A 57,671-nucleotide genomic window follows, 5' to 3' on the forward strand; every position below is an offset into this window, starting at 1 on the left:
GTCTAATTTTTCATTCGGATCGAGGCGTACAATATGCATGTGAAAAATTTAGTAACACGTTAGATTCCTATAAAATCATAACAAGAAGTATGAGTAGAAAAGGTAATTGCTGGGATAATGCAGTAGCAGAAAGCTTCTTCAAAACGCTAAAATCCGAGCAGATTTACGGCAATAAGTTGATTACCAAGGGTCAGATGAAAGCAGAACTATTCGAATACATAGAAATCTGGTATAATCGAGAACGTCGTCACTCCACATTGGGAAATCTTACAATTGAGCAATTTAATAACAAAGAGCAAAAAATTAAAAAAGCTGCTTAACTAGCACTGCCGATTTTATTTGCAAGTCCACCCCTCATTATAATTCCCATTAACACTATAGTTGAAGTTTCTATATAATTTTTGGCCGGCGTCATCGACTTGCTGAATTTGCTTTATTCTTAATCCGCCGGCTAACCTTATTCTCCCCAGCTCATCTTTATATCTATGCGCTTCATAAATAAACCTTGTACGGCCTCCCGTAGGATATTTTATTTCGGTAAGCATACCTTGCTGCATAGCACTCTCATTTGGCTCCCTATCGCCACCAGGAATAGAAATATCTTTTTGCTCGCCAGGATATGGAAAGTTATTTACCTGAACTGAAGTTGTAATTGAAGGAACCAAAGTAGTATTAGGCGCAGCATTATAGAAACCCCACTTATCCAATGACCTCGTGTCTTTGCTCATAACGCCGTTATATTGAAAACTATATTTTTGAATCTCAGTTGAATATGGTGACGAAATTCTCACTTCGCTAAGCTGCATAGCGGCATATCCGGAAACAGCTTGAATTAACTCTATTTGCTTTACAAGCGTATTTTGATAATTATAAACCCTAATAGACGTCAGACCTGGTCTCCCTCCTTCATTTTTAGTAAAAAGAATATATCCTCCGCTAAAACTAATTTTATTAATGTAAGAATTAAATTGTGTGATTGTTTCAGTTGATCGTTGCGGAAAAGAGTATCCTGTCGGTAACGTTACATTATATACATCAACAAGTTGAAGCTGTTGAGCAGTCAAATCATAGTTATAGTATTTAGGATTCATACCAACATCATCAACTTGAATTAATGGGATTTTATCTGTGCATTGACAGGAGATATTATCCAGCATTACTACTTTATCGGTCATTCTGTAAAATGGCACCTCTGTTATATTATCAGCATACTCAAAACTTATACTTCTGTTAGACAATGGAGAAAAAATGCTTTTAATTTTCCATGCGGTTGGAACCTGGCTTACACTGCTACCATAAGTATGATAGACGTAATCTTTATATTTACTCTCACTACCACCAAAGGAATACTGAAAACCCATTGCGTCAGTTAAGTTTATAACATTGGTATAATCATTAACATTCGGAAGATTTACTTTCACGGGGCTAACTGGTATAAAAACAGGCCTCAATTGGTTATTGGCCGTCCTTTTAAAATATAATCTACCGCTGTTATTTAACAAAGAATAATTAAATTCGTCCAGAGCAATATCCTTCTTCTGTTCAACAACCTGTTGCATCTGAAAATATGATGGTAGCATATCATTGTCAAAATTCCAGTAATATAATTCATCAACACCACCATTGATACTTCTCGAAAGGGATGGGCCTGTATTCAAACTCCACCCATCACCTAACCAGCTACCAGACCTGATATTGGGTTTCAATCCAGATGCATGGTAATTTAAGGTAACCGGCAGTTTTATGTCTCCTTCATTGATTTCGTACAACGGAATACTAATTTGCACCAAGCCATTACTAAGATTTACCGGGTAATTTATATACTTTGTTAGCTCCATAGCCACTGGAGAAGCCGGGATTACTTTGGACAACTGTGTTTGAGCATAAGAAGCATTAGCTGAAAATATAAGGAAGAAGATCATCATCCATCTTCTCATCGGAACATCCGTTGCCATTTTAGGGAATTGTGAGGTACAGGTCATATAATAATTATAGTAGGTCAACTTTTAGGTTACCTGCTTAAAATAAGGTTTATTCTTTCAATCATTGTCAGCTATACAGTCGATCGCTGCTTTTCATTCCACTGTATACGTTATTCAATCAGTTCAGGTCAACACTTGTAGTCACTGCGGTACTTATGTAGCCAAGGCTATGATAATTTAATCAGATACAACATTTTCTAATATAGTAAAAAAATTTTCCGTTTTTCCATATATACTGTTCTCATAAAACTTTCAAACAGCATAACCTACATTAAAAGCCCCCATAAACATTGACCTAACAACTGTACACCCACCAAAAATCTCCTCCTCCTCCCCAATCCATCATCTTATCCAGCCACCTGCCTACCACCAATTCCCAATTTAAACAATTACACCCCCAAGAAACCCCCAAAGCCTGTTAATAATGATAACCAGACAACCAACCAATCCCCAAAAATAAGCGTACAAAAAACACCTTGCTTACGTTTAAAAACTACCACAAAAGCCCATAAAATCATCAAAAAACAGCTCGTCCCTCCTCAAAAAAGAAATTTTTTTCTCATTTCGTTTTTGGTAATACCGAAATGTCTATATTTATCATGTATCAACCAAATAGAGGCAGTTTAGAGTTTTTTCATTTTGAAACATCGAGAGTTAAATAGTGAACGAGATTTACTATTGTTAGTATCGCAAGGCGATGAAACCGCGTTTGCCCGGTTGTTTCATGCCTATCATCAGCGCCTCGGCGCCTTTGTATACGAGCTAACAGGATCAGTGTCTATGGCTGAAGAAATAGTGCAGGAAGTGTTTATCCGTATCTGGGAAAAACGGGATAAACTCAGCCAGGTTAGCAATTTTCACCCTTACCTTTATACCGTTGCCAAGAACTATACGTTCTCTTTCCTTAAAAAACTGGGCCGCGAACTGGCGCATAAACAGGAATGGGAACTCAGCATCTCCCCCGATACCGGCAATCCATATGAAGAAAGCATGGACGCCTGTTACCGCCGCATCATCGACCAGGCTATTGCCGAACTGCCAGCCCAAAGACAACGGGTTTACCTGCTAAGCCGCGACGAAGGTCTGCGGCAGGCGGAAATTGCAGAGCGGATGGCCATCTCCCGGGAAACCGTTAAAAAACATATGGTACTGGCCCTGCGGGCTATCCGCAGCTATGCGCTTACTCACGCCGAAGCCAACCTGCTGCTGCTATTACTGCTGCATAAATAACCATTGACAGTTCCCTTTCTTTTAAATAAGGGAATACCCTGCCTTATCCTAAAAAAAAATTTTTATCCAGTTACCTCTTTTTGTATACTCCTGCTGTCTACCTAGTAAGACACACCTGTAATCAATGGATAACAACAGACTCAAGTACCTGTTAAGCCAATATGCCACGCGTGCGGCCACTCCTGCCGAACTGGAAGAACTGAGGACGTTCCTGGACTCGGAAGACCAGAACGCCCAGCTCGAATGGATAATGGAGGAAGCATGGATACAATCCGCCGAAACAACACAGGAAGTATTCGTCACCCAGTCGGACACTATGCTGACGAATATACTGGCCAGCCGGACGAAAAAACAGCCTTTAATTAAAAGGTTGTATCGCGCTTCCCGGGCTGCAGCGGCGGTGCTGCTGCTGGTATTGGCCGGCGCCGTTGTTCTCCTGAGCCGCCAGTTTAAAAAACCTTCAACTGCTACCGCACAACATACAGTTGTGCTGCCGGGGTCAGAAAAAGCTATTCTCACCCTTGCCAATGGCGAGAAAGTAGAGCTGGACAGCAATATGACAGGACATATCGCGCAGCAGGGACAGGTAAGCCTGCAGGCCAACGGCGGGCAACTGGTCTACAAACCGCTGGCAGCAAGTGAAACGCAGGTAAGTCTGAATACCTTAACCACCCCCAAGGGCGGTCAATACAGCCTGGTATTGCCTGATGGTTCCCGCGTATGGCTTAATGCCGCCTCTTCTCTTCAATACCCCACAGCCTTTACGGGGGCAACCAGGCAGGTTAGCCTCACCGGGGAAGCCTATTTCGAAATACAACCTAACGCCGCCCAGCCGTTTTTCGTAAATACCGGCACAGCAGCGGTAACAGTACTGGGCACGAGTTTCAATATAATGGCCTACAACAATGAGAATAGCATCAAAACAACACTTATTGATGGATCAGTCAGGGTAAAAGGGCCATCCGCCCAACAACTCCTGAAACCAGGACAACAATCACTTATACACGAAAACGGCAACATGGAAGTCATCGACCATGCCGACACGGACCTTGCCATCGCCTGGAAGAATGGATTGATTTCTTTCAGAAGCGCTGATATCCGCACCATCATGCGGCAGGTAGAACGCTGGTATAATATAGAAGTGGTGTTCAAAGGCGATGTGCCTGCACGCACCTTCACCGGTGATATTCCAAGATCCGCCGACCTTTCAGCGCTTTTGCGCCTGCTCGAGATCAGTAAAATTAAATTCAAACTGGAAGCACAAAAGCTAATTGTTATGTAGTAAGACGCGATACATAATTTTCAAGATTCAACCTAAATCAGTATTCAACCTAAATCAAATCGTAAGACATGCACAAAGGTCCCTAGCAGATTTGTGCTGGAACGGCAAAAAAATCCAGGAGCGCTCTCACCCGCCCCTGGTAAAGTTGCCTGAGCCAGTATGACACTTGCGGTATCAAAACTTTTATTTACTCAAACATCCCAAATGTATGAAATATCATCGTCATGCAAGGCCCTCTTATGTGCCGGGGCCACGTTCAACTATGCCAGATCACTTGCCTGCGTATAGTCATTCTGGTGTACATCTCACCCTCAAAAAAAGACTGATCATGCAACTTAAAATAGTCGCCCTGTTGATGACCGTGGCCTGCCTGCAAATCAGCGCAAAGTCAATGTCCCAGCAGATCACGCTATCAAGAAAACATGCCTCACTTGTTACCGTATTGGAAGATATTAAAAAACAATCGGGATATAGTTTTTGGTATGAAGACGTTATGCTGAAAAAAAGCAAACCAGTAGATATCCAGGTGCAAAACGCTACCCTGGAACAAACGCTGGCAACTCTTTTCCATGACCAACCTTTCTCTTACGAAATTATCGGGAAGGTGATCGCCCTTAAGGAAAAGGAGATCGCGCCCCCAAAGCCGGACGCGCCGGCAGCAACCGTAGACCAGGATAAACGCCGGATCACAGGTGTGGTAAAGGATAGTACCGGCGCTCCCATACCTGGTGTAACTTATCTTGTAAAAGGCACTAAAACAGGAGGCGCTACAGATGCCAACGGACGCTTTAGCCTGGAAGTACCGCAGGGTAATGTAGTGCTGGTATTTTCCTCTATCGGGTTTCAATCTACCTCCGTTACCGTAGGAAACAGCAATACCATCACTGTTGTAATGACCGCCGCTTCCAGCGGGTTAAATGAAATGGTTGTAACAGCCCTCGGTATCAAACGCCCTAAAGGTACGCTGGGTTATGCCATCAGTACCATCCAGGGAGAAGAGCTCACCAAAGCCGGAGCTACCATGAACCCTTTCCTGGCGCTCTATGGTAAAGCCGCCGGCGTTGGCGTAAATATGGGCGCCGCCGGCCCGCAGGGAGGTATCAAGATCAACATCCGCGGCGCGGCCAGTATGAACCCCGATCAGAACGTACGCCCGATGTTCGTGGTAGATGGAGTTATCCTCAGCGACCGCAAAACATCTATCGACGGTTCTATCGGCCAGGGCTTCGACTACGGCGCGGGCATCAACGATATCAACCCTTCCGATATCGAATCCATGGTCATTCTTAAAGGCGCTAAAGCCACAGTATTATATGGTAGCGATGCGGCAAACGGCGTGGTGCTGATCACTACCAAGAGTGGCCGCAACAGCACCGGTATGGGAATGACCGGATCTATCCAGTATACTATTGAACAACCAGTATCGTATCTCAAGCTGCAGAACCAATACGGCCTTGGCGACAACATCTACGATACTACCTATGCTACCGTAAACGGTCAGAAGATCAGGACTATTCCTAACAAACGTTTCAGCTTCGGTCCGAAATTCGATGGCGCTGATGTAATGTTCTACGATAGCGCCATGGTGAAAAACACACCGCATACAGATAATTTTCTTTCCCTCTTCCAAAATGGTCATTCTACGACCGGTAACGTAGCCATTTCCGGCAGCAACGAAAAAGGAAGTGTACGCGCTTCTTACACCAATTACTATTACAAAGACATCAATGGAGATAACTCCTGGCAGAAACGAAATACCTTCAGTTTCAACGGTAACATCAAAGCTTCCAACCTTGCCAGCTTTGAAGTGATCTCCAATATTTACAATATTACCAGCATGAACCGCCGTGGTTCCAATGGCGGCTCCGTTGCCTGGGGACTGCCGCTGGATTACGACTACGACCGCATTTTCCCGTTCTATACAGATCAAACCGGGTATAAACGCGACCTGTCCAATGCCGGCGTACCAACAGCCTTTTCCAACCTGGGCTCCTTCATGTGGGACCGTTCTAAAAACCGCCTGAAAGACGATAAAATACATATGATCACCTCTGCAAAGGTGACGTTGAACTTTACGCCGCATCTCTTCCTCGTTGGACAAGCTGGTCTGGACTACGACAATACCAACTATACAACCGAAAGAAGCGTAACCAGGATCCTGCCCAGCGTTGCTGAGGGAGCATTTGGCGTGGCGAAAGAAAATGCTACCGTACAAACTTACCAGGCCCTGTTAAACTACAACCGTTCTTTTGTGCAGGATAAACTGCACCTGTTTGCATACGCGGGCGGCGCTTATCGCCTCCGCTCTTCAGATTACCTGGGAAGCACCACCATTGGCGGGCTTAATTTTGCCGACCTCTATTCGTTCAACAACGAATCCGGTACGCCATCTTCCAGCAACCTTTACCTGATCAGGAATTTTAACCGCGGTAATGATGTGCTTTACAGCTGGCTGGCATCTGCTTCCCTTTCCTGGAAAAGTGAACTTACCCTGGAAATGCAGGGCCGTATGGACTGGAACTCTACCCTGCCTCCGGAAAACAACAAATACTTCTATCCCGGCGTAGCGCTTAACTGGAACTATACCGAACGTTTCACCATTCCTGGCATGAACAGCGGTACCCTCCGTCTCTCCTGGGCCGACGTAGGTAACGGTACCAACAGGTATTTTGCCAACAACCTTTATAGCTTCACCAGGTTGCCAAACACTACTGCCCTGGCTATTACTCCGCCCGAAGCAATTCTGCCCGGCGCCCTGAAACCGGAAAGAAAAAGAGAATTCGAAATCGGTATCAACAACTCTTTCTTCAAAGAAAACCGTTTGACCATCGACTTCTCTGCGTATACCAATCACCGTTATAACCAGATCTTCAACCTGCCTATCTCTTCTGCCTCCAGCTCCAAAGGGCTTAAGATCAATGTGGGAGATGTTAAAGCATGGGGCTTTGAACTGGGACTTACCGGTACTCCACTTATCGGCAAGAACTACAGGTGGGATATCACCCTCAATGCAGCCAGCCAGGGATCTAAAGTAATGAAACTGTACCCGGGTGTTACCAACAACCCGATCTCTAATCTCATTAACGGTTCTGCCGCTTCGGTACATGCCGACGAAGGCCGCCCGTATGGCGAAATCGTGATGTATGATTATCTCCGCGACGACGCAGGGAACAAGATCGTAGGTTCTAACGGCATGTATTCGCTGAACAACCAGAAAACTGTCGTAGCAGGTAATGTAATGCCTAAAATATATGGCGGTATTATCTCCGATTTCAGTTATAAAAACTTCAACTTCCGCGTGAGTCTTGATTACAAATCAGGCGGTACTATCTTCTCTTATACCAACAACCGTCTTACAGGAGTTGGAGAACTGGAAAGCACGCTTGAGTACAGGGACGAAGCACACGGAGGTTTGGCCTACTACTACAACTCCGATGGCGCTATGGTGCCATGGCAGCATAATCAGCCTGCCCCTGCCGCATCCCGCGATGGCCGCGTTTACCACGATGGTCTGATCCTCCCTGGCGTGATGCTGGACAACAATGGCAAATATGTACCGAACACCCAGATGACCAATGCCAGCACTTATTACCAGAGCTATGCAAACGACCTGGCTACTTCTTTCCCGCCAGATCGCTTGTATAAGAACAACTACATCAAAGTAAGGGAAGTAGCGATTTCGTACGAAATTCCCCGCGAGTTGGTAAAACGAATGAAACTGCAAAGGCTTTCAGTAACTGCAGCGGCACGTAACCTGTTCTATCTTTATAAATCCATTCCGAACATCGATCCGGAAGGCGCGCTGGGAGCAGATACTTACGTGGAAAACACCATCTATCCAACACTGCGTACTTTCTCACTTGGGCTGAACGTAGCATTCTAAACGCACAAAAAACGACAACATGAAAAAATCATACTTGTACATAGCCATGATGGCCCTCTCAGCCACTTTCACCGCCTGTAAGAAAGATGTGGAGAAGAGATTCTATGACCCGGATAAACTGAACGCCACGGTTACTGACGTGATACCGGGTTTATTCACTCAATTGCTTACTACCAATAAAATATTTGTCCAGGACTATGGAGAATGGTATTACCTGCTCAATGGCGGAACAGGTATAACCGGTTACGAACAGGTTGCACAACGGTATATCTCTTACCGCTATGATTGGTTCAGCAGCTACAACGACCTGGTAAGCGGCAATGGGTTCGATGATTTCGCTATATCCGGTCAGGGATTTTTTGAAAGCAGCTACACCAGGCTGAAAAATTACGAAACCATTAAAGACTCTGTGGACCTGAGAACCGGTCAACTGAAGTCAGATGGCGATGTATACCTGAAGCTGGCGACTTTCATTAAATTGTATCAATGCGGCAAACTGGTAGACTTTTTCAATTCCATCCCGTATTTCGACGCCTTCCAGGGAACCAAGGGCGGACCTCAATACCTCTTCCCTAAATACGATGATCCGAAACAGGTCTATCAATCCATCATTGCCGACCTGGGAACGCTTGTCAATACTTTGCCAACGGCATTTGCACAGATGTCTGATCCTGCCAAGATCATTTTCCAGCAACAGGATTATGCGTTCAAAGGAGACATCAGTAAATGGGTGGCATTCATCAACTTCACCCGCCTGAAAATGCTGGTGCGTATTGCAGGTGTAGAAGAAGCTTATGCCAAACCCCTGATACAGGAAACACTATCCAAACCACTGCCTGCCACCGATCTTACCTGGGGTATGTGGTATAAGATAGATGTATTGAGCGGCGGTACCTGGCAACGTGGTTTGTATGAAAATACCTACGCCTCATTCATTCCTAACATCATCATGAAACGGTTGAACTACGGCGATTCTACCTACCAGCGCGGTATCGATGATCCACGCCTGCCAGTGATTGCCATGCCAACTAAATTCAGGGATTATCGCGGCGTTTCTGCTAACATCGAGGAGCAGGAAGCGCTATATAACAGCGGCCAGAGATACTATCCGTATGCCGACAACCTCGCTTCTTCCCTTGCTCAAAATGCGAAATCAACTTACAGCCATATTACTTTGCACCGCAACGAAAATATGCCTGTATACATGGTGACCAGAGGAGAAGTAGACCTGCTGCTGGCAGAGATTGCGCTGAAAGGCCTCGGTAATACCGGTAAAGACGCCGGAGATCATATCAAGGACGAAGTAGTACATTCCACTGATTTCTGGTATTCGATCAACCAGCTCAGTACCTACGGACGTGGAACTGCCGATTCCCTGTTATATCCTACCAAACCGGGAGGCGATACCGTTGAAACATGGGGCAACAAGATCAAAGCCAAATTCCTGGCTGCGCCTACGCTTGATGACAAGATGGAGATCCTGATGCAACAAAAGTATATTCACCTGAACCTGTTGCAGCCTTATGAATTGTGGGCAGAGTTAAGAAGAACAAGGCATCCTAAACTGGAACCATTCACCTGGCACGCCAATGTATGGAAGCCTATGCCGGAAAGAGTGCATTATCCAACTGTTGAATTGACCAACAACCCGGATAACTTCTCGAAAGTAGCGAATGAAAACAATACTACTTCGCCTATTTTCTGGGTGCCTGCGGATAAACGCGGGGTGCTTCCGTACTGGAATAATTACAATTATGAATAAGCAGTGATCAATGAATAATTTCCCGTAGCAAGAAGGCGCCTCATTCATTTTGAGGCGTCTTCTTTTTTTATAGCAGTTCGTTATGTTCTAACGGGGAAACAATACCCCGGTAATTTCTTTGCAATAATCCAATAACTTTTCCTGCTTTGCCACATCATCCGCTTCAGGATTGTAACGTCTTTGCTGCTGATGAAAAAAATAACGGCCACTTACCAGGGCTTTAGGGTCGTTGCTCCCCGCCAGCCATACCTGCGTTTCATATCCTTCCTGCAAATCGTCGGGCGCTCCTTTCCCTCCCATTTTCGTTGGCACCCAGCCGGGATCAACGGAGTTGGAATAAACATCCGTCCAGATCCTGGATGCGGCCATAGACAGCATGAGAACATATAACTTGGAATCGGAGTAACTCAGGCGACTTATATCAGCAGCGGAACTCAGCCTTCCCTGGAGATGCATCCCGGAACTCAGGTAGATGAGCCGCCTGGGTTTCCTGATTAATGATGTAAGTATATAAGGCGCCAGTACATTGACATGCAGCAATTGTTTTGCTGAGGTGTTATATACTCCTGCATTGTGTATGATCGCATCAAACTGCCCCAGTTCATTTACCTGTTCAGCAAGTTTTTGGGTTTCTTCAATATCAGAGAGGTCAGCGGCCAGGATATTGGCTGCGCCTTTTACTTTATCGGCTACACTGCTTTTTCTTTGTTCGTTACGGGCATGAAGCACAACCTGGTGCCCTTTTTCTATCAATGCCTGGGCGGCTAGTAAGCCTAATCCGTCTGCTGAGCCGGTAATAAAAATTCTTGCCATTTGGTTATGGTTTTGGGAGGCTTTTTCAACTATTATAATTTCAATTATTAAAGATAGGTAGATATAGCCAAATCGTTGATGTTCACATAAGTTGAAAACAATGCGACTTGCGCATGTAAATTCTCCTGTTCCGATAAAAAGAATAAAGCAAAAATCCTATATTTATATAGGTCAGTAAGTCTAAACATTTTTATGGATATCAATAGTGCGATAAAAATACTGGAAGCCCTGGCTGCAGGCTGTTCTCCAACAACGGGTGAAATTATTCCCAATGAAAGCGTTTTAAATGAACGTAATGTAATACGTGCCTTGCAAATTGCTATTGACAACCTCAAAAAAGGGGCGCCAGCTAATGATGGGGGTGTCGGAATCTGCGAAGAAGATATTAACACAGCCATTACGCTTTTCCTGGAGCATGAGAGTACACCCACTGAAAACCGTTTAACCGACTTCTTTATGGGCACTCGTGCATTTAAGACTACGGCATTGGTTTCCCATAGTCTTTACGGAAAATACAGAACACAGTATACCAAGGGTCAACTGCATGATTTCTTTGCTGATTACCTGTCTAAAAGAGGGTATTTACAGCACGGAAAAAATGGTAATGGAAAGAGAACCAATGCCCCCTGGGCGAATATTGATTTTTTCCAAAAGGCAGTTTTCAATAATCTAACGGCAACTGATATAGATATTTTAAAAGAAAAGGTCAATGAATTTGGAGTCACTAAGCAGGATAATCTTGCCGATTACGTCGTAATCGCAAGAAAAAAATATCCAAGAGCATATGAGCCATGGAATGAAGCTGAGAAACAATTGTTAAATGACGCGCTGAAACATACCAACGATGTGGAGTTGCTAACCAGATGTTTTCAAAGAGGCGAAGGCGCTATTATTTCCTTTGGAAAAAAATTGATATATGAAAGACAAAGCAGCTAATCGTGGATGCTTATTGATCTAGGTTTTCTTCCGGAGGTTTATAATCTGGGAAACAGGCTATAAACCGCCGGAAGACTACGCAAACCACAACCCCTGCACCATGGTCTGGCAATTAGTAGAAGAATTGTTTGAATTGCAATAAACCTACATCTTCAACTCCCCATTCAATATCACATTCCTATCTTCCTTCCTATCCTTATACAACACATCTTCCCAGGCGCCATACATGGCATTCGGCAACACAATGAACCGATCGCCGAACCTGGTTTTATTGCTATCTACCTGTTGGCCACGGTCTGCAGCCGCAAAAATACCGCTAAAGTCGCCAAGGTTATCGCCGATCCATAGAACAACTTCGTAATTATTGGCAATAAACGCCCGCCGGCTGTCCTTAGACGAGTTGCCGTCAGACAGGAACAGGTGCGCCGAGTCAACATCCGGCAAGTTGAATTTGCGCAGGTTGGCCAGGGTAGCAGCAGTTTCAGGCTGGAAGCGATTGGTCACATAAAATACGGTAACTCCCAGCTCCTTTGCATGACGCAGGAACTGCACGGCGCCCGGCACCGTGTCGCACTGCTTTTTGGCAGTCCACCGAATCCAGGAACTATCATCATAGGTTTTACCCGCACGTGCCTGCGCCACAAAATAAGGGCTGTTATCCAGCACCGTTTCATCTATATCCGTGATGATCGCCTTTGGCAACGCGGATGGCAACTGCGCCAGGGCATCCAGCCGCAAGGTGGCCAGGTTATAGGCCTGGTAACATAAAGCGCGGTATTCCGCTGCCCGTTGCTGGAATAATGCACCCCATGCAGGGCCGCCGGGCAACAAAGCCAGATCTTTCCCGCCGGAGGAAGGGCGACAGGCGCCTAACAACAGCGCCGGTACCGCCCAGGCAAATAGTTTATACATCCTCATTTCTTCTCCTCCTTCGTGATCCAATGGTTTAATGTGTTGTACGGCGCCTCCAATACTATCTTGTAATAGTCGGAAGGATAATTTTGTATATCAATCCAGGCGTGTTGAGACGCCACCGGCACCTCCCCTATTAACTGGTATTGATCCGGCTTGCCCTCCTTGAAATTATTGGTAGTAGTTAGCCAGATCTTTACCTTACCGGTTGGTTCCAACGCTTTCCAGGTAATATCCAGGTGTCCCTGTATCACATTGAAGAGCGGCTGGGAAACTGATACTTTACCAATCAGCGGCGTACCGTCAACTTCCCGCTGCACATCCTGCGGCACACTGATATTCATATAACGGGCGATGGTTGGCATGATGTCTACGATCGCTGGTTTATAGCGGGTAGCATAATCATTCAGTGGTTTGTAGTTCGTTACCATCCAGGTTGTACGCTGGCGGGGCGACTGTCCTCCATGGCCTTTTCCGGTTCTCTCATCCCGCCCATGATCTGTTGTGATCACCAGCAGCCAATCTTCTTTAAATTGTTTCCTGCGGTACTGGATGGCGTCGTACAGCCTGCCTATCTGGGCATCCAGCATTTTAATGGCTGCTTCAAATTCAGGGCTATCGCCGTGCATATGCCCCATATCGTCTGTATATTCCAGGTACACCCACGAGAGATCAGGCGCATTTTTCCTGATAGTGGCAGTAGCTTCGTCCACTACTTTTTCGTCGATGCGGTGCATGAACTGCCGCTCTTTATCATGTTTGAAATTGATGGTATCCAGTTCATAGCCATCGAAATGGTAATCGACCTTCACACTGCCTGCGTGAGGTAATTCATGGCCGATCAGTTTTGTACGGTTATCTTCCCAACTGGAAAAGATAGCCGTTTTCTTATTGGGATACTGGGCTTTAAACAAACGGAAGATATTCTGATAGTTGTAATTCGGCGCTTTGATATCGTTGTCGGGCACATTGTGCTTGTTAACCCAGGTGCCTGTCAGCAGGCTGTTATAGCCTACAGCAGAAATGGTTGGGGTTTCGCTGTACGCATTTTTATCGCCCCCTACATACATGCGCGTATAAGTACCATCATTGATGATCCTTTTGATGTTAGGAAGCTCCAAACGCTCTATTACATCTGCAGGGATACCATCCGCAATTACAAAAACAGTCTTTTTACTACTTTGAGCATAAACGCCTGACTGAAAAGCAAAAAACAGAATCGCTACCGATTTGGTCCATTTATTCATGAATACGATGTTTAAAGCTGCGCTGCCCCGATAATGATGCAGCGCAGCAGATTATTTATTTTTTAGTGCAGGCGGTCAGGGTCTGATCAACCACATCACACCGTTAATATTATCGCCTTCCGGGTACTGGCGGGAAATAGCTTCCAACACGTGATCTTTATTCAACTGCAACTCGCTTTCCGGGTACATCCATCTTTTAGGGATCTTGTGATCATTAAGCATACCTGATCCCGCCACATCAAAAGCGGGGAAACCTGTTCTGCGTTGCTCGTAGAACGGCTGCCAGCCGCTGTTAAAGAAAGATGCAATATACTTCTGCGTGATAACCTGTTGCAAGCCATTGGCAGCAGACAACTTCACGGAAGCCTGCTCCACGTATTTATCAATAGTTGGCTGATCGATATGATAGAACGTCATAGATGCCCTGATGCCCTTTTCATAGAAATCGCTGGCCGAACCGCTGATCCATCCTTTCAACACGCCTTCTGCCAGGATAAACTGCTGCTCCGGGTACCCCAATGCAATACTGGGTTCATTTGTTGGGTTATTATAGAACCGGGGATTGATCTTGGATATTTCTCCCGCTACTGTTCTTGCGTTGTTCTCGTTCACCGGCGCACTTCCTTTTGCTCCGCCATAAGCGTTAAAATCATCAGCCGGTAAGGCGGCGAATTTAGGCGCTTTGTCGGCAAAGCTGAATAAACGCACGTCCTTCAGGTCTTTCAACAGGTTCACAAAACTTTCTTCCATATAATCAGCTGTCTGCAAATCGTTATTGTTGAAATACGGATAACGGTTTCCCTGCAGATCATAGAATTTCAAAACTACGTTATCTTCGTTCCCAGTCAGCAACGGGTAAGTAGTTGGATTGTTGACGATTTCGGCAAAACGCTGCTTCACATCGATCTTCGACTTTCCTTCTTTCAGCGACAAACTCATTAATACCCGTAACGATAAAGCATTGATGGCGCGTTTCCACTGCTGCATCTTGCCGTTGTAAAGGATATCGCCCTGCACATCGGCGGTACCGGCGCCAATCATGTTGTTGGCTGCTTTCAGGTCGTCCAGGATGCCGAGATAAATATCTTCCTGTTTGTCGTAAGCAGGATCGCCCAGGCCATCATCCCCTTTCAATGCATTGCTGTAAGGCACGTCCCCGAAGGTTTGGGTCAGCTGCAGGAAATACCAGGCGCGGAAAAACTTTGCCAGTGGCAGGTACTCCGGCTTGCCCTGTGCAACAGCCGCTTCCTCCATCTTCAATACCTGGCGCAAGCTTCCATAGGTACCGAAACCGGCCCTGTCCCAGCCATAGTACTGGTTCACGTTAGACGCATCTGTGTATACCATCTGGCGGCAGGCTAATGCGGCGCTAATGCTGGTAGACTGAAATGCGTTCTGTATAATGGAATTCAATAACAGATCGGGTGTAGCGATGGTCGACTTGTTAGGATCTACCTGGAATTCGCTGAATTTTTTACATCCCGATTGTATGACAAGGATACTCAGTAATATAAATACGATTTTTTTCATAAACCAGCGCATTAGAACTTAACGTTAAAATTGATACCCATAGAACGTGTAGAGGGCGTCTGCAGATTATCAGCAGCCGGATCAGGATCCACATTCGGCATCTTTGAAAACAGCAGCAGGTTACGGCCAACAAAAGACACGGTGGCTGCCCTGATGAATGACCTGCGCAACCATGCTGACGGGAATTGATAGGTAAGCGTTACCTCGCGGAGCTTCAGGAAAGTCTGCGAAAAATAATTGTAGTTATTATTCGCCCCGTTGCTGGTGTTGGTCATATAGTCGATATAGTTAACCGCTTTGGTATTACGGGCAAACGTACGGGTATCTTTAATGATGTTGCCGTAGCTGTCGTAAGATACTTCTCCTCCCGTTACCACTACTCCCTCTCCTACATAAGTAGCCTTATTCTCGTTCGCTTCATCACGGAAGTGGTTCACAGTGCCGGGATGCGTACCGCCCCACCACATCTTCTGGTTGGTAGTGGAGTACATCATACCGCCGATACGCCCATCAACCAGGAATTTAAAGGAGAAATTCCTGTAGGTAAAAGTATTTTCCATACCATAGGTCCAATCCGGATCATTATAACCAATGAAGCGGGAGAACACGTCATTCAACGGGAAGCCATTGCTGCCGTATATAATATTGCCCTCGGGATCTTTCTGGTATACGCTGGTAAATATCTTATCTGTACGATCTCCTACGCGCAGGAAGTTCAGCGTTTCCGCATTTCCGTAGATCTCTTTCAGGTAACGGCGGTATTTGCTGAAGTTTATCGCCACATCCCAGTTGAATACTTTACCTCTTACCGGAGACCCTGTCAGCATCAGCTCTATTCCTTTCCGCTGGTAAACGTTACCGTTAGCCAGCTTGCTGGAGTAACCGCTGGAAATAGACATTGGCACTGAAACAATATTGTTGTAATCGCGGGTTTGGTAATAGGTTGCTTCCAAACCAATGCGGCTGTCGAATATTTTCACATCTGCACCGGCTTCCCAGCTGTCTGATGTTTGCGGGATCAGCTTACTGTTCAGCAAAGCATCGCCATACGTCAAAGACGGGAGGTTATTCCAGATAGTACCTTTGTCGAATGATGGCAGGTAACTATAGGTATAACTGTTATCGTTCAACGTAGCGCTGGAAACCCTGGACCAGGAACCTCTGGCTTTCAGGTAAGTGATCCAGGTCGGCAGTTTGGTCAGTTGTGAGATCACTACAGCGGCGCTGACAGATGGGTAGAAGAAGCTGTTGTTTTCTATCGGCAACGTGGAGATCTTATCCTGCCTGCCTGTTGCAGAAAGATAGATCGCGTTCAGGAACTCGAGGTCTACAACGCCATAAACGCTGCTTGTTCTTCTCTCTTCCAGGTAGTTGGTAGACTGCACGGGATTAGCGGAGTTGCTTAAATTGTAGAAGCCTGGGATAGTTAACCCATCAGTATTAGCGCTACCCCACTTGTAGTTGCGATAATAGTTGGATCCGCCGAGTTGCGCGTGGATCTTGAAGTTATTGGTGAAGGTATGGTTATAGTCGCCGATCAGGTCGGAAGCAATATCAAAATAGTTTTGCGTTGCAACGGTGAACTGGCCTCTCGACTTGTTGCCATAACCTATATAACTCTTTGGCTCTTTGTAGGTACGGTTAAGACCATAGGCGTTGATACCATTCCTGAACTGTACGGAAAACTCAGGACTGATCTTATATGAAAGGTTCAGTGACCCGAAAGTATTGTCTTTATAATAGCTGCGCAGGTACTCGTATGCCTGGAAATAAGGGTTGTTGTAATACGAGTTGTTATAGTTGCGTTGCTGGATGCCTTCTTTGCCCGGCACCCAATAATTGCGCAGGTCTTTTACACTCACATCGGCGCCTGTCCATAATACCAGGTTATAAAGATAGTTCGTAGGTCCATACCCGGTTTCAGGGAAGTTATCCGTATACTGTTTGTTGTAGGTTAAACGCGCATCCATGGATAACGCATCTGATAATTTGTAGTTGCCTGCTACGGTGAAGGAGCTGTTGTTCAGACCGGTATTGGGCACAATACCTTTCTGATAGATATGCGAAGCAGAGGCCCGGAAAGATCCTTTATCTGAGCTCTGCATAATGCTGATGTTATTGCTCGCTACTATACCGGTATTGAAAAAGTCTTTTACGTTATTTTTTCCACGGGAGATGAAGGGGATTGGAATACGTTTACCCGTTGCCGTGTCGACAGGACTGTTGAACTGCGGGGTTTCGAAATAGCCGCTTGGAGTGCTGGGATCAAGTTGATCCAGCTTTGGTCCCCATATCCAGCCGGAGCCTTCAGGTCCGCCACCGGAGCCGTCGACGTAAGTGTACTTTCCTTTAAAACCTGCGCCATATACGGTTTGTACTTCGGGAATGCGGATAAAGCTGGGTTGCAGCTGGGTAGAAGAGTTAACTTCTACGCTTAATGTTTTGCCTTTACCACGTTTGGTGGTGATCATGATAGCCCCGTTCTGCCCGATGGAGCCATAGAGGGCCGATGCGCTGGCGCCTTTCAGCACCGTCATGCTTTCTACATCATCTGCATTCACTTTATAAAAGTCGGCCGTTTGGTCGGGTATCCCGTCTATTACGATCAGAGGCTTGCGGCCGCGGAGCGATATTCCCGGGTCCTGGAACAGGTCAGTGGAGTTTTTGATATTGAGGCCCGCAACCCTTCCGGTAAGGGAGTTTACCAGGTTGGGTTCACGCGCTTTAACCAGGTTTTCGCCCTGTACTTCCTGTACAGCATACCCGAGTTTTGTTTTTTCCTTCTTCACGCCTAAGGCGGTTACTACTACCTCGGATAAACCTTTCGAGCTTTCTTCCAATACCACATCATACCTGTCCTGTTCTCCCACTGTTACCTCCTTTGGCTGGAAGCCGATGAAACTGAAAACGAGTATGTCGCCGGTACTGGCTTTGATAGAGAAGTCGCCCTCCTGGGTAGTTACCGTGCCTGTATTGGTACCTTTAATAAGCACAGATACGCCTGGAAGGCTTGCTCTCTTGGCATCAGTGACATGCCCTTTTATCAGCCGGGGTGCGGGTGCAGCTGCGCCGGCGGCACGTAAAGGCTGTATAATGATCTGGCGGCCTGAAAGCCGGTAGGTAAAATTTAAGTCCCGGCCAATCACATCCAGGATCAATGACAGGCTTTGATTGCGGTTGACAAGATTAACTTTCTTTGTCAGCAAACGCGTGTTATCTACACAAATAAAATTAAAGGCGGTTTGTTTTTGCAGGACATCAAATACCTCGCTAAGCGGCATATTGACTGCTGCCAGGGAACACTTTACTTTTGATAGGTCTCTTACGTCGTTGTTTCTATGCGCAGCCAGCAGCGGTTGAGTGCATAAAAAAAGAACAATAACTGTTAAAAGTCTGCAAAGACGTAGAATTAGAGATACAGGGTAACTCTTTTTTTTCATAAATTAGCAAATTCGTTAATTAGATTCCGACAATTTAATAGCGATCCGACCGGCATTTCGCAGATGCCGGTTTTCCTTTTTTTAGATCATACTCATGGAAAGACTTACATAGTTTTCATGTAAAAAATTTTAGTGTTAAGGTGAACAGATTGAATTGGTATTGATAGAGGCATTTTTGTTTCATTAATTCTTTTCCTGTCTCTCTTCTTAACTACTCTTCTTCATTGTCACATAAATAGTGTCACCCTGCTGGCGATAGGTAAGCACTCCTGAAATACAGATGGCAGACAACACATTCTCGAGTGGTTCATCTTTGAACTGCGCATACAGTCGTGTTTCCGCTGCTTCTTCATTATTAAATATGATCTTCACGCCGTACATTTTCTCTATTCTTGGCGCCACGCTACCGAATTGTTCATTTTTAAACACCAGCACATTCTGCTGCCACCCCAGTACGGTAGCGGAATCCAGTGGATTTAACGCCGCCTGGCGGGTACGATGATCAACAGATATTTCCTGGCCCGGCTTAAGCAACCAGGATCTATCGCCTTCCAGTCTGATCTTCACTGATCCTTCCAACAGGGCCACGGTACTCGCCGGCTGGTCGGGGTCCGCATGAACGTTGAAATGGGTGCCCAGTACCTGTACGGATAATACAGACGTTTGTACTATAAACGGTTTGCCGGGCGCCTGGCTTACTTCAAAATAAGCTTGTCCTTTTACTGATACTGTCCTGTTATCTTTGTCAAAGACTTTGGGATAAGAAAGCTGGCTTCCAGGGCCTAATACTATCCGGGTACTGTCTTCCAACCTGATAATTTTTTTCTCACCTGGTTTGGTGACAATAGTTAAATAGGACAACCGGGAGTTGTTTGATTTTGTTGGAAAGAGATACCAGGCAGCCAATAAAGCAACTAGTAGGCTGGCTGCAGCAGCGAACCAATAAAACTGCAGACGCCTGGATTTAGCCGGTACAACACGTTGTTCGCCGGCGGCAATCCTTGCCCGTAATACTGATAACGCCTGTATGCTTTCTTCATCCGAGATCCGCTGATGTCCCTGCCATACTCTTTTTACCTCTTCAAATGTTTGCTGGTTGCTCTTATCTGCGGCCAGCCAGTCTGCCAGCCATGCGTTTTCTGCTTCGCTAGTTTGATCAGACAGGTATCTTGTGATCAACAGATAAAGTTCTTGTTCTTTCAATTTTCAGATCCTTTTATAATAAGACGTAAGAAAAAGGAGAAATCATGACAAGCGCGAAAAATTTTTTTTAGGCAATGGAGTTGTCGAACCGGTAAGTTTCTTTCAGGAATTTGATAGCGCGGTACATCTGTGTTTTGACAGAGTTAATGGAGATATCGAGGAGGTCGGCAATTTCCTGGTAACTGAGTTCATCTTCCCTGTTCATACGGAAGATGAGCTGCATGCGTTCGGGCAACAGCTTGATAAGCCTCTCGAGGTTTTCTGCAATCTCTTTGTAATTCAAGGTATGGTCGGGACCTTCCTCGCTGGCCATTATATCGCCGGGTATATTCTCCAATGAGGTATTGGGTTTAAGTTTACGGCGGTAATCATTTACCCTGTTTTTGGCAGCGGTGTACAGGAAAGAAGAAAGGGAAGAATGTATGTTGATGGTTTCGCGGTTTCGCCAGAATTGTTGAAAAACTTCCAGTACCACGTCTTCTGCCTCGTCGCTGGGGTATGGCAGCAGCGATCTGCTAAAGTGCAGCAGGTTCGGATAATACTTCATGAACAACAGATCGAACGCCCGTGATTCTCCCACTTTAATGCGGGCCAGTAATTGTAGATCATCTGTGTGATTAGCAGTCATGAGCCGCCAAAAGTAATATCGGTTTGTGAATACAATGTTAAATATAATAATATTACACGCCAATCATCAAATTTTTTCTGCCAGCCACTGTTGCAGTAAACGACGGAATGTAATAAACTTTTTTTCCGTTGGCATTTGCAGGGCATTTTCTGCTTTTTTGGTGAATCCACGTACCCTAATGGTTTGTAATGGCAGGATGTATTCCTGTTCATCCACATCTTCCAGGTAACTGTCGTATATTTTTTCCAGGGTACGCAGGCGATCTTCGGCATTCAGCAGTTCTTCCAATGATTCCAGCAAACGCCGGGGCGCTACGCCTTCCAGCGGAATGGTTTTCATTTCAGCGCCGGACGCGGGGTAAAAAGACATACTTCCACGGTAGGTTCCCTCCTGGTGAATAGTAAGATCTATCGACAACAGTCGTTGGGTAAAACCGTCGTGATGCCGGAAACGCAGTAAGGGAGGCCTGTCTAAAGGTGAATTAAATTTGGCCATGCGAGCGTATTTGTCTTTAATTTAATTAAAAATCCAAAATATCAGCCAGACAGTATTCAACAAAAAAAGACTACCTGTGCAAGTAGTCTTTTTCTATAAATTATTTTCTTTTCTTATCTAAAATACGGTCGGTGCATAAAGCGGGTAATAACCATTGTAACTGCTCCTGCTGACACTAATACTACCGGAAACAGAGAATGTTTTATCGTTGCTGATATACATTACCCCCACCTGGGCAGCCGGGTTAATGCTGAAGTTCCTGTTAGGCTGCATAAAATTGTACCCTTTGTCAAATCCCGGTTGAAAGAATACGGGGCCGGTACCCTGCAAAACGGCGGGCGTAACGGAAACGCCGCCGAATGCATAAATATTATTATGCAATTGCCGGTTAACCTGCAGCCCTAAAGGTGCAGACAGGAAACTGGCGCTGCCTCCCCTGAATGCAATAAATCCTGCCGAAATGCCGGAATATTGCGAGAAAGACCATTTTTTATGAAGGTAGCCGCTATCTGTCGCCTGGTCGAAACTTCTCAACGCGGGCAATGTGGCGGGCCGGCCTCCGAATAAAGGAAACTGTGCCTTTGCAGCCACTGCTGATACCAGGATCGCGATAAAAATGATTGCACGTTTCATAGTATGAAGATAATCATCCTTTTTATTAATATTGCTAACAAAATCCTAATATTTCAGGCATTTCCCACCATCAGAATGCTATTTAGGGATTCCATGACACTAAAACAACCTTGTATGGAGACCTCTGATACACACAACCAGCGTATTGCCAAAATGACCTTCTCCTCGGTTTATCCGTTATTGCTTGCTAAAGTGGAGAAGAAAGGCAGAACTAAAGAAGAGTTGCACCAGGTAATAAAATGGCTAACCGGGTTCGATGATAAAAAGCTGCAGCAGCTGATCGATGAAAAAGCAACTTACGAAACTTTTTTCCGGCAGGCATCATTAAATCCCAATGCTCATCTTATTACCGGCGTTATCTGCGGGTATCGTGTAGAGGAAATTAAAAACCCATTGACACAGCAGGCGAGATACCTGGATAAACTGGTAGATGAGTTAGCGAAGGGAAGGAAAATGGAGAAGATTTTAAGGGGATAAAACAACTAATACATCATCCCTTCCTTCCAATCAAACGGCAGCAACTCCTGCAACTTAACAAAAACGCCATCCCTGACCTCTACAATCGTATCGAGGTTACCAGGCGACAACTGGCTGATCAGCTCCCGGCACCGGCCACAGGGCGGTACCGCATGTCCAGCTCCGTCGACCGCCACAATGGACTTAATAACCGACTCGCCATGCTTCAGCATTTCAGCAACAGCGCTATGTTCGGCACAGAAGCCCATAGAACAGGCAGTATCTATACTGATCCCCGTGTAAACATTCCCGTCTGCGGTTTCAAGCGCGGCTCCTACGCCGCCGACAGTGATAAATTCGTTAAGCTTACGCTCCCCCGTAATTTTCGCCGCAATTTGCTTCAGATCGTTCCGGCTCATAGTGCATTGTTTTTTATTCCGCCCAATTTACTATTTTAATAGGGTAAATGACTTGCCCCGAAAAACATCATACATACTTATCCAAATGTCCGGTATTATTTTTTTTCAGAAGATAGAAAACTATGTGAAGCTCAGCGATACAGCGAAAGCCGATTGGGAAGCCTTACTGAAAGCGAAAACCTATAAAAGAGGCGAAAGCTTTGTACGTATTGGCCAGGTACCGAGAAATGTTGCTTTCGTGGTAAAGGGTTTGTTTTCGCAGAACTATGTAACCGACAAAGGGGAAACAGTGATCAAGTATTTCTTCCCGGAAGGCCGTATCGCAGGTTCAATTCCTGCAACCTTAACTAAAACAGAAAGCCTGTTCGAAATAACTGCGCTGGAAGATACCAGCGTATTGGAATACGATTATCATGCGTTCAAGAACCTCGCGGTTAAACACCCTGATATTGCTGCCTTCTATATCGCGTATATGGAAAAACACTGGATCATTGATAAAGAGCCGTATGAAATTTCTTTCCGGCATGATGATGCCAAAACGCTTTACAATGAATTTTTGAAGAAATACCCGGGCCTCGTTCAACGCGTAAAAAAACACCACATTGCAGCTTATTTAGGCATCACTCCTACCCAACTGAGCAGGATCTTTCTTTCTGCCAGATAAATTTTAAATTCCTCAACATATGTAAAGAAAAATGGAAACCGGAAAAGTCAATTTTGTTGTATTAAATAACACCTAAATCTTCACAACATGGCTACCAAAGTTTTCATCAACCTTCCTGTAAAGGATCTTGAGCAATCAAAAAGCTTTTTTCAAAACCTCGGCTTTTCCGTTAACCCGCAGTTTACCGACGAAAAAGCCTCCTGTCTTGTGATCAGCGAAAGCATTTATGTAATGCTGCTTACAAACGCTTACTTCCAGACTTTCATTAAAACAGGGATCTGCGACGCCCGCAAAGCAACTGAAGTGCTCGTGGCGCTGGACGCGGCTTCCAAAGAGGAAGTACAGGAGATTATCAGCAAAGCACAGGCGGCAGGCGCACAGTTATACGCCGAACCGCAGGACTATGGCTGGATGTACCAACATAGCTTTGCCGACCTGGATGGTCATAAATGGGAATTCGTATACATGGACAGCTCACATATGCCAACCCAGGAATAATTCCTTATCCATAGTAACAAAAAGGCATGCCAACCATCGGTTAGCAGGCCTGCTGTATTTTGCAATTTTTTTATCAGAATTTATATCCCAATGCCAACGTCATCCTGGCTCCATTCCCCATTACATACTCGTTGTTCTGCACCCTGTACTGGCTTCTTGGCGGATAATAAGCCTGGTTGAACAGGTTTTCTATACCCATTGAAAGGTTAAACGCAGAGCTGATCCGGTAACCTGCATTGAAATTAAAGTATGCAACAGATTTCACGGGTCCTTCACTCAACCCATACACACCTGTGTTGGCGCGGGGTTGGAAACGGTCCCTGCTGCCTGTATACACCATCGACAACTGCATGTTCAGGACATTAACCGGCTGGTAGTTCACGAACGCTGTTCCTTTTGCAGGCATGATACGCTCTCCGTTCATGTACCTCCATTCACCGTCGGCCTGTTTAGACTTGCCTTCTACGAAAGAGTAACTAGCCCCTGCTTTTACGCGGTTGCCAATACGGGAATCGATCACCAGCTCGTAGCCATAAACGCGCTCCGGTTCGCGCTGGGTTACAAATATCCCGTTCTGTTCAACCAGGTTGGCGCCCAGCTTGGAAGTGCTGATAAAGTAAGAAGCGGAGAAATTAACAGGACCAAACTCACTGCTGAAGCCAGCTTCGTAATTGTTGGTGATCACAGGATCTGTCTGGATCTGCGACAAGGTATTTTCGGAAGCTGTACGCAATACGCGCCCCAGCTCATTCAGGCCAAAGGCCTGCGAAAAGCTGACAAACGGGCTGAATACATTCCAACGGTTGTAACGCGCACCTATATTGAACATAAGGGCGTTGTAATTCAATTTGCCTCCTTTGATAAAAGTGCTGCCTTGTCCTTCCGGTCCTTTGGCGATGGTATTGAAGTCTTTTACCCTGATGCCGTCGTTCTCATATCTCACCCCTCCTTTCAGCACCAGCCGGTGAAAATCTGCTTTCACCTGTGCAAACGGCGCCACATTCAGCATATTCATATCGGGCACGTATATACGGCCGTCTGTCAATACCTGGTTGGTGCGGTCTTTCAGTACATCCAACCCATAGGTAACATCGCCGGAAATGAACTTCGTTTTCCAGGGCGTATTCAGGTTGGCACGAATCCCTTGTTTGTATGACTGGATATATGTTTGTCCTGGTCCGTACCAGCTGGTGGATTTTGCCACATAGCGGTTCAGCGACTGGAAACGGTTATCGTACAATACTACTTCCAGGCTGGTGTTAGCCGGAAGTTCAGCCACCTTATAGCTCAGGTACATATTATGGCTGTGCGGGGTGCCAGCCGGATCGCCGGGGTCTACGCCCGGAACGCCGTAAGCCGGCGAAACGCCATAGACGCCATCTTTGTTGATATATTTTGCGTGTTGCTGGCTTTTGAAGATATTATAAGAGAAAGTAAGGGATTGTTTGTCGTTGATCTGGTAGCCCAGTTTGGCGAAGCCATTGAACAACCTGGTTTCGCTGAGTCCATCCGCCTGGGCAATTACGTTGCCGTCTGCATCTTTCAGCGCGCCTGTGCGGTTGTATATGCCGCTTACCACGTAGGAAAACTTGTTGATCTTCCCGTAGAGCGACTGTGAAAGCTGGTATCCAAGAGTATTATCTGAATGGAAAAGGTTTCCGTCTGCGCCTATCCTGGTTTCGCCGCTTATCTTTTTATCCCCTTCAGGGTTTTTGGTGATCATGTTGATGATCCCGCCACCGGAGCCATTTCCGTAGATGGAGGTAGCGCCTTTGATCACTTCTACCCTTGAGATCACAGCCGGGTCGATAGACCGCAGGTCGCGGCTTCCGTTCATTAACGGGGTAGACTGCGGAATACCATCGATCAGCACCAAAACAGAACGGCCCCGGAGGGTTTGACCGGCGTTGGTTGCTTTATTGGTGAATGTACCCAACCCGGGAACCGTATTTCCGAGTATGGAGGTAATAGAAGGGTTGATGGCGGCCTGCTCGCGGATCTCTTTTTCCCGTACAATTGTTACGGAAGAAGGCACCTCGCGGATACTTTCGGCTTTACGGCCGGCAGTAACCACTACTTCATCGAGGATGCTTTCCGTGGTCAGTACCACATCCAGCGTTTCCTCTTTTCCTTCTTCTATATTAATATCAAATATGCGGGAAGAGTACCCCATCGCCTGCACCATTACTTTCTGGGCGCCGGGTTGCAGGTTCAATATAAAACGGCCTTCTTTGTCTGCAGGTTTTGCCTGGCCTTTTTCAGGCGTTACAAAAGCGTCGGGAACGGGTTTCCCTTTATCTGTCAGCACCCTGCCACGCAGGCTGCCTGTAGAGGTTTGTCCGAATGCGGTAATGCTGATGAAACAACAAAGTAAAGCGGTAAGTAGATATCTGATCACGTTCGAATACAATTAAAAACAGCCTGAAAGTTTGTAGGTTTAATGCTACCGGGCCGCAAGTTGCTACATAATTGTATCAATCAGTTTATGAAATGGGAAAATGATTTACGCAATCGGGAATTTTTTGGGAGGTGGTATTGGGAGAAGACATTCCGGATATCTTTTCACCACATCAGGAAGCTAATTAGCGGCCAGTCGTTTCTTTTTCCTCTTTCCCCACCAGATGTAAAAACCCGTAACCGGTAAGGAAGCGGTAACAATTGCCCCCAGGAAAACAACTAATCGTAACGGGAAACCGCCTATCATACCTGTATGAATGTCGTAGGTCATACGGTTGGCCAGTTCTCCCCCGTTTACATCTTTAAACTTCCCGCGGGCTCCGGCAGGCAATGCGGCTCCGGTTTGCGGGTCGAAGGTCAGGTAGTCGGCGTTGAAGCTGCGTTTTTGCTCAGGGAAATAACGGACTGTCAGCACCGCTTTGCCATTGGCAGGCAGCAGGAACTGGGTTCTCCCGGCGTTGATATCATATTGGGCCCTGATCTGTGCATCTACTATGTCGAGGGGCGCCTGGTTAGTCGCAGCTGCGCTGGTTGCCAGTTTTGCAGTTTTTACCTTAGGTTCCTTGCCCGGGTAGCTCTTTCCCCCGCTGAATACCCAATACTCGGCATTTCTCACGCCTTCAAATCCCCACACCAGGCCTGTTAAAACCACGAAGATCATCACCCAGCTGGCATAAAAGCCCAGTACATTGTGCAGGTCGTAGTTCAGTCGTTTGGGCGAGGCATTCAGTTTAACGGCGAAGCTCTGTTTGCGGGTAGATTTATTCCATTTCTTCGGCCACCACATGATGATGCCGGAGATGATCATAATGCCGAATATGAGAGCGGCATACCTTACAATGTAACGACCTACCGGGTCGGGCAGCCAGAGGTGCATATGCCCGTTCAGTACCTGGCGGAAAAATTCCCGGTCCATATCCTGAACATGTATAACTTTTCCATTATATGGGTTGATATACACTGTATAGTTATATCCTTTCTTTTTATCATTGAAACTGATAGCAGTAGACCGGCCTTCGCCGCCATAGGTAATGCGGCTCACTTTTTTACCTGGCAACTGCTGTTCGGCGATGGATTTCAATTGGGAGGCCGGAAGTATAGGGTTGTCGGTCTTTTCCGCAAAGAGGTAAGGCTGAAAGGCATCGCTCAATTCGGGCTGAAAAGCGTAGATAGCCCCGGTGAGCGCCACTATCATGATCACGATACCGGAAACGAGGCCAAACCACAGGTGCAATACGGACACCAAACGGCGGAACGCAGATGGTTTCTTACCACTTCGTTTGTTCTTTACCGGAACGGGAGAGATACTCCCTAATCCGGTACCAGGCTTAATTCCGTTTATTTTTATTTCTGCGGTAGGCGTGTCGACAACGTGCATGCACTTAATTTTCAGAGTGCAAATTGCTACATTATATTATTAATCATTTTAGGAAAAGGGAAAATGATTTACGCAATCGGGAAAATTTTTGTCGAAAATTGGTTTTATCAGGGAAAAAGGTTATAAATAAATCAACCTGGATGACTATATTGGTTCTTATTACATGATAAAATACTATTATTCGAGGTTTACAGAATGGCTGTCTTTTATTTAAACGGGAAAGAGGATGTCACGAAATGACATCCTCTTTTTTTCTTTTAGTGTTGAGTGTTCGACAGTATAAAAGTGAGCGCCGCACGCGGATCATGCGGCAACAATAGATGCCCTTCATTCTTCCTGACATCTGTAATCACTTTTCCGTCATACTTTTTGTACAAAGCGCTGACCGAAACAGTATTCGTCTTACAAAACGGATCTTCACTACCAGCTACCAGGTATAATGGTACCCCGGCTTTTGCGAGGGTTTCCAGGTGCTCAGGTAATGGCTCTTTTGTCATAGCAATGGTTTTGAAAATGGCGTTCTCCAGGTACACAGCAGATACTTTGCCCGGGTTTTCGGTTGCCCATCCGATGGCTTCGCCGGCGCCGGAGGCCTCCCCGGTGATCACAGGGCGGGCAGAAAATCCTTTGCCTGTAAGGTAATTGTAAATGGTATTCCAGTGCGCTAACTGTGGTCCGTCAAAGTTATAAGGTACGGATCCTGTAACGATATAATATCCTTTTTCCAGCAGCGCTCTAGCCAGCTGGTCATCCCTTTTCACGTAGGTAGAACGGAAAACCCATGGGTTTCCCGCGGCTGGTTGAGAAGGCGCGATGACCGTAATGAAAGACTCTACACCCGGCAACTGGAAGCTATAGCGACGATAGCTGCCTGTAAACCTCGCGCCCCTGTAAGTGATATAGGTTCCTTCGTCGGGCGAGTGTTTATAAATACTCGCAGCGGGCGTAAACCAACTACTGTTATACCCGTTGTCAAGGAACTCCGGCGCTTCTATCTTCTCTTTCACGCTGGCCACCATAAAATCGGCAATGGGTCCGGGCGAGCGCAGACTATGGGGATGGTGCCCAAATCCTTCCTTCACCATTACGGATATACGTCCACCAAATTGAGGATAGATCTCTTCAACAGGTCCTGTCGCGATGGGATACAAAGGATCAAGGTTACCGATAACATGAAAGAGGGCTACGTTGTTCCTTGCAAGTCCTTCCAGCCCTGCAAGACTTTCAGGGGTGATAGCCGGATTATCCGCATAAATAGCGCTCACCTTATCGGGATGCCGTGTTGCCCAGGTATATTCAAACTCCCCGCCCCTGCTCATACCCACGAAACATGGTTTAGGAGATAATCCCTGCATGGTAAGGAAATTGTACCAGACGTCCCATTCTTTGCCCGGTCTGAAATTTGCGCCTGCCGTGATGTATGCGATATGAAATCCGCGACGCAGCAATTCCACTTCAGCCTGGGGCTGGTGATCCCAGTAGCAACCCCGCCAGGACCATGGATTGCCGGGAGCAGGCGTTTTAGGAGCGATTACTACACAACGATGTTTCCCCTTAGGCGGGTCTGCAATACCAAAACGCTCGTCAGAATCTGGCTTGAAAGGAGTGATCTCCCCTGTCGAATCATCCATGATGTAATCATAACGCGTGAAACCATCGTGCCAGGTGGATTCGGCGCCTTTAAAATGAGGAAGCTGCTGCGCAGCTGCATAACGTGGAAGCCCTAACGCTATGCCTAACAGGCTTGTCAGGATCAGTTTTTTCATTTGAGTGATACAAATGTTTACGGTTGAAGAAACAAATTTGCAGATAGGTTCATGCGGGCCTTGCATGCCTGTTCAGCTCTCATTTGGAGTAGCCGGCCGGCACAACGGACCATTTCGTTATACCCTGGTACAACGATCTTATGAATGCCTAACGTGGTTATACAGGTAAAAATAAAAGAAATAAAGAAAACGGGAGGAGAATTACAGGAATGGAAAAAGAAATAACACTAACCGACAGCTATACGATAAAATTGGTAACGTTAAATTCATCTTTTATTAATAAACGATCAACCAGCAAATTTTACCATTTATTGTAATATCGCAATATAGTAATAATATGTACTGATAGAATCAGAAGGTACTCAATACACCGATATGCGACATATAAACCCATCTATCCATCATGGATTTTGCAAAAAACTGGAGAACATTGAAACAGAACCCAATTTAGTGAACAGACAAATTATTTTTGAAAACGAAATTGCCGAAGCCTTGTCATCAGACAAGAAACAACTAGAAGACTTGTTTTACTCTTACCAGGAACGATTGAAAGAAATTGATCGTATCCGCAGGGAATACTTCAGGATACAACAACAGGCCAGGGTTAAATTAAGGAAACAACAACTCAGGAACAATACAAGAACGAAATAAAAACGCTACCGCCGCCTACTCTACATCTTTATAAAAAATTTAAACTCCCAAATAAAAAATCCGGGCGCGAAGCCCGGATCATCATTTTTTAAACTAGCATGCGTTATTATAAAGAAAGCCCGGATGCGATCCGGACTTTTTTCTATCATTATAAACTGAGATCAAGTTTGGTCCAACCTTTCCACCATTCGCCTTCCGGGGTGCCGGCAGCGCCAACAGCTCCGCGGAAAGAAACCTGGGTGAAAGCAGAAGCCCTGTTCATGGTGAACGCAGCGCCGGTTAACAACGGAGATCCGGCCAGCGGGGTAACATCCGGAGATGAATACTTGAATGCAGCGGTCAGTTTCACTTCGTCGTTGGTGTTCAGGATAGTGTTGCCAAATGCGGCTGTAGAGAACCAGTTGATAGCATCCTGTGCGCTCCAGCCGGTTGGTGTTGAGCTGGCAGAGTAATCAACAGGTTTAGCACAACCTGCAACCACAGTATTGGTGATAGCCAGGGTACCAGCTTTGATGTTGTTATCTGTAGGAACACCTTTGCTTGCATCAATCAATACACCTGTAGGATATCCCATGATCACTGAATTGTGAATAGAAATAGTAGAATTCCTTCTTATCTGCGCACCTGCTAAATACAGGCTGTTTCCTACGTTTGTTTTAGCGGCTCTTGGACCGATAACGGTAATATTGCTGTATACTGCACTGGTTTGCGGAAGTAACGCGCTACCGTTGGCATCATTATCACTTTCCCAGCTTTCTGATTTGGAAATATCTGCAATGGCAGAATCCCGCACTACGATACCGAATTGTACTGTACCGCTATAGCCGTTGTCTGTATCGAAATCGTCGTCCAATGTGCTGATAAAGACAGTGTGACGTAAATTTACTGTACCGCCGAAACACTCAATGGCATCATCGTTTGCCTTGAAGATCTCTACATAATCAACAGTTGTTCCGCTACCAACACCCGCAAGGGTCAGGCTGTTCAACTCATTATCCGGCAGGTAAGCGTAACCTGCATACTCGATCCTTACATACCTGAGAATTCCGGAATTATCAGTAGCGTTGTTGCCGCCGTACAATCCAAGACCTTCACCATTATTCACACCTCCTTCTACCTGACCAACACCCTGAGTTCCATTGAAGGAAGAGTTGGTAGGAGCATTACCACAGATCACGATACCACCCCAATCGCCGCGCTTCGGAGATGAAGCGTCTGAAGTAAATACAATAGGCTTTTCTTTTGTACCATCTGCAATGATCTGGCTACCTCTTGTAATTACCAGGGCTCCTTTTGAAGACGTTTCACCACGTACCACTGTACCTGGCTCAATGGTGAGCTTTGCTCCGTTGGTCACATACACAATACCCCTGATCGTATACGTGTTACCAGCTTTCAAAGTTCTGTCTTTACTGATCTTACCTTCCAGCAAAGTAGATTCGGTGACTTCATTGTTATTACTGCCGCCGCCTCCTACGATAACTGTATCGGCCTCAATCTTCCGGCAGGAAGTGGCCAGAAAAGCTATTGCTGCTGTAAATAAAACTAATTTTTTCATGTTATTGCGTGTGTTCGTGTTTATACGTTTATGTAAAGGAGTGCTTAGAAATTATATCCGAAAATGATGCTCACGTTGGTACCATAGTTCCTGATAATAGCCGGCGCATCGGAGTTGGTGAAATGTTTATCATCATCCAGGTCATGGTAGAACCTTGCACGCTGATTGATCAGGTCTGAGATATTCATTTTGATCTCGCCTCTTGATTTAATGATCTTTTTAGCGATCTGCAGATCCAGTAATGGGCGTGGCGCTTCCCAGATCGGCGGCACATCGTCGTTTCCTACAAACAGGATACGGCGGCCTATCTGGTTAAATAAAATGGTGGATGTCAACCCTATCTTCTCTGCATCATATAACAAACCGGCATTAATGAGGTATGGAGATTGCCCCTGCATAGGCCTGTCTAATGTTTCGTTCTTAAAGCTTACACGGTTGTAGATATAAGACGCATTACCCTGGAAGCTGAAATTCTTCAAGTTGTCGGAAATAAAGTCCAGTTTTTTGCGGATCTCCAGCTCTACGCCATAGCTCTTCGCAGATTCGGCATTGATGAAGTTAAAGCTGTTGGAACCAACACCAGACTGGTTGAATTGCAACTCGATCGGTTTGCGGAAATCCTTAAAGAATACGCCCAGTGTAAATACTTCTCCGGGTCTTGGATACAGTTCATAGCGCAGGTCCAGGTTGGTCACTTTTGTTCTTTCGAGCGTTTTGGACCCGGTAATGATCGCTCCCAGTTCGAAGTCGTAGAATGCCAGGTTGGTCAGCTCCCTGAACTCAGGACGTACCAGGGTTTGCGAACCTGCCAGGCGCAGGTTGGTCTTTGTATTTAATTTGAAAGTTGCGTTCACCGACGGCAGGAAATCTCCCACCTTCGTATAGTTATAACGATCATCGGATTTACGGGTGCTTCCTACTAACTGGTCGAAGTGTTCATATCGCACACCCCAGACAACGCGCAGCCAGTTGGTAAATGAATTATCGAATTGCAGGTAACCTGCATTCAGGATAGTATTGGCAAGGTACCTGTACTGGTTTCCTGAAATTTCATTAAAACCGAGTTGTTTATCATCAGTTCCGAAGTTGCCCGGAGCAAAAATATGATCTTCATCCAGGGCTCTCAGCGCCGGGTTATCGGATGGGAGGTTGATGGAGAATGGACGCGCATTATACAACCTGTCTTTTATCTGCAACAGGTAACCGCCTTTAACTGACTGCTTGCGGTCAAACAGGTTGAACGATTTTGTTAAATTGCCACCGGCAGTATAGATATAGTCAGAAAGCGTAGAGTAGAAAATGCTGCCACTCTTCTGCGACAAAGTGTTAGATAAAAGCGCGGTGTATGGCGCATCAGCCACTTCGTTTGACTGGTTATACTGGATACGGCGTTGCATCGGGATATACTGATCCAGGATGTTAAAACTGCCGTACCAATCGAACTTCAACCCGGAAGACGGCAGGTTATGCTCTCCCGATAATACGGTATTGAAGAAAGTGTTGGCCCTGAAGCCCAGTTCCCTTGCCCTGATATTTTCGCCCACCACTGATTGTGCTTCGTAATCCACTCCTGTTCTTAAGTTGGTATAATCGGAGGTATTTACGTTCAGCATGTTTTTCCATGCAACCTTGTTGTTAGCGTTTAATTTCAGGGAGAGGTTAGCCATCAGGCCACCCAGTATTTCTGTGTTATATTTATTATTGTGATAAACAAAACTTGGTTGTGCCAGTTTCCCGTTAACCACAAAGAAACTGTTATCATACTGCAGTCTTCTTACTGACCTGTTATAGTTTACAGCGAACACGCCTCCTATTTCTTTCCCAAATAATGTAGTACGCGTACCTCCGCTGATCTGCACCTGTTGGCCAAGCGTACTTAACGGGCTGCTGTTCTTGCTTACAGAGAAGTTATTGGCTGCGATCTGCTTTCCAAAATTGATCTTGTCGGCAGCGCTTAATGCAGCAAAAGCATTTTTGGCAGGCATCCCTTTAGGCAGCGCCCTTGTACCATCATCAAAACCTAACCAATCAGTGCCTCCTCCTTTATACGAATAGAAATCATTGCCAATTGTATTGGTATTGAAGTTAGTTCCGATCTGGACGTTCAGGAATTTCTGGTTGGGGATATCCTTTGTATTCACCTGTACAAGGCCACCCGCCCATTCTCCCGGGTATTCAGGAATAAATGTATTATTGATGATGATGTTGTCGATGGTATTGGATGGAAACAGGTCGAAAGAGAATGTTTTACGATCTGGTTCTGTACTGGATAACAATACCCCGTTCAGCATAGCCTGGTTATAGCGGTCTGCCAATCCCCGCACTACCAGGTATTTACCTTCCTGTATACTGGTACCGGGAATTCTTTTCAATACTTCACCGGTGTTTTTGTCGGGCGACCTGCGGATAGCTTCTGCGGAAATCACCTGCGCTACTGCGTTGGTATTCTTTTGAAAACCAATGAGCGAATTGATCGATTCTTTTCTGAAAGTGGTAGTAATATTTACCTCTTTCAGGTTAGATACGTTAGCGCTTAATGTGATGATAATGTCTTCCTGGCTGTTCTTCGGAACTTCCACATCATCAATGGTTTTGGTAACATAACTTAACGCAGAAACCTGAATGCTTAATTTGCTGCCGGCAGTTGCCTGAAATGAAAAACGTCCCTCTACATCAGTTACCGTCTTTAAGGTTGTTTTCAATACCTGTACATAGGCCCCGATCACCGGGTTATTTTTATCGTCGACAACCTTTCCAGTTATTTTTCCAGTCTGAGCGAATGCAAAGTGAGATAAAAGGATAAGCAAAGCTACCTGAAGTAGTTTTTTGTACATCTCGGGATTTGGTTTATTTGCGGCAAATATCGCTACATCGTAATATAATAATATAACGATAGAGGTTAAGTAATTATTAACTCTAATGAAATTCTAATCCCTTCTAATGAGTGAAGTATTGTAATATTGTTATTAACTATTAATACAATGGGAATTACGAAAACGGGATTATTCAGCGACCGGCAGAACAAGTTGGCCCGAATGGCCAAGATCATGGCGCACCCGGCCAGGATAGCAATACTTGATTATATTATCAAAGCGCAGCGCTGCATCTGCAACGACCTTGTTGTAGAATTGGGGCTTGCACAGCCGACTGTCTCGCAACACCTGAAAGAACTGAAAAGCGCAGGCTTGATCAACGGCGCCATTGAGGGCACCAGTGTTTGTTACAGCCTGAATACTGAAAACTGGAAATTATATAAGGAAACCTTCCTTAATTTTTTTGTTGACGCTGCATCTCTCCGGCAGGTTTGTTAATCCCCCACTCCATCTGTAGTTAAGAGCACTATCTGGTTATTAAGCCCCCGGTAACCGGCTATTCAGCCGGCAGTCCTTCTATTTCCATATATCTCCATTCTATAATCCTAATCTTTTGTATATTAACTCCCAACAAAAGGCCGTTGCCCAATGAACTACTGGAAGCATAGCCTGCTGTCTAAAAAGAAATTCAACGGAGAAGCAGCCGACTACCTGCCCATTCATAAATTCCTTGACAGCAGCAAACTATTTTACTTTAATCTCCGCCATCGCGTACTGTTGCATAATACCTATGGTATTGATCTCTGTACCCGGAAATTTGGCGAAACAGTTATCAACTCAGCTAATCAAACCATCCTCGTACGCGACATTGCCGCCGAGCATTGTAAAGAAGACCTGTTAGGCGTAGTCCCTACCCTGAACCAATGGTTTAAATATGTAGATGAGGAACTGGTAAGGCATATTCCTAAGATCCAGCCTGCAAATACTGTACTGCAGGAATTCCTTATGGGACCGCTGCTGATGTCGGGACTCCCGGCTACCCTGCTCATTACGCACAGCAATTTCGGGGTATACCTGGCCAAGGAATTATTAGGTATCGATGAGGCGTTGACGTTAGCCGGCCAACTCGGCGCTACGCCAGTGAATGAATTGCTGCAATACATCAAACTGATTGACAGATGGCAGTATACTGCCGACATAAAACAACTCAAAACAATAGAGAATGAGCTTTCTTAAAAAGTTAATGGCACTTTTCGGAGGCAGGAACGCTGCCCAGGACGCAAACGCTTATCCATCTTCCACCGAACCTCAACCGGCCCAGGACCCCAATTCATTTATGGTTTCATGGCAACAGGCCATGTTTAAAAAAGCTAAAGAAGTAGAGCCTAAGGTCAGAGATTGGATCATCTATACCCTCAAAGAGGATGGCGCCATTCCCTTTACCTGGGAAAGCGGCAATGACGAAGCTTTTGTTGAGTTAACCAGCTTCGATGCGGAATCTCCTGAACTTGAGGAAACAATCTGGTCGATGCAGGAATATATCATTTACACCTTAGCCATACCGGATGCAGGCGAATTCCAGATGGATGGAAAAGGCGAGATCTATTTGCAGGGCAATGAAGCCAGGATACGCTATGAATCTACCTACGTGGAAATAGTTGATTACGACGAAGAACTCGACGAACCGGTATACGAGAAAGTTGAAGAAAAAGACAGCGGCGACAAACTGCTGTTTACAATATAAAGCCGCAGGAGCAATATTCTTAACTGCTTATAACGATCAAGTATAAACGCAGATGATTACGCATCAACTAATTCCTCTTCCACATCAGCCGCCAAACCCGGCGCCTGTTCCAGGAAAATATTTTCGATCATCTCTATTTCCTTGCTGTACATAGTCTTCTTGCGCTTGCCGAAGTAGAGGGTGTTTTCCATTACCTTATTTCCTTCCCATACCTGCTTTAACTTACCGTTGTTCAGCTCCTGCCGGCAAAGGAAATCAGGGATAATAGCAAATCCTTTCGAATCGCTCATACAGCGTACAATAGAGCATTTATTGGGAACAATATAGTTAGGTTTGAAATCGGGATGCTTTCCAAAATTACAGAGCCAGAATTTCCTCATATTTTCCATATCCGCTGCCGTCGTGTACCAGGTCTGGTCTTTCAGCCATTTTTCAGCTTCGTTGTATTGCCCTTTCCTGATCAGCTTTGAGAAAGCAGCAGTATCCTGTTTCCCTCCCGCTACCAGCACTATTCTTTCTTTAGCGAAAGGACGATAAGTGATAGATGGCTGATTCCCTTTCTGGGGGCTGACAATCAGATCGAGGACGCCATGATCCAGGTCCTGCTGCATTTCAGGATATTCCCCGAATTTGATGTTCAGGTTGAAAGGCAGCGAAGAAATATATTGCTCCAGGGTGAACTGGAAAGTTTCCAGGCACATTCCAATGCTGATGGTAGATTTATTGGAGGCGGCGCTTTTATGAAAATGCTGTTCTGCTTCTTCCAGTTTATTAACTGCTTCCAATATATAGTTGTAAAGCACTTTAGCCCTTTCTGTAGGCACCATTTTCCTGGCCGTTCTGTCGAACAGTTTATATCCTACATAAGCTTCCAGCGAATTCAGATGCAGGCTAACTCCCGGTTGCGATACATATAATTGTTGGGCGGCGCCTGTCAGCGATCCCGTTTCGTAAATGGTTTTAAACGTGCGGAACCATTCCATATTCAGTAACATGATCTATAACTTTTCTGATACAAATCTAGCATTTATACTATTATGATAATAATTGTTGTGCAGGTAATTTTGTGTCATCAAAAAAATTAAACAGCAATGAAACAAACAGAATCGATAGCGCTGGCGCAACACATACCTGCTCAAAAGGGCTTGCACCCTGCATTATGGGCACTGACAATCAGTGCTTTTGCTATCGGAACAACAGAATTTGTGGCAGTGGGCATACTTCCTACCATTGCCGATAGTCTTGGCGTCACTATTTCTTCCTCCGGCCTGCTGGTGAGCATCTATGCGCTTGGCGTGGCATTGGGAGGACCAGTACTGACGGCGTTGACAAGTAATGTTCCCAGAAAATTGCTTTTAGTATCCTGTATGGGCTTATTCATAGCAGGTCATATCGCCTCCGCTGTTGCACCAGGCTTCCTTTTCCTGCTGGCTTCCCGCTTCATCTCCGGCTTTGCCCACGCCGTATTCTTCGGTGTAGGCGCTACTATTGCCGCTTCCATCGTACCTCCCGATAAAAAGGCCACCGCTATTGCCATTATGTTTGCGGGTCTTACTATCGCCATTATAGTTGGCGTACCATTAGGCACCGTGATAGGGCAGCATTTCGGCTGGAGGGCCACCTTTGTTGGCGTAGCTATCCTGGGCAGCATTGGCCTGGTAGCCAACATGCTGCTGTTGCCTGCCAATTTACCAGCAGGGCTGCCGCTTAAGATCAAAGACCAACTAAAAGTATTAGCCAACAAACATATCCTGCTGGTGCTGGCCATCACAGCGCTTGGCTACGGCGGCACTTTCGTGGTATTCACCTACATGGCCACCCTGCTCGAAAAAACCACCGGTTTCAGCGCCAATACCGTGAGCATCCTGTTACTGGTATACGGCGTAGCTATTGCTATCGGCAACCTGCTTGGCGGTAAATTATCGAATCATCAACCTGCTAAAATCTTAGTACGCTTGTTTGTACTCCAGGCTATTGCATTGCTGGTGTTCAACTTTACAGATGTAAACCCCGTAGCGGGCGTGATCACCTTGCTTTTCATAGGCGGCTTTTCATTTGCCACCGTACCTGGCCTGCAACTTTACATTGTGCAACTGGCAAGCAAGTACCTACCGGGAACGGAAGACATTTCATCTGCCCTGAATATTTCCGCTTTCAATCTCGGCGTAGCAATGGGAGCGTTCATAGGAGGACTGGTAGTAGATTCGCCGGCATTGGGATTGAATGCAACTCCCTGGGTCGGAGCCATCATTGTGCTGATCAGCGCAGGACTTACTGTGATCAGTTACCGGAATAATAAGTAAAAAGCGGAAGCCGGCGCATAAGTGCCGGCTTCTTCAATATCTATTCGTTCACCAGGAAATAAACAATGCGGCATACTTCTTTTCCGCCGCCGGTTTCAATTCTCAGGGTATGCGGACCAGCCGTCAACCCATCACCCAACAACAAATACCAGGGCAGGTATAAACCGTTGCTCCATTGCGTATGCGTGTTCTTCGTTTGTACGGGACCGTTATCAATGCTGTAACTGATAGTCCCGGCGTCAGGGCCGGAAACAATAGCAATCCCCACTGCCCGGCCGGTGAACGGAAATTCAACTACGGCATTGGCAGAATCAGATACCAGCATGGGAACATTTACAAAACCTTCCCGTGTTCCCACGTTATCTGCCGGTTTCCAGCGTTCGTCGATCCTGAATCCCCTGATGATCTTAGCCTGGTGAATATCAGCGTACTTCCCTTTTTCATAATTGAACTTATCCGCAGGCTTAGGCAGCTTTGCCGCCACCAGTTTAGCCGGGGCAGGTTTTGAAAAAGCTTCATCCAGCAATACTTTGATCGTATTGAAATACAGCGTTTGCCCGAATGGCGAAGGATGAAGATCTTTAAAATCCTCTTTCCAGGTGAATTCGCCGGCATCTATGCGGGTTGTAACTTCCTTAGCGAGGTTTATAAAAGGAAGATGGTATTTCTTAGCCATATCTTCATGCACCCTGACTTCCAAAGGTATTTTCCCCGCCCTGTAGTCTGCCATTTTATCTTCATCCACAAATGCCATTAATACAATATTCATCTCCGGGTTCACGGCAAGGGCATGCCGGATGATCCCTTCCATTGCCCTGCGTTGGGTTATCTCGTTTGTTTCATTGACCTGGTCATTCACCGCCGCTTCCAGGAAAAGCAGGTCGGTTTTGCCTAATTCTGCCACATCACGCCCGAACCTGAACGAATGCGGCAGGCTGCCAAGCGACGGAATGCCGGCATTGTTGAACGTCCACCTGGTATGCGGGTACGCCGCTCTCAGGTAATCGCCCACCTGGTCTCTCCACCCCGTCATATTGGTAATGGAGCCGCCCAGGAAAGTAACCGTTACTTTTTTATCTTCCTTTAAATGGTATAAAGTATTATTGAGATCGCCATATTGGGAAATGAACCGCTGCTGCGCCATGGCACTAACAGCCAGGCATATACTAAATATTACACTGCAAAAAGATCTGATCATATCGTCCGTATTCTATGCGTCAAATTTATGGGGTGATGGTTGCAGTACCTGCAAGTAAATTGACCGAGGCTGGTAGTATTTTCACGTGCGGGTTTCACGCAGAGGGGCTAAGGAGGCAAAGAGGCGTAATTTTTTTTTAAGATGCATGAGATTGAGGCGGAGATGATTTTTAGAGATGTAAGGATTGAAGCGGAGATGTTTTTTTGATTGAAGTGGAGATGTTTTTTAGAGATGTAAGGATTGAAGCGGAGATGATGCTCATCAAACCCTTGGTTTTCAACTATCCAAGGGTTGCTGGATGATAACGCAGACATCTGAAGGATCTTTTAACGCAAATTCTTTCAGTCCCCAGGGTTGGATCTTAACCTGCTTCAGGTTAGGATGAAGCAGGTCGGGCGCCCGGTTGCTAATCTCTCTGAACAATGCGTCGATGTCGTCAGTTTCTATACGGATCTCGGGCCTGTCTTTGGCTGCAAACTCAGCATCTTTCACCAATTGCAGGATCACCTCGTCTTTTTCGACCAGGTAAAAAGTGTCGTTATCCTGGTAGGTGATTTCGAAACCCAGGCCGTCGACAAATAATTTCAGACCATGTTGTATGTCTGCATAAAAGATCTTTGGAATAACTTTGAGGAGTTTCATTTGTTGAAGTATTATCTTGCCAGCGCCCTTATCTTCAGGCAGGTTGGCGTTGTTTTTACAAATCCTTTATCTACAAATGTAAAGATAATACCTGTAAGGCGTTTTGAACGGTTGATCCAGGGATGACTGCCAAACAATCCAGGGCTGGTATTCTCTACCAGGTTGTCGTTTTCTGCGGTCACATCTCTCCAGTTCCCTATCCCATAAAAGTTCCTGGAATTAAGCAGGGCAAGCGGGTAAGGCGAATAACCCACTTTTGCATCTGCCGTATATCCTTTCTCCATCAGTGCGATGGCATTTTCGCTGAGCACCCTTTTACCGGTATAGGCGATACCGTTATTCATCAGCATGTCCAGGAAACGAATATAGTCGTTAGCGGTTGATCTTACCCCTCCGGCAATCTGCGGGTTGGCAGTCATGCCATAATCGGTATTTGTCATACCGCAGGGATTGAAGATCTTTTCCGCTGCCAGCACCTTCCAGCTTTTACCGGATGCCACTTCGCAGATCCGCCCCGCGATCTGCATGCTTAGTCCGCCGTAATAAAAGGTGCTGCCCGGCTGGTAGGCCAGGTCCACGTTCCGGGCTACCTGTTCGGCGCATTGGCTTAAGGTAGATAATACATTGCTTTCATACCCCTGGGTAGAATTTCCCGGGAACCCGGAGGTATGGGAGAATAATTGAGCGATGGTGATATTGCCTTTGCCGTAAGCAGTATAAACAGGCAGAAATTTGCCAATGGTATCTGTCAGTTTGATCTTGCCTTCGTCGACAAGGCTCATCAGTACCGCTGCGGAGATCCATTTGGAACAGGAAGCGATCAGCAGCCTGGTATTCCCGTCGTACCCGCCGAAACCCCGTTCATATACCACCCGGCCGTCGACATGAATGATCGTATAGCACTTGCCGTTAAAGACTGTTGATACTGAATCTTTTAGCACCTGGTCGATTTCTCCGTATCCCCTGGAAACAACTACGCTGGATTCCTTTTTAGTACAACTGAGCAGCAGGCTAAAAATGAGGCTAAATAACATAATACGGCATATCGACATAGAAACGAATTAAAATCCAATGCAATATTACTGCAGTTATTTTTTCATATCGCATCAATATTTGCAAGATTTATAAAGTTATAAAAAATTAGGGCAGTGTTAGCCCTTTATTATGGTGAACATTAGTGCCAACTTCCTTTCTTGCAACAGAATAGTTTCCACGTTTTTATCACTTGGCCCAAAGAATTGAAGACCCGATAGTAATTCCTAATCATCAATTGTTCCACACATGAAAAACAAGTTGCATTTTCTTTTCATTTTATCCATTGCGGTTTTATTTGGTTGCCGGAAGACGGGAGTTAACAGCAAGTTAGACCCGATCAATGGCAGTAAATCCGGCGTTGTAGCACTGGGATCCCCTGTTGGCGATGTGGTTGGAAAAATAACGGTAGGTTACCAGGGTTGGTTTGCCGCCATAGGCGATGGCTCGCCTATCAACGCATGGTGGCACTGGACCCAGAACTGGGGAGCGGCCCCATCTCCCTCAAATAATGGCATCAAATCATGGCCCGATGTCAGGGATTACACAAACACTTATCAAACCGGCTGGGCAAATCTAAACAACGGGCAGCCGGCCAAACTCTTTTCTTCATTCAGCGATCAGACTATCAACACGCACTTCCAATGGATGCAGCAGAATGATATTGATTGCGCAGCGCTGCAACGTTTCAACCCCAATGGCTCCGAAGGGCCGGTGAGAGACGCCATCACAGCGAAAGTAAAAACTGCCGCCGAAACCTACGGCCGGAAGTTCTATATTATGTACGATGTAAGCGGCTGGACCAATATGCAGTCAGAAATTAAAACTGACTGGACTAATAAAATGTCGGCATACACCTCCTCTTCTGCTTACGCCAAACAAAATGGCAAACCTGTTGTCTGCATCTGGGGTTTCGGATTTAACGACAACAACCACCCATGGTCGGCGGCGGTATGCCTGGATGTGATCAACTGGTTCAAAAGCCAGGGTTGTTATGTGATCGGCGGCGTACCTACCCACTGGCGCACTGAAACCAGCGATTCCAGGCCTGCATTCCTGAACACCTACAAAGCGTTCAATATGCTGTCGCCATGGATGGTAGGCCGTATCGGCAACGTGAACGACGTAGATAATTTCTACAATAACGTTCAACAGGCGGATCAGACCTATTGCAATAACAATGGCATCGATTTTCAGCCATGCGTACTGCCGGGCGATCTGCAGGAACACCAGAGAGCGCACGGCGATTTCATGTGGCGCCAGTTTTACAATATGGTGAGGCTGGGCGCCCAGGGCATCTATATTTCCATGTTCGACGAATATAATGAAGGCAACCAGATCGCGAAAACGGCTGAAAATGCCTCTTTCATTCCTGCAGGTTCCAATTTTGTAACACTGGATGAAGATGGCGTTGCCTGCTCGGCCGATTATTACCTCCGGTTAACGAGGGATGGAGGCAGAATGCTGAAAGGACAGATCGCGTTAACGGCTACCCGCCCTACTGCCCCGATACCGGGAGGAGGTACCGGTATCCCTTATGGACAGACCATTACCCTCAAAGGCTCCAACAACCTCTATGTATGCAGTGAAAACGGCGCCCAGCCAATGAATTGCAACCGCGCCGCCGTAGGCGGATGGGAACAATTCACCGTGGTAAACCCGGGCGGTGGAAAAGTAGTGCTGCAAAACGGCGGATTTTATGTGTGCAGTGAGGACGGCGCCCAACCCATGAACTGCAACCGTACTGCTATTGGCCCATGGGAACAGTTCGACTGGATCGACAACGGCGATGGAACCATATCCCTGAAAGGCAGCAACGGTAAATATGTATCCAGCGAAAACGGAACCATATCCATGACCTGCACCCGGTCTGCCATTGGCGCTACAGAAAAATTCAGGGTGAATCAATAGGAACTATTCAATACCATATTCCGGGTACCTTTCCTCATCACTATCGGGTTGAAGGGTACCCGGATTTCTTTATCCAATAAAGCAGTAACTTTATGTAATTAGTTCACCTAAGCGGGGTTGCAATGAGAACGATCTTATTTCTTATAGTATTAATGGCTACACAGATAGCTTGTCATAGTCAAAACACCAATAGTCAAACATCTAATCAAACGCAGATGAAGAACCCGTATTACTCCAGAACGGATACGCAGAAGCTGCATGTCAGCAATGCGGAGTGGAAAAAGATCCTGCCGCCGGACCTTTACGCTGTTGCCAGGGAAGCCGCAACAGAAAGGCCATTTACAGGCAAGTACTGGGATGCTGATGTGAAAGGCATGTATTACTGCGCAGTTTGCGGGAACCCGCTTTTCAGGTCCACCGCCAAATTTGCCAGCAGTTGCGGCTGGCCCAGTTTCTTTGAAGCTGTTAGCGATCACAGTGTGATCTATAAAGACGACCATTCCTATGGTATGGACAGGATCGAAGTGTTGTGCGGCAGGTGCAACTCGCACCTGGGACATATTTTCGACGACGGTCCCCCTCCTACTCACAAACGCTTCTGTATGAATTCTGTATCGCTGGACTTTGAGCCGGATACAAAATAATCAAGAAATGCTTTGGCAAAAGCGGATGCTGAAATATGTTTATTCAGACTTCGCCTGAACGGATCAGACATTGCCAATGGCAACCCGGGAACCGGATGAATAATATGGTAAAAGGGCCTGCTCAGATCCTGCGAATTGGCCAGGATAATAAAAGTAAGGTCCTTTTCCGGCACCCGGAGAAATAACGCCGAATACCCTGTCCACCAGCCTGTATGCCAGGTTACTTTCATTCCCCTGTATTCTTCTATAAACCATCCCAGGCCATACTGGATCTTCTTTCCTTTTGGAGTCACAAACGGGGTAAACACCTGGTTCCAGGTTTCGGGTTTCAAAAACTTTCCCTCATCGATCGCAGCGGCATATACTGCCAGATCGGTAACACAGCTTCGGATACCGGCCGCTACGCCAAACCCGTATTTAAAAGTAACGGGTACTATTTGCTTGTTCTTCCAATCGTAGGGTAAGGCTGTTGCCTGCCTTACGCTATCTGCATTTTGCCCGGTAACCGCAAAACTTGCACTATCGTCTGGCGTTGGCACGGTATGCCGCAACTGCAAAGGATCAAGTATCTCCTGTTGTAGGTTTTCTGCTACCGATTGGCCTGAAACCTGGGTTAAAGCCTGCCCTAGCTGCTGATACCAGAAACCATTATACCTGAATTGATAACCGGGCTTAAAACCGTTAAAATCGCCTCCCATAGCCGTATGTGTCAGCAGGTGTTTCAGCCTGATCCTCGGATCGCTTTGCCAGCGGGCGCCCAGGTTGATCTTATATTTCGCGATAGGATCGTCCAGGCTTAAAGTGCCTTTTTCTACCTGTTGCATCAGCAAAATGGAACCGAAGGTTTTAGTAACAGAAGCTATTTCATACAAGGTATACTCGTCAGGAACCTTTTTCAGGGAAATATCGGCATATCCAAATCCTTTCTTCCATACCAGCCGGCCTTTGTAAACAATACCGGCAGAAAACCCCGGGATATGATAACGGTTGCGCAGGTGCTCCAGTTTCTTTTCGAAAGAAGCAAATGGCGACGGAATTGTGTCGCCGGGCGCCAGGGATTTGGCTGTCTTAAACGGGAAAATTGCAATAGTAAAAATGAGAAATACTGTCTTTAAACCAGGTGCCATACAGAAAAATGTTTATTGCAAAAATGCGCCAAAGCCTCGCCAGGACCTACTCAAATCCGGATTTAAGTACTAATTATAACGGGTTTTCTCCTTTTTGAATGCGGTTGGCGACAGCCCTGTCACCTGCTTAAACGCCCGCTGGAAAGTTGCCTGGGAAGAGAAGCCGCAATCATACGCAATACTGGTAATTGTATACGTCTCGTTTTCCGAGTTTAGCAATTTTTCCTTGAATAATTCGACCCGGTATTCGTTCACAAACTCGTTAAAGTTTTTGCCCAGATGTTGGTTTAAGACCGCCGACAATTGTTTTGAGGGAACGCCGATGTGTTTTGCCAACCCGGTAAGACTTAACTCCGCATCCAGGTACAACTGCTCCTGCTCCATTACTTTTTTCAACTGTAGCAGCAAATCCCCAGCCTGTTCTTTGGAAAGAATATTTGCTGGCTTTTTTTCCCCTGTCTCCTGGTACGACATGATCAATCCTTTAATTCCAAACCAATAGATCAGCACCGTCATCGGCAGGTAAATCGGGTACCAGTCAAGGATCCCCAGCAACCGGTCGGTATATTCCGGGATAATGTAAGGAACCAGGAATAAAAACCAGATTCCAAGAAAAATCAGCATTAAACTTGTCATCTGTTTTAACCAGGCAAGTCCCGGCGTTGTACTGTTCTCCTGCTGATATTGTTTCAAATACCTGGCAGAAAGGAAAACATACCAGGCCAAAGACAGCCACCTGGGAATATCGGAGTAAACGTTGTAAGTATCAATGACCAGTACCCATGGCGCTGGTTTCCGTGGGATCACATTCAACAAAACACCTATTACATATATTTGTGCTATGAGCGCTGGTACAAGATCTACGACAATCGTGGCAAATTGCCATTTCCTTTGTTTGGTGATCGTAAATCCGGAATCAAGAAAAGATCGAATATAAAAATAGAATAAGGGGCCAAAAGGCATGGCAATAACCCAAGGCAGCAGCGCAGCTACAAACCTGAGGATACCGCTGCCATACCAGTTATAATAAGAACTATAAAGATTAAAGCTGGCCAGTGAGAGTAATGCAAGGAAAACCGCCAGCAGTTTGTTCGCGGATCTGCCCTTGCTCGTAGAGTACAGCAAATAGCTTACTATAAATCCCTGGAGTACACCCAATAAGATAATAGTTCTTAAAAAATTTGTCACTATGCCTTTTTTAGAAAATAAGATATGCGATGAAATCTGAAAATACAAAAAAAGGTGAAGCAGCTTGCAACTCATTATTCATAATGATTGTTTAGCATCATACCACCACTGGTTGAAAAACCTGACCATAAAATTTTACCCGTAAATCTGACAAGACATGAGACACAACGCACATCTGACCAGGACTGGCCCTAATGGATCCGAAGACCTGTTTGTAAGCGACTCGCTCCCCTTCTTCTGGCTGACACTGATCCGGGAGAAAGACCTGGAACAACTCAGCCAGTCCTCCACCCTGCGGATCAGCGGACAAACCGCCATTACCAACGGGCAGGCTACTTATCCGTTTATGGAAGAGTGTTTGCCTGACAGGCTGAAACTTTACCAGGACTTTATTGCTTACCTGGATAAACAGCTGTTGCCCGGCGATGAAATAGAGTTGAACCTGCTTCCGTTAGCTGACGGAAACATTCCCTCATTCTTACAGTCCTTAAAGGAAGAGTTGCAGGCAATGGAAATGTTTGATATCGAAAAAATAGAAGGCGCCTATAGCAACACTGATATTACCGCGTTACTTGGTGAAGGCCATTTCCCCGGAAACGACGCGGGGTTGTACGTGCAATCGTTCGCTCCTGTGGAAGTTACAACAGCCGAAGAAAAAGTTCCTGATGGGCCCTCGCTCATTGCGGCTATCGTGATCATACTGGCAGGCATCATCATCCTGTATGTTCCCTGGCAGGGTTACCGGAACGACGATATCAACCTCGCTGTAACCTGTTGTCTGCTGATCTCCCTGATCATCCTCGTCTATGGCTGCAGGCAATTGCTGGCCGCTGTAAGAAACAGGATGGTAAAGAAAACGCTTCAACCATAAGTATCGTGTGAAAGTCAGAAGAATTTTTCTATCGTAAGCCCGTAATTAAAAAGGAGGTTCTCTCTTTCTGTCCTGTTCAATTTGTTATAAGTCATAGCAGCAGTAATGCTAAGCCAGGAGCGCAGTTTCACAGACATGCTGTTATTGCATTTGATACTGTAATCCTCTCCGTGGAAGAAAGAATTCTGCAGGTAATTACTTCCTTCCAGTACAATAATATTTTTTATAACCCATTTGTACGAAAGCCTGAAAGAATTCCTGAGCGTCTGGTAAATATCCTGTATGGTATCGTGCAGGTACAGGTTGCTGGTTTCAAACAATAATCCATCGCTTAAATTCAATACCGCATTCTCCTTTTTGATCACGTCGTATGCCACCCCTAACCCAGACTGGAAGCGGTTGTTGATCTTCAGGGAAAAACTTTTATCATAGGTTGCAAGCCCCCAGTAATAAAACCTGTCGTTTCCCCTGTTGAAACTGAAATCCAACGCTGCAGAAATATCATCGTTCGTTAATTCCCTGTTTTGCTTTCCATACACGTAACTCCCGCCGGCATTCAGGGTAATTCGCTTTTTGCTGATCTTAAAGCCCATATTGTTATTCAACAGGTAAGCCGTTCCGTCGTTCGTCCTGTTGATGGAACCGGTAGAAGCATATTTGATATAGTAATGTACCGAATCGCTGAACTGCGCATACGATGTAACAAACAAGCATAAACTGACAAATAGTAAAACTAATCTCTTCATAATCCATTCCTTTAGTTTTCCAATGAGAGGTCGGGCTCTCCTGATCTGCGAAATATGGTCAACAAGCTGCAAAGATTCTTAAAAAAATGCTGATAGCATTATAAAAAACAAAGTTTTTTGAAGACCTTTAACCATACTACTTTACCAAATTGCATAAAAACCACGTAAAAAAATAGGTATGTCAACACGTCGGAACTTCCTGCTGCAAACAGCTTTGGGCTTTGGCGCCCTCGCCGTGCCAGGCCTGTCTGCAACTGCAGGTACCATAGTTAAAAAAGGAGAAACTGAAGCAGGTCCGCTGCTCCCTGTAGGCATGGCGGGTTATACTTTTGCAAAATTCAATATCGATCAGGCTATCGAAATGCTGAACCGTATCAATGTACGGAACCTCTCTTTAAAAGATATCCATCTGCCGATCAACAGCACGCCCGGGCAGATCCGGGAAGTGACGGAAAAAATAGCGAATGCCGGCATTAAAATTTATGCGGTTGGAGTTATCTATATGAAAACACAAACGGAAATTGACAACGCGTTTGCTTATGCAAAGCGTGTAGGCGTTCCGTTGATCGTGGGCGTTCCAACACCGGAGCTGCTGGATTATACAGAACAAAAAGTAAAGGAATACAATATCAAAATAGCAATCCATAATCATGGGCCGGAAGACAAACTTTATCCAGGCCCCAAAAGCGTGTATGATCTCATCAGGAATCGGGATGCCCGCATGGGTATCTGCCTGGATATCGGCCACGCTATGAGAGCCGGCGAAGAGCCGGCACAGGCGGTATTGAATTACCGGACCAGGCTATTCGATCTGCATATCAAAGACGTAACCGCTGCCGCCAAAGACGGTAAAGCTACAGAAATCGGCAGGGGCGTGATCGATTTCGGGAAGCTGACCACCAACCTGCTTAAAATACGTTACCCGGGTATATGCGCCATCGAATACGAAAAAGACATGAACGACCCACTGGTGGGCATCGCCGAATCGGTCGGCTACTTCCGCGGGGTTTCACGGGAGGTTTCACGCAAAGGGGCATAAGAAGCAAAGAAGCATAAGGATTTTTTTTAAGAGATATAAGAGTTATTAAGAAACATAAGAAAAAGAAATTTAAAACTGGAACTGTAAAAAATAAAAAGGAGCGAAGATTATACTGCATATCTCCGCTCCTTTTTTATTTCTTATCTAAACCTTTTTTCTTAGAAACTCTTATATCTCTTAAAAAAAAATCCTTATGCTTCTTTGCTTCTTATGCCCCTTTGCGTGAAACCTCCCGTAAAACCCGGACGTTGGGGGTTGCCGCATCATCCCTGACTTCCTCGCTGGCGGTAGTTACGAGGGTATCGCCTTCCTGCAGCGGACCGAATACTTCCGTTTGGCCGTTATCGGACCTGCCGGTTGTAACCGGGATCCATTTGGTTTTCTTATTCTCTATTTTGATCACGTATACGCCTTTGGTAGAGTTAAGCACTGCGGAACTAGGCACCACGAAGTTACTGGTAGCGCTGTTCAGCGGTAAAGATACTTCCACGATCATACCGGGTAAGAGTTCTTTGTTATCGTTCTGTACATCAATTTCGGTATGCTGGGAACGGAGCTTGCGGTCCAGGGCGCCGGCCATTCTTACTACTTTACCTTCAAATGCTTTATTGGCAAGGGAAGCAACGGTGAATTTCACCTGGTTTCCTTCAGTAAGATAGGTAGTATAGGCTTCTGGCACGCTTACAACCAGCCTTAATTTCTTTTGTTCCTGCAATGTGAAGATAGGTAACTCAGAACCTTTGCCTGAAGGGCCTACATAGGCGCCAGCGCTTACGTTACGGGCTGTGATCACGCCGCCGAAAGGGGCGCGGATCTCCAGGTAGTTGCGGTTGTCTCCTACCTCTCTGTGGGCAGCCCTGGCTGCTTCCAACTGTGCAAGGTCCGACTTCTGGCGGGCAAAGGCCAGGTCCAGGTCGTTCTGCGAAACAGTACCCGGAGTTTTACTGGTTTCCAGTAAACGATCGTATGTTGCCTTGCTGGACAAATAAATCGCTTCCTGGGATTTCAACCTGGATTCGGCGCCCGATAACTGCGCGTTCATTTCAGGCGCTTCCATTGTGGCCAGCAGTTGGCCGGCAACTACAGTACTTCCTACATCCACGTACAGTTTTCTTACAAAGCTATTCACCTTCGCATAAAGATCCACCTGCTGAAATGCTACCAGCTCGCCCGGTATGCGGATAGAGGAAGAAAGATTGCTTTTTTCCAGTGAAAATGCTTCCACTACATTAGCCGATGCCGCAGCAGATTCATGCTTTTCATCTTTTGCTCCGGAAGCGGTGCAGCTGGCCAAACCTGCCGCTACTGCCACGGGAAATAAGAAAGAAAACAAGGTACGGTAACCGCTTTTCATAAAATTTATTTTATTAGCAATGAGATAATTATTGTTTGTCATTGTTCTTACGCTTGCTGTCCAAAAGGAATATAATGCTCGCTTTCTTCATCTCTGGGATGCAGGGAAACGCTACGGGTAGTAGCTTTACCTTGTCCCCAGGCAAAAGCTAAAGGTAATATAAATAGCGCCGCAAAGGTAGATGCTACCAGGCCGCCGATCACGGCTCGGCCTAAAGGAGAAGACTGATCGCCGGCTTCTCCCAATCCGCTGGCCATCGGTATCATACCTACTACCATCGCTAATGCCGTCATCAGGATCGGGCGCAAACGCAATGCCGCAGCTTCCCGGGCCGACAACAATGCATCGCCGTTATGTTTGCGCAGCTGCTCTGCATTCGTGATCAATAACACCGCGTTAGAGATAGACACGCCTACAGACATGATCATACCCATATAAGATTGAAGGTTCAGCGTAGAACCGCAGAGCATCAGCAGGGCAAGCGAACCTAACAACACCGCAGGTACAGTTGCCAATACAACCGCAGATACCTTGAACGACTGGAAGTTTGCTGCCAGCATCAGGAAGATCACTACGATCGCTACCAACAATCCGCTTTGCAGGCTGTCTAAAGTTTCCGTCAAGGTGCTGCTTAAACCTATTGTCTGTATGCTTAATCCTCTTGGCAATTCGCCCAGCGCAGCAATCGCCTTATTTACATCCTTTCCTGCACTGCCAAGGTCTTTCTTGTTGATGCTGGCGGTAACGGTGAGGGTTGGCATAGCGCCCAGGTTATCTGCCTCGCCGTAAGTAGTATCGTTGCTGAAAGAAGCCACATCGCTCAGGATCGGGCGGGAAGCATTTTTCTGCAGCGGGATTTCACCAATATCCTCTTTGCTGGTCATTTTATTTTCAGGCACCTGCACCTGTACGCTGTAAGTGTTTCCTCCTTTTTCATCCACCCATACGTTCTTTTCAGTGAAACGGGAAGAAGATGTGGACGCGATCATAGAACGGGTTACGTCGCTCATATCTACTCCCAGTTGCGCGGCTCTTACCCTGTCGATATTGATGCCAACCGCCGGGTATTTTACAGACTGTCCCAACTGCACATCCCTCAAATACGGGATCTTCTTCAGTTCGTTGATCACCAGTTGGGCATATTTTTCATTCAGCTTTTTATCACGGCCCGACAAACGTACTTCTATCGGGGTTGGAGAGCCCTGGCTGAGGATCTTATCTGTCAGTTCTATCGGTTCAAATGATAACTTCATCTGTGGATTGATAGATGCTGCTTTCTCCCTGATCTTATCTTTCAGCTCATCCATGTTCACTTTATATTCTTCTTTCAGCGCTACCTGCAACACCGCTTCATGAGGTCCTGCCATCCAGAGGAAGATAGGGCTGATAGAGAATAGTTGCGGGTGCATGCCCACATAGGCGGAAGTTATGCCTACGTTTTCCTTTCCTACAATATCCTCAATTCCTTTAGTCAGTTTAATGGTTTGTTCTTCTGTTTTTTCTATACGGGTACCATCCGGAATACGCATCCTTACCTGGAACTGCGAGCCGTTCACTTTCGGCAACACATCCCTGCCGATCCCCATGAACATAAGTACTACGATAGCGCCGGAAATAATAAGATAAGCGGCTACTATCGGTTTGCGGTAAGGCATCATCCTTTCTATAAAGCGCAGGTAACGGTTTCTCAGTTTTTCAAATTTGCTCACCTTACCATCCCTGTTGCTGTCGGCCCTTTCTACCAGTTCTTTTTTCTGGTTCCAGGTATCTTTTTCTCCCGCGCCGGTAAGACCCGCTGCTGCAAATTCTTCTGCATCGGTGAAATTGCGGCCGCTTGGAGTTTTATGATGTTTGATCTTCATTATCCAGTTAGCCATTACCGGCACAAATGTCTGGGCAAGGAAGTAAGAGATGATCATGCTGAAACCTATCGCCAATGCCAGCGGCAGGAACAGGGAACCGGGGATGCCTCCCATGGTGAATGCCGGCGCAAATACCGCCAGGATACAGAACAGGATAAGCAGCTTAGGAAAGGCGATCTCCTGGCAGGCGTCCCATATAGCCAGGGCCTTGGGTTTACCCATATCCAGGTGCTGGTGTATATTTTCTATCGTCACCGTACTTTCATCTACCAGGATACCGATTGCCAATGCCAGTCCGCTCAGCGTCATGATATTGATAGTCTGGCCTGTCAGGCTTAAGAACAATACCGCGGCAATAATGGAAGTAGGGATGGTCATGATCACGATCATCGCGCCCCTGGCATCGCCCAGGAACAGGAGTACCATCAAACCTGTGAGAATAGCGCCGATAGCGCCTTCTGTCAGGAGGCTCTTCACGGAGTTGATCACGTAGGTCGACTGATCAAATTCGTAGCTCAGCTTTACATCTTCCGGCAGCTGGGCCTGGATCTTCGGAATAGATTTTTTAAGGTTCTGCACCACTTCCCAGGTAGAGGCGTCGGCGCTTTTAGCGATGCTCAGGTAAACGGAGCGGCGACCATTTACCAGGGCATAGCCGGAAGCCACATCGGCCCCGTCTTCCACGGTAGCCACATCTCTCAGGTACAGGTTCTTTACATCTCCTTTAAATAAGGGAATATTCTCAAAATCTTTTACATTTTTGATAGTGGTATTAGCCGGGGTGATATAGTTGTTATCTCCTATCCTCACGTTACCGGAAGGCGCTGTCTGGTTATTCAGCCTCATGGCTTCCACCAGCTGATCAGGCGTCAGGTTATGCTGGCGAAGGAGTACCGGGTCGGCTTTGATAACAATGGTACGTACGTTACCGCCAAAGGGAGGCGAAGAAACCAGGCCCGGGATGGAAGTAAAGGAAGAACGAACGTAGATGTTGGCCATATCCAGCAGTTCGTTGTTGCTTCGCTTGTCGCTGCTCAGAACGAGTTGTCCTACCGGCAAGGTAGAAGCGTCGAAACGTACGATGAAAGGCGGGTTTGATCCGGGTGGGAACACCGCCTGTATCCTGTTGGAAAAGGCGCTTACCTCCGCCGCCGCCTGGGCCATATTGGTACCTGGGTAGAAGTTGATCTTCATCAGTGTAAGGCCCTGGATATTCTTGGTTTCAATATTCTTTACCCCGTTCACGAACAGGAATATGTTGATATACTGTTTTGCAAAGAAAGCTTCCATCTGGGTTGGCGTGTATCCTCCGAATGGATGCGATACGTATATAACCGGCATATCCAGCTTAGGAAAGATGTCGATTTTAATCGTATTCACCGCTTTGATGCCGAAAAAGAACAAACCGGCAACAATCACCAGGATTGTAATGGGTTTTTTAAGGGCAAAACTGATTAAATTCATGATGCTTCGATATTGATGATTTAGCCAAGCCTGGCTTCCGTTTAACTATAGCGTTATTCTCTTCTTATAGCGTTGATCCTAGTATTCAAATATGCTGAAGTCACCTGCCGCAGCAGCTTTCAGCAACAGGGCCTGCCATACGTTACTGTAGGCGATATCCCTGTCGGTTTGTGCACGGATCAGGGCGTACAAAGCCTGTTGCACATCTACCAGGTTCGTTAACCCGTTCTTGTAGAGAACAGATTTCTGCAGGTAGGCGTCGGATGCCGCTTTAACCTGCGTTGGAACTTCCCGGTAGTTGTCGAGCGCATTCTTGATCTTCACATCCGCTAACGACAATTGAGCGCGGATCTGCTGATCTGCCAGCTCATACTCGTTCTGTAATCCTTTGCTGGTGAAGTTCTGAGACTTTACCTGTTTAGAGATCCTGAATGGTTGTGAAATATTCCAGGTAACTCCTAACCCGAACAGATAGTTAGTGCGGGTAGGTTTCACGCCATCCCAGTACGATTGTGTAAAGTCGTGCTGGTCCAGCGCATAATTATTACCAAACCCCGATCCCCTGGTTTGTACCAGGCCTACCAGCGAAAAGGCGGGGAAGTAAAGTGTCTTATAGTACCTGGATTGTTCATTGCTTAGGGCAATACGGCTTTTATACCATTGCAAAACCGGGTGATTGTCCAACGTTGCTGTAGTATCCGGGATCACAGGTATGCGGGTTACGTAAGAAGTATCCACTAAAAATTCGCGTGGCGGGATACCCAGTAACTGGGCCAGTTGGTTGCTTTGTTCCTGTTCAAAATCTATCGCTTTCGTTAACGCGATCCTGGCGCTGGAGTATTCGGCGTTTGCCTGTGAAGAATCTACTCCCGCTATTAGGCCATTCAGTACCCGGGTACGAACGACTTTACGTATAGTGTCAGCACGATTTAAATTATCCTGGTAAGAGCGGGTCAGTTGATGTGCTGCAACCAGGTTTAAATAAGTAGCCGCTACCTTAATTTTGTGCTTAAAAATCTCTTGTTGCCAGTCTTTATCGTTCTGAGTAGCGGCTGCTAATGCTGTTTTGATCTTTTCTTTTGCTCTGCCGAAGGCAAAGAAGTCCCAGTTTACATTGGTAAGATAGAGCGAGCCAAAAGCTGCGTTCCAGTTCTGACGATCGAGCGCCGGGCCTGCGGCTGCGGTGTTTAAACCTCCGAATCCATATAACGGACCATTCTGCCCGTTGATCGTTCCATAATCCTGCTGTGCACCAAAATTGACGTTAGGTAAATACTCACGGCGGGCTTGGGAAACCAGCTCTTTTGAAGCAGCGGTGTAGTTGGCCTTCGCCTTGATAATTCCATAGTTTGCAATAGCGGTGTCAATAGCCTGTTGAAGTGTAAAGACCTGTTGTGCGGATGACCAATAACCAAATAGCAACGGCAATAACAACAACAGCAAAAATTTCTTACTCCACATTGAATAGATATTTTGTTGTTGAATCCTTTAAAGGATTTTCGACTACAAAAAGACTACATCATTTTGAAGTAAACTTGAAGAATTCTGATTTTTTTCTAAACTTCTGCCGCTTCCAGTTCAGGAACTGCAGTTACATTCAATTCTTTTTTAGGAGGATCAAATACGATACGTACAGAATGCCAGCCTTTTGAGTACTGGTATGTGATGGCGAAGCCGTTCACTTCGCAGATCTGTTTTACAATGGCCAGGCCCAGTCCTATGCTTTCATTACACTGGTTGCTCTTTTTGAAACGCTTGAATAATTCCTGCGTCGGTATCTGAGGAGGCAGGCCGGTATTGCTTACACAAAAATCTTTCTTTGTCAGTTCAACCCTGATAAGCCCTTTTTCCTGGTTATGCCTGATGGCATTGCTCATCAGGTTACTGATGAGTATCTCCGCGAGGGTCGGGTGAATGATCAATGGTATATTCTTATCAAGACTGTGCGTGAGGGTGATTTCCTTCAGCGTCAGCCAGTCTTCATACATGGCAATTACATCTTTGGTAACCCGGCAGAATTTGATGCTCTCATTGGTTTTGAATTCCTGGTTCTCCAGCTTCGTCAGTAACAAGAGCGAACGATTGATATGGGATAGCTTCTCAATAGCGTTCTGCATATCGCCGATGAGGGCCGCCTGGGTGCTGTCGATATTGGTTTCAGACAGCAGGTCAAGTTTGCTCCTGATCACCGCCAGCGGCGTTTGCAATTCGTGGGAAGCATTTTCACTGAATTCTTTTACTGCTGCATAATCTTCCATTGCCTTATCTGTCATTTTCCTTAAAAATGTATTGAGCTCCCTGAATTCTGTTGTAGAGGTATTGGGCAACTCAAGGGGTTGTTTCTGCTTCAGGTCAAATTTATACAAGGCTTTCATGGTGCTGTGAAATGGCCTGAAAACCACTTTCGACAACAGCCTTGCAGTCAACGATACTCCCAGCAATATCAGGAGTATCTTCCATACCACTGTGTTCAACATTCCCCTGAAAATTTCTTCCGATTTAATTACATAGTTAAAGGAAGAAATTTCATATGCTTTGTCACCGATCTGGTAAAAAGAATTCACGGTGATCCGACATTCTTTTTGCCCCAGGTCTTCCGACACATAATTATCCTTTACTATCTGCACCTTATTTTCGGGCAGTGGTCCCTGAAGCGTGGTTATGGCTATAGGCCGGCCATGGGTATAACGGTCCGGCTTCTCTCCTGCTGCCAGTTGCCGGGCAACCCGGTCGTTCACTTCCCTCATACGCTCTACTTCCGCCTGGTCAAGCTTCTTCTTGATGTTATGACGGGAGATCAGCATCGTAACCGGCGTGGTTAAAAAAACGATGCCAACGAACCAGATAGTTACCTTGTTGAGCAGCTTCATGTTTTGGAGGTATTAAATTTATAGCCGAGGCCATACACAGTTTCAATATAATCTACTCCCTGCAGTGCACTGATCTTCTTTCTTAAATTCTTAACGTGCTGATAAACAAAATCAAAATTGGCCAGGCTGTCGGTATAATCGCCCCATAAATGGGAGGCAATAGATTGTTTTGAAAGTACCCTGTTCTTGTTAACAATAAAATACAACAGCAGGTCAAACTCCTTGCGGGTGACATCCAATAACGTGTTATTAACCAGCGCCTCCACCGTATCAGTGTTCAGCACGATCTCGTTGAATGTTATCAGGTTGCTCCCTTCCAGTTTTTTCCTCCTGTAAATAGCTCTTAATCTTGCATGTAATTCAGGTAAGTGGAATGGTTTGGTCACATAATCATCTGCTCCCCCTTCCAATCCGTTTACTTTATCATCGAGGGCGTCTTTAGCGGAAATGATCAAAACGCCGCTGGAAATATTTTCTTTCCTGATCAGTTTCAGTAGTTCCAATCCATTTCCATCCGGCAGCATTATATCCAAAAGAATACAGTCATATGTGAACAGCGCCAGTTTTTCACGGGCCGACTCAAAATCGTAAGCCAGCTCGCAGATGTACTTTTCCCCGTTCAAAAAATCGGAAATACCGCTGGCTAGTTCCCTGTTGTCTTCTACAATCAATACTTTCATATAACCGCCAAAATCAGGTGCAAATTTATAGAAATTTTGAAGCGTGGGGTTCACGCAGAGAGGCTAAGGGTGTTTAAGAGGCATAAGGCTTTAAGAAAATTTGGTTAAGAAAAACTAGTATTTAGAATAAAATATTATATATCAGAAATATATAGAGAGAATTATTTTTAATAGAACTCCTTAATTTATCCTTAAATATTCGCTTCGATCTCTAAAGTTTCACGCAGAGAGGCTAAGGGTGTTTAAGAAGCATAAGGCTTTAAGGAAATTTTGTTAAGAAAAAACTAGTATTTAGAATAAAATATTATATATCAGAAATATATAGAGAGAATTATTTTATAATAAAACTCCTTAATTTAT

46 protein-coding genes are annotated in these 57,671 nt (G+C 45.9%); 18 read left to right on the plus strand and 28 right to left on the minus strand.

Annotation, left to right across the window (positions count from 1 at the left end; translation table 11 throughout):
• Positions 1–320 (plus strand): IS3 family transposase (locus BLV62_RS18150; RefSeq protein ID WP_139170260.1); only part of this gene is annotated, 320 nt, incomplete at its 5' end.
• 15 nt (positions 321–335) lie between these two features.
• Here the strand turns inward: BLV62_RS18150 and BLV62_RS18155 are convergent.
• Positions 336–1,955 carry a hypothetical protein gene (locus tag BLV62_RS18155; RefSeq protein WP_089763391.1) on the minus strand — a complete coding sequence of 540 codons (1,620 nt, stop codon included), beginning with the start codon at positions 1,953–1,955 and terminating at the stop codon, positions 336–338.
• Positions 1,956–2,660: 705 nt separating this feature from the next.
• Here BLV62_RS18155 and BLV62_RS18160 point away from each other — a divergent pair.
• The 4 genes from BLV62_RS18160 (at position 2,661) to BLV62_RS18175 (ending at position 10,139) form a co-directional block, all read left to right on the plus strand.
• Complete coding sequence (locus BLV62_RS18160; protein ID WP_168927897.1) at positions 2,661–3,212, plus strand: RNA polymerase sigma-70 factor; 552 nt, start codon at positions 2,661–2,663, stop codon at positions 3,210–3,212.
• Between the two features lie 124 nt (positions 3,213–3,336).
• Positions 3,337–4,494, plus strand: coding sequence for a FecR family protein (locus BLV62_RS18165; RefSeq protein ID WP_089763393.1), 1,158 nt, complete (start codon positions 3,337–3,339; stop codon positions 4,492–4,494).
• Positions 4,495–4,822: 328 nt separating this feature from the next.
• Positions 4,823–8,377 carry a SusC/RagA family TonB-linked outer membrane protein gene (locus tag BLV62_RS18170; RefSeq protein WP_225889630.1) on the plus strand — a complete coding sequence of 1,185 codons (3,555 nt, stop codon included), beginning with the start codon at positions 4,823–4,825 and terminating at the stop codon, positions 8,375–8,377.
• A gap of 19 nt (positions 8,378–8,396) precedes the next feature.
• Entirely contained in the window at positions 8,397–10,139 is a 1,743-nt protein-coding gene (locus BLV62_RS18175) for a SusD/RagB family nutrient-binding outer membrane lipoprotein (protein ID WP_089763394.1), read from the plus strand.
• An 87-nt stretch (positions 10,140–10,226) separates the two neighbouring features.
• Here the strand turns inward: BLV62_RS18175 and BLV62_RS18180 are convergent, their stop codons facing one another.
• Positions 10,227–10,952, minus strand: coding sequence for an SDR family NAD(P)-dependent oxidoreductase (locus tag BLV62_RS18180; protein ID WP_089763395.1), 726 nt, complete (start codon positions 10,950–10,952; stop codon positions 10,227–10,229).
• 192 nt (positions 10,953–11,144) lie between these two features.
• On the opposite strand from BLV62_RS18180, the gene BLV62_RS18185 reads away from it, so the two are divergent.
• On the plus strand, positions 11,145–11,888 hold the full coding sequence (locus BLV62_RS18185) for a hypothetical protein (protein WP_089763396.1): 744 nt from the start codon (positions 11,145–11,147) through the stop codon (positions 11,886–11,888).
• Positions 11,889–12,032: 144 nt separating this feature from the next.
• Here BLV62_RS18185 and BLV62_RS18190 read toward each other — a convergent pair whose 3' ends face one another.
• The 8 genes from BLV62_RS18190 to BLV62_RS18225 form a co-directional block, all read right to left on the minus strand.
• The gene (locus BLV62_RS18190; RefSeq protein WP_139170262.1) at positions 12,033–12,830 is read right to left on the minus strand and encodes a 5'-nucleotidase, lipoprotein e(P4) family; all 798 of its coding nucleotides are present in this window, start codon (positions 12,828–12,830) and stop codon (positions 12,033–12,035) included.
• Positions 12,803–14,047: an alkaline phosphatase family protein gene (locus BLV62_RS18195; protein WP_089763398.1), complete on the minus strand. Its 1,245-nt coding sequence runs from the start codon at positions 14,045–14,047 to the stop codon at positions 12,803–12,805. The genes BLV62_RS18190 and BLV62_RS18195 overlap by 28 nt, the downstream gene beginning before the upstream one ends.
• Positions 14,048–14,122: 75 nt before the next feature.
• Entirely contained in the window at positions 14,123–15,577 is a 1,455-nt protein-coding gene (locus tag BLV62_RS18200) for a SusD/RagB family nutrient-binding outer membrane lipoprotein (protein ID WP_225889631.1), read from the minus strand.
• Positions 15,578–15,588: 11 nt separating this feature from the next.
• Positions 15,589–19,017 carry a SusC/RagA family TonB-linked outer membrane protein gene (locus BLV62_RS18205; RefSeq protein WP_089763400.1) on the minus strand — a complete coding sequence of 1,143 codons (3,429 nt, stop codon included), beginning with the start codon at positions 19,015–19,017 and terminating at the stop codon, positions 15,589–15,591.
• 207 nt (positions 19,018–19,224) lie between these two features.
• A complete protein-coding gene (locus BLV62_RS18210; protein ID WP_089763401.1) occupies positions 19,225–20,220 on the minus strand; it encodes a FecR family protein in 996 nt (331 codons plus the stop codon).
• 67 nt (positions 20,221–20,287) lie between these two features.
• Entirely contained in the window at positions 20,288–20,848 is a 561-nt protein-coding gene (locus tag BLV62_RS18215) for an RNA polymerase sigma factor (RefSeq protein WP_089763402.1), read from the minus strand.
• 66 nt (positions 20,849–20,914) lie between these two features.
• A complete protein-coding gene (locus tag BLV62_RS18220) occupies positions 20,915–21,343 on the minus strand; it encodes a hypothetical protein (protein WP_089763403.1) in 429 nt (142 codons plus the stop codon).
• A 117-nt stretch (positions 21,344–21,460) separates the two neighbouring features.
• A complete protein-coding gene (locus BLV62_RS18225; RefSeq protein ID WP_089763404.1) occupies positions 21,461–21,976 on the minus strand; it encodes a hypothetical protein in 516 nt (171 codons plus the stop codon).
• 114 nt (positions 21,977–22,090) lie between these two features.
• Between BLV62_RS18225 and BLV62_RS18230 the strand changes: the two genes are divergently transcribed.
• Complete coding sequence (locus tag BLV62_RS18230; protein WP_089763473.1) at positions 22,091–22,453, plus strand: DUF2200 domain-containing protein; 363 nt, start codon at positions 22,091–22,093, stop codon at positions 22,451–22,453.
• A 5-nt stretch (positions 22,454–22,458) separates the two neighbouring features.
• Here BLV62_RS18230 and BLV62_RS18235 read toward each other — a convergent pair whose 3' ends face one another.
• Complete coding sequence (locus tag BLV62_RS18235; protein WP_089763405.1) at positions 22,459–22,851, minus strand: cytidine deaminase family protein; 393 nt, start codon at positions 22,849–22,851, stop codon at positions 22,459–22,461.
• An 85-nt stretch (positions 22,852–22,936) separates the two neighbouring features.
• Here BLV62_RS18235 and BLV62_RS18240 point away from each other — a divergent pair, with 85 nt between their 5' ends.
• Together BLV62_RS18240 and BLV62_RS18245 are read left to right on the plus strand one after the other, a co-directional pair.
• Positions 22,937–23,515: a Crp/Fnr family transcriptional regulator gene (locus BLV62_RS18240; protein ID WP_089763406.1), complete on the plus strand. Its 579-nt coding sequence runs from the start codon at positions 22,937–22,939 to the stop codon at positions 23,513–23,515.
• Positions 23,516–23,602: 87 nt separating this feature from the next.
• Positions 23,603–24,013, plus strand: coding sequence for a VOC family protein (locus tag BLV62_RS18245; protein WP_089763407.1), 411 nt, complete (start codon positions 23,603–23,605; stop codon positions 24,011–24,013).
• A gap of 73 nt (positions 24,014–24,086) precedes the next feature.
• Here the strand turns inward: BLV62_RS18245 and BLV62_RS18250 are convergent, their stop codons facing one another.
• The 3 genes from BLV62_RS18250 to BLV62_RS18260 form a co-directional block, all read right to left on the minus strand.
• The gene (locus BLV62_RS18250) at positions 24,087–26,411 is read right to left on the minus strand and encodes a TonB-dependent receptor (protein ID WP_168927898.1); all 2,325 of its coding nucleotides are present in this window, start codon (positions 26,409–26,411) and stop codon (positions 24,087–24,089) included.
• A gap of 180 nt (positions 26,412–26,591) precedes the next feature.
• Positions 26,592–27,848, minus strand: a complete 1,257-nt coding sequence (locus tag BLV62_RS18255) for a PepSY-associated TM helix domain-containing protein (RefSeq protein WP_089763409.1) — start codon at positions 27,846–27,848, stop codon at positions 26,592–26,594.
• 257 nt (positions 27,849–28,105) lie between these two features.
• A complete protein-coding gene (locus BLV62_RS18260; protein WP_089763410.1) occupies positions 28,106–29,614 on the minus strand; it encodes a hypothetical protein in 1,509 nt (502 codons plus the stop codon).
• 375 nt (positions 29,615–29,989) lie between these two features.
• Here BLV62_RS18260 and BLV62_RS18265 point away from each other — a divergent pair, with 375 nt between their 5' ends.
• Complete coding sequence (locus BLV62_RS18265) at positions 29,990–30,265, plus strand: hypothetical protein (RefSeq protein ID WP_089763411.1); 276 nt, start codon at positions 29,990–29,992, stop codon at positions 30,263–30,265.
• 148 nt (positions 30,266–30,413) lie between these two features.
• Here BLV62_RS18265 and BLV62_RS18270 read toward each other — a convergent pair whose 3' ends face one another.
• A complete protein-coding gene (locus BLV62_RS18270) occupies positions 30,414–31,823 on the minus strand; it encodes a hypothetical protein (protein WP_211117845.1) in 1,410 nt (469 codons plus the stop codon).
• 44 nt (positions 31,824–31,867) lie between these two features.
• The gene (locus BLV62_RS18275) at positions 31,868–34,657 is read right to left on the minus strand and encodes a TonB-dependent receptor domain-containing protein (RefSeq protein WP_089763412.1); all 2,790 of its coding nucleotides are present in this window, start codon (positions 34,655–34,657) and stop codon (positions 31,868–31,870) included.
• Between the two features lie 147 nt (positions 34,658–34,804).
• On the opposite strand from BLV62_RS18275, the gene BLV62_RS18280 reads away from it, so the two are divergent.
• The 3 genes from BLV62_RS18280 to BLV62_RS18290 all read left to right on the plus strand — a co-directional run bounded on the left by BLV62_RS18280 (position 34,805) and on the right by BLV62_RS18290 (position 36,380).
• A complete protein-coding gene (locus BLV62_RS18280; RefSeq protein WP_089763413.1) occupies positions 34,805–35,134 on the plus strand; it encodes an ArsR/SmtB family transcription factor in 330 nt (109 codons plus the stop codon).
• Between the two features lie 150 nt (positions 35,135–35,284).
• The gene (locus BLV62_RS18285) at positions 35,285–35,872 is read left to right on the plus strand and encodes a DUF6915 family protein (protein WP_089763414.1); all 588 of its coding nucleotides are present in this window, start codon (positions 35,285–35,287) and stop codon (positions 35,870–35,872) included.
• Positions 35,859–36,380, plus strand: coding sequence for a hypothetical protein (locus BLV62_RS18290; protein ID WP_139170264.1), 522 nt, complete (start codon positions 35,859–35,861; stop codon positions 36,378–36,380). The genes BLV62_RS18285 and BLV62_RS18290 overlap by 14 nt, the downstream gene beginning before the upstream one ends.
• A gap of 56 nt (positions 36,381–36,436) precedes the next feature.
• On the opposite strand, the gene BLV62_RS18295 is transcribed toward BLV62_RS18290, so the two are convergent.
• Positions 36,437–37,375, minus strand: a complete 939-nt coding sequence (locus BLV62_RS18295) for a LysR family transcriptional regulator (protein WP_089763416.1) — start codon at positions 37,373–37,375, stop codon at positions 36,437–36,439.
• Positions 37,376–37,471: 96 nt separating this feature from the next.
• Between BLV62_RS18295 and BLV62_RS18300 the strand changes: the two genes are divergently transcribed.
• Positions 37,472–38,683 (plus strand): MFS transporter, encoded by a 1,212-nt coding sequence (locus BLV62_RS18300; RefSeq protein WP_089763417.1) that lies wholly within the window; start codon positions 37,472–37,474, stop codon positions 38,681–38,683.
• 40 nt (positions 38,684–38,723) lie between these two features.
• Here the strand turns inward: BLV62_RS18300 and BLV62_RS18305 are convergent, their stop codons facing one another.
• From BLV62_RS18305 to BLV62_RS18315, 3 genes are all read right to left on the minus strand, one after another.
• Positions 38,724–39,881, minus strand: a complete 1,158-nt coding sequence (locus BLV62_RS18305; protein WP_089763418.1) for an SGNH/GDSL hydrolase family protein — start codon at positions 39,879–39,881, stop codon at positions 38,724–38,726.
• Between the two features lie 276 nt (positions 39,882–40,157).
• On the minus strand, positions 40,158–40,523 hold the full coding sequence (locus BLV62_RS18310) for a VOC family protein (RefSeq protein ID WP_089763419.1): 366 nt from the start codon (positions 40,521–40,523) through the stop codon (positions 40,158–40,160).
• A gap of 11 nt (positions 40,524–40,534) precedes the next feature.
• Positions 40,535–41,575, minus strand: a complete 1,041-nt coding sequence (locus BLV62_RS18315) for a serine hydrolase domain-containing protein (protein ID WP_089763420.1) — start codon at positions 41,573–41,575, stop codon at positions 40,535–40,537.
• A 229-nt stretch (positions 41,576–41,804) separates the two neighbouring features.
• Here BLV62_RS18315 and BLV62_RS18320 point away from each other — a divergent pair, with 229 nt between their 5' ends.
• Positions 41,805–43,466, plus strand: coding sequence for a lectin (locus BLV62_RS18320; protein ID WP_225889633.1), 1,662 nt, complete (start codon positions 41,805–41,807; stop codon positions 43,464–43,466).
• A 215-nt stretch (positions 43,467–43,681) separates the two neighbouring features.
• Positions 43,682–44,110 (plus strand): peptide-methionine (R)-S-oxide reductase MsrB, encoded by a 429-nt coding sequence (gene msrB, locus BLV62_RS18325; protein WP_225889634.1) that lies wholly within the window; start codon positions 43,682–43,684, stop codon positions 44,108–44,110.
• Here the strand turns inward: msrB and BLV62_RS18330 are convergent.
• The gene (locus BLV62_RS18330) at positions 44,053–45,237 is read right to left on the minus strand and encodes a serine hydrolase domain-containing protein (protein WP_089763422.1); all 1,185 of its coding nucleotides are present in this window, start codon (positions 45,235–45,237) and stop codon (positions 44,053–44,055) included. The genes msrB and BLV62_RS18330 overlap by 58 nt on opposite strands.
• A gap of 69 nt (positions 45,238–45,306) precedes the next feature.
• Entirely contained in the window at positions 45,307–46,425 is a 1,119-nt protein-coding gene (locus BLV62_RS18335; RefSeq protein WP_168927900.1) for a helix-turn-helix domain-containing protein, read from the minus strand.
• Positions 46,426–46,582: 157 nt separating this feature from the next.
• Here BLV62_RS18335 and BLV62_RS18340 point away from each other — a divergent pair, with 157 nt between their 5' ends.
• Positions 46,583–47,296 (plus strand): hypothetical protein, encoded by a 714-nt coding sequence (locus tag BLV62_RS18340; RefSeq protein WP_089763424.1) that lies wholly within the window; start codon positions 46,583–46,585, stop codon positions 47,294–47,296.
• Between the two features lie 14 nt (positions 47,297–47,310).
• Here BLV62_RS18340 and BLV62_RS18345 read toward each other — a convergent pair whose 3' ends face one another.
• Positions 47,311–48,042 (minus strand): DUF481 domain-containing protein, encoded by a 732-nt coding sequence (locus BLV62_RS18345; RefSeq protein ID WP_089763474.1) that lies wholly within the window; start codon positions 48,040–48,042, stop codon positions 47,311–47,313.
• Between the two features lie 178 nt (positions 48,043–48,220).
• Between BLV62_RS18345 and BLV62_RS18350 the strand changes: the two genes are divergently transcribed.
• The gene (locus BLV62_RS18350) at positions 48,221–49,081 is read left to right on the plus strand and encodes a sugar phosphate isomerase/epimerase family protein (RefSeq protein WP_089763425.1); all 861 of its coding nucleotides are present in this window, start codon (positions 48,221–48,223) and stop codon (positions 49,079–49,081) included.
• Between the two features lie 208 nt (positions 49,082–49,289).
• On the opposite strand, the gene BLV62_RS18355 is transcribed toward BLV62_RS18350, so the two are convergent.
• The 5 genes from BLV62_RS18355 to BLV62_RS18375 all read right to left on the minus strand — a co-directional run bounded on the left by BLV62_RS18355 (position 49,290) and on the right by BLV62_RS18375 (position 57,311).
• Positions 49,290–50,435: an efflux RND transporter periplasmic adaptor subunit gene (locus BLV62_RS18355; RefSeq protein ID WP_089763475.1), complete on the minus strand. Its 1,146-nt coding sequence runs from the start codon at positions 50,433–50,435 to the stop codon at positions 49,290–49,292.
• 47 nt (positions 50,436–50,482) lie between these two features.
• On the minus strand, positions 50,483–53,761 hold the full coding sequence (locus BLV62_RS18360; protein ID WP_089763426.1) for an efflux RND transporter permease subunit: 3,279 nt from the start codon (positions 53,759–53,761) through the stop codon (positions 50,483–50,485).
• Positions 53,762–53,839: 78 nt separating this feature from the next.
• On the minus strand, positions 53,840–55,222 hold the full coding sequence (locus BLV62_RS18365; RefSeq protein ID WP_089763427.1) for a TolC family protein: 1,383 nt from the start codon (positions 55,220–55,222) through the stop codon (positions 53,840–53,842).
• Between the two features lie 95 nt (positions 55,223–55,317).
• Positions 55,318–56,631: a sensor histidine kinase gene (locus BLV62_RS18370; protein WP_089763428.1), complete on the minus strand. Its 1,314-nt coding sequence runs from the start codon at positions 56,629–56,631 to the stop codon at positions 55,318–55,320.
• Entirely contained in the window at positions 56,628–57,311 is a 684-nt protein-coding gene (locus BLV62_RS18375; RefSeq protein ID WP_089763429.1) for a response regulator transcription factor, read from the minus strand. Before BLV62_RS18375 ends, BLV62_RS18370 begins: the two co-directional genes overlap by 4 nt.
• Positions 57,312–57,671 lie beyond the last annotated feature (360 nt).

This window comes from Chitinophaga terrae (ex Kim and Jung 2007) (assembly GCF_900107795.1).
Lineage (GTDB): Bacteria > Bacteroidota > Bacteroidia > Chitinophagales > Chitinophagaceae > Chitinophaga > Chitinophaga terrae.

Coding starts and splice junctions, on each gene's coding strand:
- BLV62_RS18155 (WP_089763391.1), bottom strand. CDS start 1,955: ATGGCAACGGATGTTCCGATGAGAAGATGGATGATGATCTTCTTCCTT.
- BLV62_RS18165 (WP_089763393.1), top strand. CDS start 3,337: ATGGATAACAACAGACTCAAGTACCTGTTAAGCCAATATGCCACGCGT.
- BLV62_RS18170 (WP_225889630.1), top strand. CDS start 4,823: ATGCAACTTAAAATAGTCGCCCTGTTGATGACCGTGGCCTGCCTGCAA.
- BLV62_RS18175 (WP_089763394.1), top strand. CDS start 8,397: ATGAAAAAATCATACTTGTACATAGCCATGATGGCCCTCTCAGCCACT.
- BLV62_RS18180 (WP_089763395.1), bottom strand. CDS start 10,952: ATGGCAAGAATTTTTATTACCGGCTCAGCAGACGGATTAGGCTTACTA.
- BLV62_RS18185 (WP_089763396.1), top strand. CDS start 11,145: ATGGATATCAATAGTGCGATAAAAATACTGGAAGCCCTGGCTGCAGGC.
- BLV62_RS18195 (WP_089763398.1), bottom strand. CDS start 14,047: ATGAATAAATGGACCAAATCGGTAGCGATTCTGTTTTTTGCTTTTCAG.
- BLV62_RS18200 (WP_225889631.1), bottom strand. CDS start 15,577: ATGAAAAAAATCGTATTTATATTACTGAGTATCCTTGTCATACAATCG.
- BLV62_RS18205 (WP_089763400.1), bottom strand. CDS start 19,017: ATGAAAAAAAAGAGTTACCCTGTATCTCTAATTCTACGTCTTTGCAGA.
- BLV62_RS18215 (WP_089763402.1), bottom strand. CDS start 20,848: ATGACTGCTAATCACACAGATGATCTACAATTACTGGCCCGCATTAAA.
- BLV62_RS18220 (WP_089763403.1), bottom strand. CDS start 21,343: ATGGCCAAATTTAATTCACCTTTAGACAGGCCTCCCTTACTGCGTTTC.
- BLV62_RS18225 (WP_089763404.1), bottom strand. CDS start 21,976: ATGAAACGTGCAATCATTTTTATCGCGATCCTGGTATCAGCAGTGGCT.
- BLV62_RS18230 (WP_089763473.1), top strand. CDS start 22,091: ATGGAGACCTCTGATACACACAACCAGCGTATTGCCAAAATGACCTTC.
- BLV62_RS18235 (WP_089763405.1), bottom strand. CDS start 22,851: ATGAGCCGGAACGATCTGAAGCAAATTGCGGCGAAAATTACGGGGGAG.
- BLV62_RS18240 (WP_089763406.1), top strand. CDS start 22,937: ATGTCCGGTATTATTTTTTTTCAGAAGATAGAAAACTATGTGAAGCTC.
- BLV62_RS18245 (WP_089763407.1), top strand. CDS start 23,603: ATGGCTACCAAAGTTTTCATCAACCTTCCTGTAAAGGATCTTGAGCAA.
- BLV62_RS18255 (WP_089763409.1), bottom strand. CDS start 27,848: ATGCACGTTGTCGACACGCCTACCGCAGAAATAAAAATAAACGGAATT.
- BLV62_RS18260 (WP_089763410.1), bottom strand. CDS start 29,614: ATGAAAAAACTGATCCTGACAAGCCTGTTAGGCATAGCGTTAGGGCTT.
- BLV62_RS18265 (WP_089763411.1), top strand. CDS start 29,990: ATGCGACATATAAACCCATCTATCCATCATGGATTTTGCAAAAAACTG.
- BLV62_RS18270 (WP_211117845.1), bottom strand. CDS start 31,823: ATGAAAAAATTAGTTTTATTTACAGCAGCAATAGCTTTTCTGGCCACT.
- BLV62_RS18275 (WP_089763412.1), bottom strand. CDS start 34,657: ATGTACAAAAAACTACTTCAGGTAGCTTTGCTTATCCTTTTATCTCAC.
- BLV62_RS18280 (WP_089763413.1), top strand. CDS start 34,805: ATGGGAATTACGAAAACGGGATTATTCAGCGACCGGCAGAACAAGTTG.
- BLV62_RS18285 (WP_089763414.1), top strand. CDS start 35,285: ATGAACTACTGGAAGCATAGCCTGCTGTCTAAAAAGAAATTCAACGGA.
- BLV62_RS18290 (WP_139170264.1), top strand. CDS start 35,859: ATGAGCTTTCTTAAAAAGTTAATGGCACTTTTCGGAGGCAGGAACGCT.
- BLV62_RS18295 (WP_089763416.1), bottom strand. CDS start 37,375: ATGTTACTGAATATGGAATGGTTCCGCACGTTTAAAACCATTTACGAA.
- BLV62_RS18300 (WP_089763417.1), top strand. CDS start 37,472: ATGAAACAAACAGAATCGATAGCGCTGGCGCAACACATACCTGCTCAA.
- BLV62_RS18305 (WP_089763418.1), bottom strand. CDS start 39,881: ATGATCAGATCTTTTTGCAGTGTAATATTTAGTATATGCCTGGCTGTT.
- BLV62_RS18310 (WP_089763419.1), bottom strand. CDS start 40,523: ATGAAACTCCTCAAAGTTATTCCAAAGATCTTTTATGCAGACATACAA.
- BLV62_RS18315 (WP_089763420.1), bottom strand. CDS start 41,575: ATGTCGATATGCCGTATTATGTTATTTAGCCTCATTTTTAGCCTGCTG.
- BLV62_RS18320 (WP_225889633.1), top strand. CDS start 41,805: ATGAAAAACAAGTTGCATTTTCTTTTCATTTTATCCATTGCGGTTTTA.
- msrB (WP_225889634.1), top strand. CDS start 43,682: ATGAAGAACCCGTATTACTCCAGAACGGATACGCAGAAGCTGCATGTC.
- BLV62_RS18330 (WP_089763422.1), bottom strand. CDS start 45,237: ATGGCACCTGGTTTAAAGACAGTATTTCTCATTTTTACTATTGCAATT.
- BLV62_RS18340 (WP_089763424.1), top strand. CDS start 46,583: ATGAGACACAACGCACATCTGACCAGGACTGGCCCTAATGGATCCGAA.
- BLV62_RS18345 (WP_089763474.1), bottom strand. CDS start 48,042: ATGAAGAGATTAGTTTTACTATTTGTCAGTTTATGCTTGTTTGTTACA.
- BLV62_RS18350 (WP_089763425.1), top strand. CDS start 48,221: ATGTCAACACGTCGGAACTTCCTGCTGCAAACAGCTTTGGGCTTTGGC.
- BLV62_RS18355 (WP_089763475.1), bottom strand. CDS start 50,435: ATGAAAAGCGGTTACCGTACCTTGTTTTCTTTCTTATTTCCCGTGGCA.
- BLV62_RS18360 (WP_089763426.1), bottom strand. CDS start 53,761: ATGAATTTAATCAGTTTTGCCCTTAAAAAACCCATTACAATCCTGGTG.
- BLV62_RS18365 (WP_089763427.1), bottom strand. CDS start 55,222: ATGTGGAGTAAGAAATTTTTGCTGTTGTTGTTATTGCCGTTGCTATTT.
- BLV62_RS18370 (WP_089763428.1), bottom strand. CDS start 56,631: ATGAAGCTGCTCAACAAGGTAACTATCTGGTTCGTTGGCATCGTTTTT.
- BLV62_RS18375 (WP_089763429.1), bottom strand. CDS start 57,311: ATGAAAGTATTGATTGTAGAAGACAACAGGGAACTAGCCAGCGGTATT.